We start from the raw sequence: 57671 nt of genomic DNA, 5'->3' as shown, positions 1-57671 counted from the left end.
ACTCACGTTCGCTACGTTTTTCTGATAATAGCCGCGCAATCTCTTTATAGCGCTCAGGAGCAAGATAGCGGAAGGCTAAATCTTCAAGCTCCCATTTTAGCTGAGCAATACCAAGCCTATGAGCCAATGGCGCATAAATAGTCATGACCTCGCGCGCGACACGGTGTTGCCGCTCTTCACTAGAAAAGGTCAATTCGCGCATGGCAAAGGTCCGCTCAGCCAATTTAATCAGCACGACGCGTACATCATTGGTGACGGAGATAAGCATGCTATAAATATTCGATAGCTGATCACGCTGATTATTAACAAAATGATCTTCTAAGCGCTTATTGCTTTCGATAATCTCGGACAGCTTACCCATCGCCAAAGTATCTTTGACCAAGGTTGAGATATCAGCACCGAATTTTTTTTCAATTTCAGTTAAGCTGATAATCGATTTACGGGCGCTACGATAGAGCATCGCTGCGACGAGCGCATCTTCATCTTGATAAAGGTAAGTCAAAATATCGGTCATCGCAATACCCGTGACGTAAGCGCCTGAGCGCTCAGATTCACTGGTATTCATGTGACTGCGGATAAACTCGCAAGCAGCGGCAAGATTGGGTACAGACTCTTGACCGATACGCTTGGCGACATTATCAAGCCAAGTGGGGACGTCGATATTTATTTGATCTAAATCAATCGCTTCAAGCTCTTTTTCTGAAAGCGTAGAGCTGTCATCAAGAAGCTGATTTTCCAAATACTCATCTTTAAGATTAGGGTCATGGCTATGATAAGCATACTGAGCAGAGCGATCAAAAGTGGTGTGCAGCTTGTGAGTAGCAAGCTGATGTTTGATATCGAGTGGAATTTGGGCATAGCTATTGGCAGACTGGTGCGAGCGTTGGCTCGCGACCAGTTGAGCTGCCAATGTTGCGCTATCGGCTTGCGTGGTTTGTCCATCTACCAGCGGTAATCCTTCACGAATTTTTACCATAGCCCACTCCTCTTAGCTATTCAAAATTGATTAGCGCCTCATTTGCCACGCAGACTTAAATTTTGCGATAGGCAAATAACAGCGATAAATCAATTCAGCCGCTAAAAATCCTTTTCTAGCAGCTATAAAATGATAGAGATAAATAACATATAGAGCCATGAGTACCAAGACTCATGATATCTCGATTAAGAAGGCCTCAATATATTGGTTATTATTATCTCATTTTGCAATGACAAATCAAGCAAGGCTCTGTAATGATCATGTCGGTGTTGATAACATACAGCATTATTAACCTTATCGCTTAATCCGTTTTTGCATAAAGCGATGCGGTTAAAAATGAGCGTTATGTTTCTTAAAATGTCACACTTAAAAAGCCATGCTCGAAAAACCACGCTTAAAGAGCCATGCTTTGAAAGATTAGTCGCTTAAAACAAGTGCTAAGCTGAAACTTTTTCAAAGCGCGCGATTGACTCAACGTGACCGGTATGACAGAACATATCCATCACGCCTGCATGCGTCAAACGATAGCCTTGCTCTAATAAGGCTTTGGTATCGCGGGCGAGGGTAGCAGGGTTGCAAGAAACATAGACAATACGTTCGGCGTTAAATTTCGGCAGATATTGCATAATTTCCCAAGCGCCCGAACGCGGTGGGTCAATGAGTAACGCATCAAAGCCCTGATTGGCCCAAGGTTTATCGGTGCAATCTTGGGTTAAATCTTGGCTATAAAACTCAGTATTATTAATGCCGTTGCGACGAGCATTGTCGGCCGCGCGCGCAGTCATGGCTTCACTGCCTTCAACGCCGACCACCGAGCCCGTTTCGCCGACTAAACGCGCTAGTGGTAAGCTGAAGTTGCCCAAACCACTGAATAAATCTAGCACGCGTTCGCCAGCTTTTAAGTCTAACAAATCACAAGCAAGCTTGGTCATCTGCCGGTTTACCGATAAATTGACTTGGGTAAAGTCCGTTGGGATAAACTCAAACGTCAAATCATACTCTGGTAATTGATAATATAAGCGCCCAAACTGCTCACTCATATCGTCATTCTCCGTCAAGGCAATACGCTGAATGCTATCGGCGCCTTTTGACTGTAAATATAATTGCCAATTGCGCGCTGCAAAAAACGTTTTTAGCTTCTCGACATCAGCATCTGATAATGGCGCTAAATTACGCACGATAAGCGCAACCGGCTGATTGCCATCGGGCAGTTCTGGCATTGCTTCACCCATAGCCAGTTCAAGCTGGGCAATTTTGTCACGGCTCTCGAGCGTGCTAATAAGTGCTTTTAAGTTTTCAATCTCAAAACCAATCCGTGGGTCTAAGATATGACACTCATTTAACTCTGCTAAAAAGTTGCTTGAGCGCTCACGGAAACCAACCAAGGCGGTTTCTTTTTTGGCGACATAACGGACGCCCAATCGTGCTTTGGTACGGTAACCTAAGCGATCGCCAACTACTGGTGCGAGCCAATGCTCTGGTTCAACATTGGCTTGATGGATAAGCATTTCAGCAAGCACAGATTGCTTAAAGTTGATTTGACCTTCTGGCTGCCAATGCTGCAGATTACAGCCACCGCAGACACCAAAATGTGGGCAGGGCGGTACAGCGCGCTCAGGGTTTGGATTGGCAGTAATGCTCACCGCATCACCTTCTTCAAAGCTGGTACGGCTATTGGTAATTTTGACTAAGGCACTTTCGCCCGGTAGCGCAAAGCTAACAAAAATCTTTTTGCCATGTTTGTCTTCGATATGACCGTCGGCTTCACCAAAGCCATTACCATATACTGCAACGCCGCGACCATCATGTGACAAGCCATCGATATTAAAAGGTAGTGGCTCAGCATCTTTCAAACGGCGCCGCGTTTTTGATGACGGCTTGGATTTTTTCTTACTTGGCGGAATAGTAATGGTCTGAGTCTCGTTAGGCTGTTGGCTGGTATCTAAGATGGTAGAGTTTTTTGAATCGGTGGGTTGCATAAACCTGCCTTAATAATAAGTAATAAATGATAAATAACGATAAATGAGGGTGAGACGTTAGTTGTTAAAACGTCATCTTTATAAAGACGTTTTTATAAATACGTCCGTTATATAAAAATGTCTGCTATGGTGCAGGCGCAGATGACCAATCGGCGATAAATTCATGATGGCGTGGGCTGCCATCTGCTTGGGTATAATTTGCCAAATAATCACGGCTTTGCTGTTGCCAAGCATCAAAATCCGCTGAGGATAATTGACCGGTCAACCGTAACCAGCGCAGGTATATCAGCCAGGTATTCATCACATCCGATTCGCAATATATTGACAACGTTTGCCAATCGCCATTACTGACCAGATCGCCAACCATGCTGCCATCAACATCGGTTTTACCGGGTAAGCCGTAAAGACTGGCAACGACATCCATAGCTTCACGGCGGCTGGCACCGTATTGGCTAAATCTGTCCATCAAATCAAGATGGCGAGTATGGAAACGATTAACATAGTTATCAAAGCGCATGTTTTTGATGCGTTCGCCTTCTTCAAATAACCACGGCGCTGATAAGTCATACTGCATCGCGCGATAAATAAGCACCGGAATATCAAAGCCTGAGCCGTTCCAACTAATCAGCTGCGGCAGCTTTTCAATATCACTGAATGCACGGAAAAATTTGCTCAGAATGTCTTTTTCGCTAAACTTATCTGCCGTCAAAGAAAATAAAGAAAATTGACCGTCTTTAATATAAAGGGCAGAAATACAGACAATACGCTGCAGCGGCAAACGCATAAAGTCATGTCCCGCTTCTTGGAGTCGCAGCGCCGTCAATGCGCTTAAGGCATCGGCATCGTTTAGCTCGGCCAATTGCGGGTAAATACGGCGGGCAGCCTCGGTATCGGCAACCGTCTCAATATCAAAGACCAAGATAGGTTTGGACGAAAGGGCGTTTGACATAAATAATCCTACCTAACTATTGGTTTTGGTTGATGACTGATAAAAATATCATTGCTGAGCTTATGATTTATTCGCTTATGCTGCTGCATTGTGTGTACATTCTATTTCTGACTTTCTACTGCGTACTTTTTATTTTTCACTATCTAGATTGTCTTTCACGTTACTGTCGTCAGCATCGTTGTCGATAACGTTATATAAGCCGGTTGATAAATAACGATCGCCGCGATCACAAACGATAAAGGCAATAACCGCGTCTGGATTTTCTTTTGCGACTTCGACGGCTGCCCAAGCGGCTGCGCCTGAGGATACGCCAGCAAAAATGCCTTCGGTTTTGGCCAATTTGCGCATATAGACTTCGGCGATATGTTGATCAACATCCATGATGTCATCAATCAAGTCGGCTTCAAAAATACCCGGCATGTAAGCAGCAGGCCAGCGGCGAATACCGGCGATAGACGCTTCTTCATCAGGCTGCAAACCGATGATTTTAACATCAGGGTTTTGCTCTTTAAGATATTGCGCCACCCCAGTGATGGTGCCAGTGGTGCCCATAGAGCTGATAAAGTGAGTGATTTTACCGTCCGTTTGCGCCCATAGCTCAGGACCGGTGGTGAGATAATGTGCTTGTTTATTATCAGGATTATTAAATTGGTCTAAGACGATACCTTTACCATCCGCTTGCATCTGCAGCGCCATATCGCGTGCCGCCTCCATACCTTCGTCGACTTCGATTAGCGTCGCGCCGTAAGCGGTCATGGCATCCTTACGCTCTTGGGTCGAGTTGGTTGGCATTAATAAGGTCATCGGATAACCGCGCATCGCCGCAACCATGGCTAAAGCTATACCGGTATTGCCGCTGGTGGCTTCAATCAGCATATCACCCGGTTTAATATCACCACGTAGCTCAGCCTGATAAATCATATTGAACGCTGGACGGTCTTTTACCGAGCCGGCAGGGTTATTACCTTCAAGCTTTGCAAGTACCACGGCCCCATTGGCAATCTGCTCTTGCTCAGGCAGACGATGCAATTTAACCAATGGCGTCTGACCTACGCAATCGGCAAGGTCAGTGATTTGCGTAATAAAATTGGCGTTTGACTGGGCCGTAGCGGACATAAGGTATCCTTATTAATTATTAAGTTTTTAATAGGCGCTGTTTAAATGATAGGTACTAAGACATTAACAGGCCAGTACTTCATGACTATCAGGTATTGAGGGTGACGCAATAAAAAGTTGCGTCATTATATCATTTTGTTTTCAGCTGCGCTTAATGCATAAATTTTTATTGAGGATAGCTTATTTGTTTATAACCTTGTGTATTTACATTAATGTATAAGTTATTAAGCATAAATATTAGGCGCGACTTGTTGAGCAATAACGCTTGCTTAATAAGCATTGGTTAATGAAGATGAGTCAATGAATGGCTAACTGCCTTTGATAGAATCCTGCTAAGATAATCTCAAGTTATAATTGCTGGCTTGCCGTTAGTGCTTAGCCAATTATTAACACATAGGCGCATCGTACAATATTTATCATCAATAATATCTGTCACCAATATCAGTGGAGAGTAAACCCAGCATGGCTTACAAAAAACGTTTTGATACCAGTAGTGCTTATGGTCAGCTGATTATATTGGTGTTTTTGCCGATTTGTTTATTGGCAGCGGTGGGTGGCATTTTGGTGTTTTATGAAACCATGCGCGCCAGTAATTCTGAACAAGAAGTATTGGCAGAGGCGGTGCTGATTCGTTATACGCCGGCGATTGCGGAGCTCGTCCCTGAACTATTAGAGCAAGAAAAGCAGCAAGAAAAGCAGCAAACAGAAACAGGCGACGGTAAAAGCAAAACAGATACTAAGTCACAAGCAGCGATAGCGACGTTAGAAGGTATTCAAGATAGGCTCGGGCGCATGCAGTCGGAGCAGCATGTCCAACGTATTGCCATTATCAATCAAAACAATGAAGTACTGGCCAGTGTCGGCTATGGTATCGATGAGGCATGGCCACTGATAGATGCATCAGAGCGCTTTTTATCGCAAAAGCCCACGCCTATTGGCACAGCTTACGGCAGTACCTTGGGTGAGTTTGACGGGCAGCAAGTGTGGCTGATGGTCGATATGGATAACGAGCCGCTTTATATTGCCCGTTATCGTATTGCCATGGCGCTGGCGATTACTGGCTTATTTACCATTTTAATTTTGTTATTAAGCTTAAATATCTATTCAAAACGTTGGATTGCGCCGATTTACGAGCTGCGTTTGCAATTACAACGTACCCATGTAGACAATCTTTATCAGCCTATTCCGGTTGAATCGAATGGTGAGTTGAATTTATTACAGCAAGATTTGGTCAAGACTTTACGTCGTCTACATGCTAGCTTCCAAGATTTAAAAGACCATGCCGAGCAAACCGAGGATGATTTGCGCTTGGCATTTGATGAGATGGAAATGCAAAATATCTCTATCCGTAATGCCCGTGATGCGGCAATCTCAACCAGCCAAGCAAAATCGGCATTTTTGGCCAATATCAGTCATGAATTGCGTACGCCCTTAAACAGTATCGATGGTTTTATTAATTTGCTGGCACGTCATGGCGAGCTTAATCCTGAACAAGATTTGTACGTGCAAACCATCCGTAAATCGTCGGCGCATTTATTGGCACTCGTGAATGACGTATTGGATTTCTCTAAGATTGAAGCGGGCAAGCTTGTACTTGATCGTCACGAGTTTGACCTTTATGACACCATTTATGATGTCGTCGATATGCTATCGCCGGTTTCTGCAGAAAAAGGGCTGCGCATGGCGGTGTTGTTTTATAACGACGTGCCGATGCGCATCAACGGCGATGCCCTGCGTCTTAAACAAGTACTGACCAATATCGTCGGTAATGCCATTAAATTCACCGATAGCGGCGATGTGGTCGTTCGCGTTAGCTTAGACGATCATCGTGACAATTACTTAATGATTAGCGTGCAAGATAGCGGTAAAGGGATTTCATTATCTGACCAAAAAATGCTCTTTCAAAGCTTTAGCCAAGGCGATCCGTCGATTACGCGTCAATATGGTGGTACCGGCTTGGGTCTGGTCATCTCCAAGCAGCTAACGCGGCTGATGGGCGGCGATATTGGTTTTTATGACAATGTGCAAGAAAACATCTCTAACCAAGGGGCAACGTTTTGGTTTCGGATGCCAGCCCATGTCGATGTTTTAGAAGCGGCGACTGGGCAAACGATTGAACTGCCCGTGCTCGCGCCACTTGCCAGCGATACAGACGAGTTTAATGTGCTGGTTTGGATCAATCATACGGCATCGATACAGGTGCTGAAAGCCAGCTTACAACATTTACCGATTACCCTGACCCAAGCAAACTCTTTACCGGGCGTACTTGAGTCGCTCAAAGAGCGCGGCAACTATTGGGATTGGGTCATCGTGGATGATGACACCCAAGACGATATGATGGCGCTACTCAAACAAATTCGCCTGCATTATCAGGGTAAGCTGGCAGTATTTGGCTATCAAGTTGCCGCCGACCAAGCGCTGCTTAATCGTTATCATGCCAATATTTTGTATGAGCCATTGGATAAAAGACAGCTCTATGCGATGCTTGATACGCAAAAGCGCAGCGCTCCGAGTGGCGTTCAAGAGCCGCGCTGGAAAGGCGTTACCGTCTTAGCCGTCGACGATCATCTACCAAACTTACTGGTGCTTGATGCGCTATTAAGTGAGCTTGGTATCCATGTGATTACCGCCAGTAGTGGTTTTGATGCGATAGAAATCATCAGTAAACAGCAAACCAAACATATCAAAACCGCTAAAACTGAAAAACAAAGTCTGTCGAAAAAGACCCAAATATCTAAAGCTGAAGCCCGCGATGATGTCAGTAAATCAGCGGTTAACTCATTACATCTTGACGATGCTACGACAGATGATAAAGGCAATGCAGCGCACAAAAACAGCATTGATTTGATATTTATGGACATTCAAATGCCGCGTATGTCAGGGCATGAAGCGGCGCGGCAAATCCGTAATATCGAAACCCCTGATCATCATATTCCCATTATTGCTTTGACCGCTCATGGCTTAGCTGATGAGCGCGAGAAGCTGATTGCTAGCGGTATGAATGATTATGTCGGTAAGCCTATTAGCCAGCCACAATTATTACAAGTGCTACAAAAATGGCTTGGTCGTACCACTTCAGTGCCGCCAATAACCGCCCTTACTAATGATGATTTACACGCTGAAAATTCGCCCAGCTCGGATTTACCAAGTTCTAATTTTAACAATACATTAACGCAAGATTCTTTAACGGCGTATACAGGTCTGACAGCGCCGACTTATCCAATGGTTAAAGGGGATGATAGTCATCACGATGCTGATTCTCATAGAGATGCTGACGCGATGAGTCCAGCAAAAATCACCCGACCTTTATCGCTCAAAAAAATCCGTGACGACTATTTGCGCGACAGTCAGCCGCGTGAAGATTATAGACGCGAAACACCGCGCGAAACCCAACCACGTTACGAGAAGCCACGCTATGAAAAGCCACGCTATGAGAATTTGCGCTATCAAGGGCAGGGGCAAGCACCATTGGTTTATCCGCCCTATCAAATGACAGAGAGTGCTAAAGATGAGCAAACTGTAGAGACAACGCAAGGGCAAAGTAATACGAACTTGGGCGCAAACGCCCTTGATACCTCGGAGATTTTAAATTGGCAAGATGCGTTGACGCGTTCAGCCAATAAACCCGATTTGGCTGCCAAGCTGATTATTATGATGCTCGATACCATTAATGATGAAAAGCAAGCGTTGATGCAGGCATGGGAGAGTCGCAACCGCAGTGCGCTTGCGCAAATTGCCCATCGTATCTTAGGCGGCAGTCGCTATACGGGCGTGCCGCAGTTACGGCAAGCCAGCCAAGATTTAGAGGATAAATGCTTATTAAATATCCAACATACCACGCCCGCTCAATTTGCGATGCTCGAGCCTTATTATGAAGCACTATTGACCGCGTTAAATAACTTACAAACACTGGATTTATCGGCTTATCCGCAGCTTAATTATCACCGCTTAAGTGAAAATGATATGACATGGAAAATGATTTAAGGCAGCTGGTTTTATAGGGCTGAGGCAAAACTGAGCTAGAGTTGAGATAGAACTTGGATGGTCTTGATGATAAACGATACCCTAGCAGTCAGTTATTGATAAGGAAGGGTTGAAGCAAGGCTGTTAATATTAATCTGAGCCCCAACCATTATAGTTGTTTTATTTATTATTAAGGATGATTATGCACGCTATTGCCACTTACCAGTATGAGACATTACAAGTCAGCGCCAATGACAATATATTAACGGTGACCATTAATCGACCGGAAAAAAAGAACGCCATGAGTTTTAAAGTGGTCGAAGAGTTGATAGCGGTCGCTGGTCGTATCAGTAAGGATAAAAGTATACGCGCAGTGATTCTTAATGGCGCTGAAGGCACGTTTTGTGCCGGTATCGATCTAGGCGATTTAAACCATCCCAAAAACCAAGCCTTTGCGTTATGGGAGCTTATTAAACCTTGGCAAAGCTTATTTCAACGCGTCTGCTTGGTTTGGCGTGATGTTCCTGTGCCAGTAATTGCCGTGTTAGAAGGCTATTGTATTGGCGCAGGCTTACAACTAGCGCTGGCTTGTGATGTGCGTATTAGCCATCCTGAATGCAAATTGTCTATTATGGAAGCCAAGTGGGGGCTCGTACCTGACATGGGCTTAACCCAATCAGGCTTTGGCGTCGTACGCGCTGATATCTTAAAGGAGCTGGCAATGACGGCTCGTACCGTGGATGCTGAGGAAGGCAAAGCGCTTGGTTTGGTTAGCCATTGTAGTGAGACGCCACTTCAGCAGGCACAAAAGCTTGCTGCTGAGTTTGCTGAGCGCTCACCTGATGCGGTGCTGGCAAGTAAGCGCGTTATCAATGCCATGTTCCAGCAGCCAGCCACCACGTTATATAAAGAAAAAGTGTGGCAGTTAAAAATGATGTTTGGTCGCAACCGTAAACTGGCGCTTAGAAAAGCCAAGCAAGCCAGTACCGCTTTTGGCAAACGTCAATTCCGTTAAAAAATTTAGCCATGTATTGATAGATTGTTTTAGTTACACAGGTTTGTTTTATTCACATCAAGCGTCTATTGAATTACAAGCAGATAGTGCAATATAGCATTATCTGTTTTTCTAGACTGCTTGCGTCGCTGCCTGAATGTCTGCTTGCGTCGCTGCCTGTCAGTAGGCATGATTGTTTGTAGAAGTCATTTTTAACAAAGCTCGGTTTAAAATAAAAGCTTATTAAAATTACAAAACAAATCAGGCATCAATAATAAAATAATAATCACTCTATCATATGGTCTAATTATGTCTGCTCCAAAATCCTCCCTGCCTAATAAACCGAATGCTGCTGACCGAGTGCGCTCTGCCGATTTGCCTGTTGCATGGATTATGATGCTTGGGCTTATCGTTGCAGTCGGGCCATTATCGATTGATATGTATTTGCCTGCATTACCATCGATGGCAGAGGATTTTGGTGTCTCGACTGCATTTATGGCCAATTCCGTTCCAGCTTATTTTGTCGGTTTGGTATTTGGTCAGCTGTTTTATGGCCCTTTCAGTGATCGCGTTGGACGCGTCAAACCTTTATATATCGGCATGACTTTATATGTGATTGCCTCGATTATTTGTGCCACCACCGATAATGAATACGTATTGTTTGTTGGTCGTACGTTGCAAGCGCTTGGTGCTTGTGTTGGTGCGGTTGTTACCCGTGCTGCCATTCGTGATCGCCTGACTGCTAAGCAAACGGCGAAAGCCTTTTCTATCATGATATTGGTGATGGGTTTAGCGCCGATATTAGCGCCGTCATTGGGTGCTATATTTTTACAATTCTTTAGTTGGCATTCTATCTTTTGGTTTTTGGCGGCCTTTGGCACGCTAAACTTACTGCTCACCAAGTTTTTCTTTTTTGAGACGCTCACCGAAGAAAATCGTAATATTCGTCCTGCCAAAGAAGTGCTGAGCCAATATTGGGATTTATTAAAGGATCCGACTTTTAATTATCCAGCGATTGGTGGCGGACTACTGATGGGAGCGATGTTTGTCTATATTAGCTCTGCTTCTGAATTAATCATGGATACCTATGGTATGTCAGCGACACATTTCGGTTGGTTGTTTGGCATGAATGCGGCAGGGTTTGTGGGTTTAACCCAGCTGAATCAATGGCTGACCAATCGTTTCCGCATTTTGAGTATTCTGCGTTTTGGTGCGATGATGCAAGTCATCTCTGCTGGCGCACTGTTTGGATTAGGGGTGGTTTTTGGTACTGATGCATGGTTGCCGCTGGTTTTAGCCTGTATTTTCTTCTGTATTGCTGGTTTAGGTTTGACGCAGCCAAACGCATCGGCGATTGCGCTCGCTTTCCAAAAACGCCGCGCTGGTATGGCAAGTGCGCTACAAGGCTCGTTGATGTTTTCGGTTGGTATCTTCGGCGGCTTATTATTAAACTTATTCCCCGTCAATCCGGTATTGAAAATCGGTATCGCGATGTTTGCGCTGATGAGTCTTGGTACTTATTTAATTTGGCAAATAGACCGTAATTTGAATTTGGATAATGCGGAATAATTAACCGATAAATTTCATTTAATTTTAACTTATACAAAAAAGTATTCAGTGCGTAGAAAATGCCTGAATACTTTTTTTATGTCTGCTTTTTATGCCATCTTTCCTTTTTTATCTATCTATTGTATTAAAATATCCATTTTTAATGGATGTATGTCTATTAAACACTAAAGCAATAACTTCAATAATTCATAATATTTTTATATACGCTTATTGTCATATATAAAAATATGTACGCTATAGCTAAACAAAATTATTGCAATAGTAGACTTGCTCAATTATTATCTAAGGTAATTTTCTGTAATTAAGTGTTTTAATACCTTGCTTGAACTTACAGAATTGTTTTTATAACTGATTTTTTTTAGAACAAAATCGAGGCTTAAGGATAAGAGATGAAGCTATTATATCGAGTGTTACCAGTTATATTGAGTGTCGGCTTATTTGGATGTGGAAATTCTTCTACCCAAGATAATGCTAGTGCATCTGGTACAACAGTAACGGAACATAAAGACAATTTTGTAAGTAAACTTCCTGATACAGCACCAACATTAAAGGTGGCGATGACTGGTGATTTACCGCCTTTCTCATTTCAAGATGATTATGGCAACATGCAAGGCACTGATGTTGATTCGATTAGAGCCATTGGGGAAGAGCAAGGCTTTAAAGTCGAGTTCTATAAAGAAACGTGGCAGGACATGTTTGATAGCGTGGAATCGGGAAAACGTGATTTAGCTATTTCTGGTATTTCTTATAAAGATGATCGTGCAGTTAGATATGGTCTATCAACGCCTTACTTTTTTAATCCAGCTACTATTATGTACTTGGAAGGAAAGTTTGATATCAAAGATTTAAACGATATCAAAGGTCTAAAAACAGGTACGCTAGAAGGTTCTAAAGAAGAAGATACTCTAAAAGAGATGGGCAGTTCAGTTGAACTGGTTTCAAGATCTACTGCATTTTTGGCTTATCAGGACTTAGTTCAAGGTAATACTGATGTGTTCTTATATGACATGCCAGTTTTACAATACATTATAAAAGGTTATCCAGAACATAAAGTTAAGATTGTACCTTATGAAGCAGCAGATGCTCCTTCAGCACAGCAGGTCGTTTTAATGGCAAAAGAAAATACCAAGCTCATAAAGAGCGTAAACGAAGGTATTACCAAGCTAAAAGCAAAAGGTACATTTAAAGAAATTGAAGAAAAATGGCTAGGTGCGACTGAGCCTGCGACCAAAAGTACTTCAAATAATCAGCAAACGAATTAAGGAATACTGAAGATGGCAACCACCTATAATACTGACAATAAACGCTATCACAGTCTGATTATTTCAATTGCACTGTTTTTATCGCTGATTGGCGCTTTGCTGGCGTTTACTTTTTATACCTCAAGCTTGCTTGAAAGAAACACGGTTTTAATTGATCGAACCAACCAAGTCGCCAATAGCGCGCAAGCGGTAATTAAAGACTTATTTGACTTAGATAGCAGTTACGGTGAAGACACCAACTCGCCGCATATCCAAAGAGTATTAGAGCGTTTGGAGCAAAATACATCGCTTATTACTAGCTCTATCACTGCCATTGAACAAGGTGGTGAAATTACCGATGTCGATGGCAAAAGCTATAATTTACCGAAAATTAATAATAACTCTCAAACCAACGTTGCTGCGGCGAATGAGCAGTGGTTACTTTTAGAGCCTAAGATTCAAAATTATCTAAAAGACGCTGATAACATCATGGTCGATTCATCTGATGAATTGATTCAAGCGGTTGAACAGGCAAAAACCTCAAGCCTCCTGATAAACGATTCGTTAGACCAGCTTACCAATGAAGTGTTTATCAACGCAGAACGCCAAGCAGACACCATACGTCTGATTCAGATATTAGGTGTTGCGGCTATTTTTGCTTACTTCCTAATCTTCGTATTCTTCTTTGTACGCCGTTTGCGTGATACCGATGCGGAAGCATTGGCTGCTCGCCGCGAAACACAAGAAATCATGGAAACCGTCAATACGGGTCTATTCTTGTTAGATAAAGATTTGAATATTGGTCAGCAGCATTCTCGAGCCTTAAATGGCATTATTGGTGAAGAAAGACTGGCAGGAGAGAACTTTGCCGATGTACTACGCGGTCGTATTTCAGACAAAGATCTGAAAACCACACGTCAGTTTATCGAGCAATTGTATAACCCACGCGTTAAAGAAAAATTGGTTGATTCTTTAAACCCATTGCATAAAGTTATGCTACACAATGCATCTGGCGAAGAGAGCACCACGAGCCGCTTCCTAGACTTTAAGTTTTCACGTGTTTATGAAGATAAAGACATTGCACGCATTCTGGTCAACGTTAATGACGTATCAGATGCCGTTTATCTAGAACAGCGCTTAGAAAAAGAGCGTTCGCAAAATGACATGCAAATTGAGATGTTGACCACCATCTTAAACGTCAATCCAAAAATCATTAATGAGTTTATTAATAACACCAAAGCTCATATCGATAAAATGAACAATATTTTGAAAAACCCTGGTAGCTCGCAATTTGAGCTTGAAGGTAAGCTTAATGCGATTTATCGCGAAATGCACAGCTTAAAAGGCGAAGCATCAGCACTAAAACTGCATAGCTTCACTAAAATTGCGTCAGACGCGGAAGACAAGCTTGATGCATTGCAAAATCAGGGCAAGCTATCGGGCAATAACTTCTTGCCGCTAGCGGTCCATTTGGATGACTTACTCAGCCTCTCGAACACCATTGAGACGCTAGGTGAACGCATTAATCAGGCAGCGCCAAAAGCTCCCAGTAGTACAAACCCTGTAGCGCCAATAAAGACTGCGCCACAACCAAGCATTGGCCAAGCCCAAGTAGCAGATGTTGCTACCACTAGCATAAATTTCGATGGCGGTAGTGAAGTTGATTTGAGTGATGAGTCAGATGACGAGTATTTATCTTATTATCAAGATTTTGCCAAAGATATTGCGGTAAGACAAGGCAAACAAGTACAGCTAAACGGCCATAATTTAGCACATATAAACATCCCTGAACGCCTCAAACAACCGATCAAAGAGATCAGTATTCAGTTGTTACGTAATGCGGTGGTACATGGTATCGAATCACCTGAAGCGCGTCAGTCAGCAGGTAAGTCTGCAATCGGTAGTATTGACTTAGAGATGCAGCGTGATAATCAAAACTTAATCATCGCCTTGCAAGATGACGGTCAAGGTATCGACTATGAAGGTATTCGTCATAAGCTGATTGCCGATGGTCGCTTTGGTGCAGAAGAGGCAAGTCAGATGACTCATGGTGATCTGCTCAAAACCTTGTTTGCTTCTGGTTTCTCAACCAAAGAACAAGCCGATGAAGATGGCGGTCGCGGTGTGGGCTTAGACGTCATCAAGGCGTTAGTCAAAGAGCACAACGGTAAGCTTAACGTTAATACTGAGCTTGGAAAAATGACCCGTTTTGTCATTACCTTGCCTGCTGCGTAATTAAGGACAATAAAGAAACTATGTACAAATTAATGATTGTGGATGATTCAAATATCATTCGAAACCGTATTCAGCGCGCTTATGATTCTGGTCAGTTTATGTTGGTTGCTACGGCAACCAGCGGTGTCCAAGCCGTCGAGAAATTCAATATCCATCGTCCTGACGTGGTGACCATGGATTTAACCATGCCACAAATGGATGGACTTGAATGTATTGCAAAAATCATTGCGATTGACCCTGAAGTGCGGATTTTAGTGGTATCGGCGTTGTCTGATAAATCGACTGGCATTGAAGCATTATCATTGGGTGCGAGCGGTTTCTTATGCAAGCCTTTTTCAGAAGAAGAGCTGGTAGAGTCTTTGTATGAGCTTGTCCAAGACTAGCCGTTAGGACACGCCCTAATAAATTAAGTAAATATCTTATTAAAGAACACACATTATGAAAGAGCAAAAGTTACAAATTTTTGTGAGTATCATTACCAATTACTTTAATCAGTTTGGTACTGAAGAGCTGATTGTTGATACCCCTTATTTACTAGAAAATCAGCAGCCTAAAGTGCATGATTATACAGGTGTCATCGGTATCTCAGGGGTACAAAAAGGCGTGGTTTATTTTTCTGCCACCAGCGCGTTATTGGCCAGTATCCTAGACAGTATGGGTGAAACCGATAAGAGCGAAGACAATTTGGTCGATTTGGCAGGAGAGGTCGCTAACACCGTATCTGGTAATGCCCGCAACGAGTTTGGCGCAGAGTTTCATATCTCTGTACCATTGGTGTTCAAAGGCTCACCGCAAAGCATTATTTTGCCTAAAAATGGGCGTTCTTTTATCATTCCAGTCAGCTGGCGAGGTCAAATTGGGGAGATTGTGGTTTGTTTGCAAGACTAAATCCAACCCCCCCAATGATGATCGATATGGACGATAAACTATTATGGTTAATGTAGACAAGTTAGGCGTCTTTTTAAGCTCAATCAGTGCGTTTTTCGCGCAGATTGATGATGAGCCAGTGGTGATTGATACGCCGTATTTAAACAGTAATAAAAATGCCGTGGGTTATGATTATAGCGGTATGATTACAATCTCTGGACCGCTTGAAGGCTGCGTGTATGTCAGCGCCCCGAGCAATATTTTGCGGGAAATAATCACAGTAATGGGTGAGCCTGACTCCTCTATTACGATGATGAAAGACTTATTGGGTGAGATGGCAAATACCATCTCAGGTAACGCCCGCACTGAGTTTGGTGCCGATTTTATTATCTCACCGCCCAAGATTATTGAAGGTATACCGAGCATTCCTTATCTGCCAAAAGACCGCCAAAGTTATGTCACACCCTTTACATGGCGCGGCTATAAGGCTGTTATCGGTATTTCTATCGCTTAGCTTAACGCTCAGCACTGATAGCTAATGATGCTATAAGTAAAATTAACAAGTAAAAACGACGTTTAGACGTCGTTTTTTTTATGGAATATCATCCCCTTAAACATCATAATAGCGCTAGCAGTCACTCTCACTTATATGATAAAATACAGCCCAGCTATTTTTTAGCATTTAGTATTATTCTTTACGTTCGAATCATAGCTCATTTTTTAAACCAACCCATCAACCAATGACACACACATCATGGCAAAAAATTGCTGGGTGTTTGGCGACTTGATTAATTTGCCCAAAGTTACTATTGGCTTAATGCGCTATTGATGAGCATTAACAAGGGCAGATGCGTGTCGCTAGATAGGCAGTTTTTGTGATGTGGAGGCATAACCCAACCAACAGGACATTTAACATGGCTACAAAGAATCCAACCAAAATCGAAATGCGCGACTTACTACAAGCCGGCGCTCACTTTGGTCACCAAACACGTTTTTGGAATCCAAAAATGGGTCCATATATTTTTGGTGCCCGTAACAAGATTCACATCATCAACTTAGAGCACACAGTAAAAGCGTTTAACGAAGCATTGACTTACGTAAACGGCCTAGCTGCTAAGAAAAACAAAGTATTGTTCGTGGGTACTAAACGCGCAGCAAGCGGTATCATCGCTGAGCAAGCAGCTCGCGCTGGCATGCCATACGTTGACCATCGCTGGTTAGGTGGTATGTTGACTAACTGGAAAACACTACGCCAGTCAATCAACCGTCTAAAAGAGCTAGAAAAACAAGCTGAAGACGGTACTTTCGCTAAGCTTACTAAGCGTGAAGCGTTAGAGCGTACTCGCGATATGGAAAAACTTGAGCGTTCACTAGGCGGTATCAAAGACATGGGCGGCCTACCTGACGCAATCTTCGTTGTAGACGTAGATCATGAAGCCATTGCTATCAAAGAAGCTAAAAACCTAGGTATTCCAGTTATCGGTATCGTTGATACTAACTCTAACCCAGATAACGTTGATTACATCATCCCAGCTAACGATGATGCTATCCGTGCCGTGACTTTGTATGTAACTTCTATGGCTGATGCGATTATCGCTGGTAAAGAATACGCACAAACTCAAGCTGGTGGCAAAGCTGATCAAGAAGCACCTGCTGCTGCTGAAGAAGCGCCAGTTGAAGTTAAAGCTGAAGAAGCTGCTGCAACTCCAGCAGAATAAATCGCTGACCGCTAAGGTTTAACTTTGTAACGGTGTCTTGATAGTTATCTTATCAGCATTCATATAAGGTTATTAACAGCATATAAGCTCATAAAAGGCATGATGTAGTTTTACTCGTCATGCCTTGCTCTTAATGGTTTATGGTCAAAATTAATAAGCGTGTCATGATTGGGCGAGTATTATCGTCTATACGAGCCACATTGCTTTTTTGATGATATGAATAATCATTAAATATGAGTGGTTTTATTAAGGCTTAAGTCTAATATTAAGAGTAATGTTTACTTAATATTAATCAAGTTATCGAATAGATTTTAAGCATACCCCTACATAACAATATTCATGTATATAATAAAAGGTAACTCTTATGTCAGAAGTAAAAGTATCTGCCAAAATGGTAAAAGAATTGCGCGACCGTACTGGTCTTGGCATGATGGAATGTAAAAAAGCGTTAGAAGAGTCAAATGGTGATGTTGAAGTTGCCATTGATAACCTACGTAAATCAGGTCAAGCGAAAGCGGCTAAAAAAGCGGGTAACATTGCAGCTGACGGCGCTATCATTATCGCTCAAGGCGACAACAAAGCATTCTTGTTAGAAGTTAACTGCCAAACTGACTTCGTTGCAAAAGATGAAAACTTTACTGCCTTTGCAGAAAAAGTCGCAAACATCGCGCTAGAAAACAATGAGACTGACGTTGCAGCTATCTCTGCATTACCTTATGGCGGCGGTCAAACGGTTGAAGAAGCACGTGTATCTCTAGTACAAAAAATCGGTGAGAATATCCAAATCCGCCGTGTTGAAGTACTTGAAGGCGCAAACATTGCTGCATATCGCCACGGTCTACGTATCGGTGTGGTTGTATCTTATGAAGGCGGCAGTGCAGACACGGGCAAAAACCTTGCGATGCACATTGCAGCATTCAACCCTGTTGCAGTAGATGATGAAAGCGTAGATGCTGATGTATTAGCACGCGAAAAAGACATCATCGAAGCAAAAGCGAAAGAGTCTGGCAAGCCTGACAACATCGTTGAAAAAATGATCGAAGGTGGCTTACGTAAGTACCTAGACGAAGTAACGTTACTACGTCAACCATACGTGATGGACAATGAGAAAAAAGTTGGTGACGTACTAAAAGCTGAAGGCGTAAAAGTACTTGATTTCAAACGTCTAGAAGTTGGTGAAGGCATCGAGAAGAAGCAAGAAGACTTTGCTGCTGAAGTTGCTGCCGCTCAAGCTGCTAGCAAGTAAGCTTTAAGTAATATAGAACAAGCAGTATAAATCGTAAAAAAGCCCGTTATTGATATAACGGGCTTTTTTGTGTTTGTTTACTTCTGCAAGATTTAAAAGATAAGCTAGTTATGCTGAGTGTAAATATTAATGATCAGTATTAACGTAGCGCTAAGTAAGCAGAGTTGGCGTAACTGGCACTGTTGGTATTACTACTGGTACCATAACTGACATTTTGCATACCACTGCCGTTAGTGGTGCTGCTCGCATTATTGGCATTCATGGTTTTGCCTGATAACGCTGAATCATTTTTATATAGGCTATGATAGCGGCTCATCACACTTTTGACATAGTTACGCGTCTCTTTAAACGGTGGAATGCCATTATATTTATCGACGTTACCTTCACCGGCATTATAGCCAGCCACGGCAAATTCAACGTTATTGTTAAAGCGGCGCATCAGCCAAGCGATATATTTCGCTGAGCCTTCGATATTATCGGCAGGATTCCATGGATTACTGACCTTAAAGCGACGGGCAGTCGCTGGCATCAGCTGCATCAAACCTTGGGCACCGACAGGTGAGCGAGCATTGGGATTAAACGCAGATTCGGTATGCATCATAGCTTTCATCAGCGCAGGATCTACGCCATGACGCTCGGCTGAAGCACGAATATAGCTATCGTAAGAGTTACGGCTGCCGCTACTACTTGCCGTGCTGCTACCGTAATCAGCACTAGTATTGCTACCGGCATTGTAAGCGTTAGAATCTTTATAATAGGTGGTTTTTACTTTTTTGTTAAATTTATCAAAATTACCGCTAGGATTGACGTTGGTAAGGAGTACTTGTCCGCCTTTGTCTTTGTAGATATACATATTGCCTGCTTGAGCGGCGATAGGGAGGGCAATAGCTGTCAGTAAAACGGAAGACAAGCAGCGCGTCATTAAAGGTGCAATATTTATCATAGGGTTATCACTTTTTATCGAGTAATAGCAAATTGCTTTGCCTATAAGCGCGTCAGGTCGCGCGTCAAAGCGGTTATCGTGTCTGTAGGATTTTATAGTAACCAAATATGGCGACTACCTACGAATCCACGTCTAACAAAACCACTTGCAATAGATACAAAAAATAATAGTTGTTTACTATAACACAAAATAAGTTTTTGCCACATCTGAATGCGTGCACGCGCAGTCAAAAGTTATTTTAATTTGTAAAAAAATTTGAATGAAATCAAGATGGTAATAGAAGGGATGCTGCTCAGCAGCTGATAATGGCGAGGTTTTTGCCTTTATCTTTGTGGTAAAGACCATCAAGAAATGGCGGTAAAAAAGTCCATAAAATATGAATAATTTAGCTAAAAATCAAAGCCCATCAAGGATGATGGGCTTTGTGTTTACATTTAGCTTAAATCGTTTTAAGACGATAACGCACTAATAAAGATAGGTACCCAAATAGCGGTAACCAAACCATTAACGGCCAAGCCAAAGGCAGCATAACGTCCAGCAGTATGACTGATTTGCCACGCTTCTACGGTGCCAAAGGCATGCGCTGCTAAGCCAAGTGCTAAGCCTTTGGCGCGGTCGTCGTCAATACCGCGAAATAAGAAGCGCGCTAACGTACCGCCAATAAGTCCTGAAACAATGATAATCAGGTTTGCCATCGCTAGTGGCGCTTTAATCAAATCTGCCACGCTAAGACCAATGGGTGTGGTCACTGAACGGGTGGCAAATGCCAAGATGGTCTCGTTACTCAGTGAAAATAGATAGGCCAGCGACATGGGTAGCAAGGCACCAACCACGCTCGCCAACGCCACAATCATAGTGAGTTTTTTAACCGGCAAGCCTTTAAAGTTCATCGCTGCCAATGGTACGGCCAGTAATACCGTCACATAGCCTAATAAGTGGTCGAATACCGGTTTTGCCACGCTGTAATAATGGTTGTAATCCCATTGCAAAATAAACAAAAATAGCAGAACTAATACCAATGCGGTGATGACCATTGGCAACCATGACAGCTTGCGCGCGAGGACGCGGGCAATAACGTGCGCTGCCAAGGTTAATAATATTGCAGCAAGGGTTGCTGTAAACACACTATCAAAACTCATAACGTTGCCTTGTCCCTACAGCTTAATGCTGTCCCTTCTGCTTGTTGGTCGTATTCAGATTGTCGTTAAGCGTATTGTCTGTATCGCCGCTGTTATTAAGAGAGCGATTGGCAAGGATAGCCAGTCCCCAAAGCGGGATAAGTGTACTGATAATCATCGTCAGCATCACACCCCAAAATTCATCGCCTAATGCGAATAGCAGCAAGCCTGCACCCGCAGAAACGGGTAGAAAAGCAAAGCCACTATCAACCAATAAGGTGTTACTTGCTTGGGTTAGCCAACTGGGCAGCCCTTTTACCAGTCGCCAAACCATCAATATGACAAACATTGTCAGCAGACCAACGATATTGGCGGCTTTTTCGATACCGGCCCATTGGCAAATAATGACGGCGGATTCACGAACCACCACAACCAGTATCAGCGTCAATATTAACGCCATCCATAAGGGTATGTTCGAAGAAGAAGAAGGCTTCATAAGCAATTTTGGCCAAATAAAATATAACAAGAGAGGGTATAAATGGGAGCTAATAAAAGTACATAGCATTTAATGCTGTGACTATAAAAAATCCTACTGCATCAATAGCTAGCAGTATTAATAACTGCGCAACTGAGTGTTACTGGTATTATTTTTCGGATGCGTTTTAACATAGAGATTTTAACAGCTGCTTTCTAAATGTAACATTTTAACGCAAGCATAGTGCCTGATTATATAGAGAGTAGGCGCACTAATAAAGCCTAAGCGTAGATTGCAGCTATGATAAGGGTATGAAGCAGTTTTAAATCTCTCATACAACAGTAACTAAGCACAGGGCATATAAAAAGGACGCTATCAAACAATAGCGTCCTTTTTTAAATATCATTTAGAGTAAATAGTTTGAGGCGAGGTTATTTAACTTTGCGAATCAGATTCTTGTGCCGCAGAATTTAACGCTTCAAACTCGGCAAAGGCACTTTCTTCCTCTGCCGTTAAAGATTCTTCTTCATCATGATTATCTTCTTCATCAATCTGCTCAAACTCTTCAAGTATCGGCATTAGCAATGTTGCCTGTGCCAACGGCAATACGTCTAACGGTTTTAAATTGGCTTGACCTAATAGCTGCTTAAGCCTGTCGCTTGGCAGACGAATGGTTAAGCATTCATGACCATTATCATCATAGCTTTCTTCTAAAATCACGCCAAGCTCATACAAGGTGTTTTTAAATTGACCCGCATTATAAGGTAGGGTCAAATCAAAGGTGGTCAAAGTGCCCATTAATAGCTGCTGCACAGCAAGGGACAGCTCTTCCATACCTAAGTTTTCGCGAGAAGAGACATAAACCCGATTTGGCTGACCTTCCTTAGCGTAGCCAATGTGCGCAGGCTCATCAGTGATATCAATTTTATTGTAAACGTTGAGCACAGGCACATCGTTGTCGATTTCAGCAAGTACGTCTTTTACCGCTTGAATCTGCTCATGCATATCTTCACTAGACGAATCGATAACATGCAGTAGTAAGTCAGCTTCTAACGTCTCTTCTAAGGTTGCATGGAACGACTCGACCAGTTCATGCGGCAGATGACGGACGAAACCAACGGTATCAACTAAAACCACGCGACCGACGCCTTGCCAGTCTAAACGGCGTAAGGTCGGGTCAAGGGTGGCAAACAATTTGTCCGCTGCGTAAATATTTTCATCAACCAAGCGATTGAACAGGGTAGATTTACCAGCGTTGGTATAACCGACAAGTGAGATAGTCGGCACGTCTGATTTTTGCCGACGCGCTCGTCCTTGAGCACGAGTTTGGCGTACTTTTTCAAGTTTGGTTTTTAGCTGCGTTACACGTACTTGTAATAAGCGGCGATCCGTTTCAAGCTGGGTTTCACCCGGTCCACGTAGACCAATACCACCTTTTTGGCGTTCCAAATGCGTCCAACCACGTACCAAACGTGTCGATAAATGATTCAACTGCGCAAGCTCAACCTGTAGCTTACCTTCGTAAGTACGGGCGCGCTGGGCAAAAATATCTAAAATTAAGCCCGTACGGTCAAGGACGCGGCATTGTACCAAAGCTTCAATATTACGCTCTTGTGATGGCGATAAATTGTGATTAAAAAGGACGATATCAGCGTCGTGTTCGCGTACCAATTCTGCTATTTCTTGTGCTTTACCGCTACCAACGAAGTATTTGGCATCAGGACGTGCACGTGAGCCTGTGACCAGTGCCAAACGATCGGCACCAGCCGAATCTGCAAGCAGCTCAAATTCATTTAGATCATCAGGATCTTGAATTTGGCGGATGTCTAAATGTACTATAATGGCGCGCTCGCCACCTTCATGTCTTTCAAAATAATCCAAAGAGTATCACCTATGTCATTAAGTAAATAGATGGCTAATATCGGTTTGTTAAGCGTCGCTATAGCCTTCGTATGACCCTCTATATGTGGTCTTATCACTTGATATTAAAGCGTATTAAGGCAATTAGCCATACTTTTATGTTACAGCGTTTATTATTAAATGTTTTAATAATGAAAGTATTAGGGTTTTCGGAAAGAGGCTATTAACGACAAGGTTGGCTTTTCTAAACGTGCTAATCTGTCGAGCGGTGGTAAAGTAAAAATGAGAGGCGTAAAAATGAGCTGATAGCTAACTATTGCAAAATATTAACAAAAGCCACTCATAACTCAGTGTACAAGTCGTCACTGAATGAATAAATTTTGTTATACTCATGACGCTTGTTTACGAGATATAATCATACGTTTTTTAAGCAATGAGCTTTTTAGCCATATAAGCTATTTTAATAAATAGGCTTTTTAATAAATAAGTTTTAATCCATAAGTTTTTAACCACGAGGGACACAGATGAGCCAATCTAAGTCAGGCTTTTCACTCAAACAGCAATTAGGTCGCGGCAAACAAATCGCTGGCATGACCACCACTATCGCTGGCGGACTACGCGCCGCCCAACGTATTGGTGCCTTTAAACAGCCACCACGCGAAAAACTGCCGCGCTATATTCAAGCGTTTTGCCGAAAAATGGCAGGCTCTTTTGGCGTACAGGTCGTGGCAGTCGAGCGCGTAGAGCAACACCACGGTCTATGGGTTTCTAACCATGTGTCATGGATGGATATTCCGGTAGTGGGTACGCTAAGCCCTGCTTTTTTCTTATCAAAAGCCGAAATTGGCGATTGGCCGATATTTGGTAAGTTGGCGTATGCGGCAGGGACGGTATTTATCGAGCGTGGTTCCGGTGATGCTGGCACGGTCGCTGCCCAAATTGCTACCTTTTTAACCAAGGGCTTTTCGGTAATCTTTTTTCCAGAAGCGACTACCACTGATGGCAAAAAAATTAAGCGTATCCACGGCACCTTGCTACAAGCGGCGATAGATGCGGACGTGCCTGTACGCCCGCTAGTAATTGCTTATGTGAATAAGGACGGCACTTTGAGTGAAGCGTTACCTTATTACGGTAAGCTGACGATGAAGCAAAGTTTAAAAAAGGTGCTTGATAGTAAAGACGTGACGGCTTTTGTCTTACCGCTTGAGCCGATAGATCCTAAAGGCTTGAGCAAAAGTGAGCTGACTGATTTATTACAAGCGCATATGCATGAAGGCTTGGCTGAATTACATTCACGCGTATTAACGAAAGCAGCTAAAGTATAAGCAAGCATCAAACGGTCTAAAATAGAAAAGCTTTAATAGAAAAAGTAGTAGCAGAAAAGTAGTCATAAAAAAGGCGCAAATCTTAGTAGTTAATACTAACGATTTGCGCCTTTTTCTTTGCTATACCAATACCTGAACGTCAGGTTATTGAAAACTGAACAATATCAATCTATGACCACGTAAAATTATGGTGACGGATTAGGATGCTGGGTATGTACCGCTTCGATAGCAGCTAAGATATCTGCGCTTAAAGTTAAGTTGATGCTATCAATATTGGATTGCAGCTGCTCAGTGGTGGTCGCCCCAATAATATTACTGGTGACAAACGAGCGCGAATTGACAAAGGCCAATGCCATTTGCGCCATATCCAAACCAGCATCTGCTGCGATTTTGGCATATTTGGCGGTGGCTGATAGTGCTTCTTCATTGGTATAACGAGCAAAGCGATCATACATCGTCAGGCGCGCGCCAGTAGGACGTTTACCGTCAAGATATTTACCAGACAGTACCCCAAAGCCGAGCGGCGAGTAGGCAAGTAAACCGACATTTTCACGATGGGCAATCTCTGCCATGCCAACTTCATATACGCGGTTTAGCAAACTATAAGGATTTTGCACCGTGATAGGCGCGATTAAACCATTTTTTTCCGCTTCCCACAGATAGCGCATCAGACCCCAAGCGGTGTCATTGGATAGTCCATAAGCACGAATGCGACCTTTTTTAATCTCATCATTTAGTGCTTGGATAGTATCCAAAAAAGGCGTCAAATCATCTAGCGACTGCGCTGCCATCTCTTCAGTGTAACCGAGCTGGCTAAAATAATTGGTTTGACGTTCAGGCCAGTGTAGCTGATAAATATCAATATAATCGGTTTGTAGGCGCTCAAGATTGCTATCGATGGCGCTACTGATATGCGCGGCATTAAAGCGCGTTTGACCGTCACGTAAAAAATTCATCGGTGATATTTTACTGGCAAGAATGACCTTGTTACGCTGTTTGGTTTTGTTAAACCATGTGCCCATAAAGCGTTCGGTATCGCCTTGTTTGTCTTTATCAGGCGGCGACGGATACATCTCAGCGGTATCCCAAAAGTTCACGCCTGCATTAAGCGCCATGTCCATCTGTGCATGCGCATCGCTTTCGCTATTTTGCTGTCCCCACGTCATCGTCCCTAAGCAAATTTTTGAAACTTTTTCATTGAGTTGTGGCAGTGTTTGGTATTGCATGTATCTGTCCTTTTTGATTTTAATACAGAGCTATTTTTATACTACATCAGCTTGATACCTGTGACGCCCGGTGGGGTGACTTGGAATATTTTTACTTTAAAAAGTACCGATTGACCAGCAAGTGGATGGTTAAAATCGACTTCTACTTCGTCGTCATTGATGGCGCTAATGGTACCGGGCAGGGTGTTTTTACCTTTGTCTTCAAACTCGACCAGCATACCGATTTCAGGATTGTCAGCGACCAAGGCAAATTGGGTGCGGCTAAAATGCTGGATGTTATCAGGATTCCACTCACCAAACGCTTGCTCAGGCTCAAGGTGAGCCGTGCGTGTATCGCCAGCTCGTAGGTTCATCAGCACTTGCTCAAAACCCGGTAAAAAGCTCTCATCGCCAATCGTCAGCGTCACAGGCGCATCGCGGTTAAAGGTTGAGTCAATCACGGTACCGTTTTCTAGCGATACTTCAAAATGCAGCTTCACAAGGCTGCCGTGGGTGATACGTATGTCTTCATTAGGCGTGATAAATTGAGAATCGGTCATAGTAAAAGCTACCTATTGCTGGAGTCGAAAAATAATTAAAAATATGGTTAAGAATAATGTCGCAAATGATAAGTCATCTGGGATAAGTTGTAAGCCTAAATAGTGTAACGCAAATAGTGTAATATATTTGGCGAATCTAAGAGAGAGCGAAGTATTTATGGCAAAACCGATGGCAAATAAACAACAAGGTCATATTAAAAAATGGCAGGACGATAAAGGTTTTGGTTTTATCGAAACCGCTGCGGGTGAGTCGGTATTTTTTCATGTCAGCGCGTTTAAAGCCCAGCGTCGTCCCGAAATTGGCGAGCAAGTGGTTTTTATAGTGGGGCAAGACAATCAGGGTCGCTTGCAGGCAAAGGATGTGCAAGAACTCAGCTTTGTGCAGCAAAAAATGGCTCAAAAGAACCGCCAAATTCGGCAGCGGAATCATAAACGCAGCGCCCAAGCAGAGTTTAAAGCAGGGCAAAAGAAACGCTTGTTTCTTGGTATTGGCTTTTATGGGGTTTTAATTTTATTGGTGGTCATGAATAAGCTAAGCTGGCTGGTACTTGCTTGGTACGCGGTATTAGGCGTCATTACCTATGGCATGTATGCCAAAGACAAAGCTGCTGCCCAAAGTGGCGCTTGGCGGACGCCTGAGTCAACATTGCATCTGCTAAGTGCGCTTGGCGGTTGGGTTGGGGCGATGGTCGCGCAAACCTACTTGCGTCATAAGTCGCAAAAGCCTGAATTTCGTATTACTTATTATTTAACCGTTATTATTAATTTGGCAGGATTGTTGTTTATATTGGCGGGTAAAGACTTTGCATTCTTGGAAAATTTGCCTTTTGTCTAGATTTTGACAGATGCATTGATTAAAGTATTGAATAACTTTCTGATTCATCATTGTTGAATGCTGACCTTAACCAAATGACTATCTATTGCTAACTGATAGATGACAATAGCGGCTTTTATTATTGTTATGATACTTGAGGATTAAATAGAACCATTTGAATACTTAACGTAGCAATAACTTTAAAGAGGAAAGTAATGAGTAATAACAATAATAATGCTAACGAAGTTGATTTAACACAAGATATCTTTGCAGCCTTAATCGACAATCATGAGATACAGCGGGCGTTATGCGATAAGCTTGAAAGCACGAAAGATGAGGCGCAGCGTAAAGCCATTTATGAAGAGTTAAAGCTTGAATTACACTCGCATGCGGCAGCAGAAGAGCGCCATTTATATGTGCCCGTCATGCAGCATGATGATGGGCTTGATTTGTCTCGGCATGCCATTACTGAGCATCATGAAATGGATGAGATGATGGAAACCTTGGATGATGGACGTATTGGTCAAGAGAAATGGGATAGCACCTGTGCAGATTTGATTCATAAGGTACGCCATCATTTAAAAGAAGAAGAAAACAAGTTTTTTAAAGAGGCGAAAAAGATTTTAGATAGCGACTTGCAGCAACGTCTTGGCTCATTGTATCAAGTTGAGTATGCTGAGTTTAAGCAAACACATGCAGATGATGCATGATTACGTTGTTTTAAATGTAGGAATGAATTGCAACGTTCAAAATAAAAAACCACTATTGCTAGTGGTTTTTTTATGTTTAATGATTTTATAAATATCGCTTTAAATCGACTCTAACACTTGTTTATAAACAGCGGCATCGCTGGCTGAAAAGCAGCAAAAGACAACTTCGCGGATAGAGAAATTAGTCGCCTGTTCTAGAGCATTTAACACATAATTTTGCACTGTATCAATTGCTACTTTGGTTGCTTTATCCAGCGGGTAACCATAAACACCGGTACTAATAGCGGGGAAGGCAATGCTAGTAAGATTGTGCTTGACGGCTAAATCTAGTGAGTTTCGATAACAGTTGGCGAGTAGCTCTGGCTCATGTTGATTGCCGCCATGCCAAACAGGGCCTACCGTGTGAATCACATATTGGCAAGGCAGCTTAAACGCGGGACTGATTTTAGCATCGCCTGTCTGGCAACCATTCAATGTACGACAATATGTTAATAACTCACGTCCAGCTGCCCGATGAATCGCGCCGTCTACACCGCCGCCGCCAAGCAAACTTGAATTGGCAGCATTGACAATGGCATCGACATTTAGCGTAGTGATATCTGCTTGTATCACTGATAAAGTCACGCCATTACCATTATTGTTCTTATCATTAATGTCGTCAGAAGCTGAGATTTTTTTTTGAGCAATAGGCTTTATTGGGTTATTAGACGTTTGGTTATTAGACGTTTGATTATCAGACATGGCAGCAACCTTTTTATATTGAACTGATCATACTTTAGCGTTTTTCGCGCCATTCGACTATATGGCTTACGTTATCGATAAGATTCGATATGCTATCTCTCGACAAAAACGCAAAAAAAATAGGCTACCGATTTGGTAGCCTATTTACAAAGTCATCTTATTTATATCATTTAAGCATCACGCTTTTTTTCCAAAAACAGCATATCAATAACAATCAACGCCACACCAATACAAATACCAATATCGGCAATATTAAAAATTGGATAATGCCAAACGTCAGCATAATGCACATGAATAAAGTCAATCACGTGACCATGGAGCAAGCGGTCAATCAGGTTGCCAATGGCGCCGCCAAGCACCAAGGCTAGACCCAATGATAACAACTTGGCTTTACGCGGCGCTTTTACCAGATAGCCGATTAAAAATAGCGACATAATTAGTGCAAGTCCAGCAAAAAACCATTTTTGCCAACCGCCTGCATCGGCCAAAAAGCTAAAGGCAGCACCATAATTATAAGCAAGCGTCCAATTTAAAAACGGCTCAATCACGGGTACGGGCTCGAGGAAGTTTAGCTTGGTTTCAGCCAACCACTTCGTCCACTGATCAATAATAATCACAACCAGTGATAGCAAGTACCACATAAAAGCGCGACTGCCATTAGTAACCATTTTTGGGGTCTTATTCAGGCGACTTTTGGGCGTGGTTGAGCTGCCCGTGGTCGCATGTGCAGGTTTAGGCGAATGATCAACCTCAACCTGCGGTTGCTTATGTTCCGATGAGTCTGTCGGATTAGGCGTAGAGTTAGGCGCTGATTTAGGCATAATGGCGCACCTCGCCCACGCCTGCGACGTTGGTCACGCAGCGAGCACATAATTCTGGGTGCGTACTATCTGTACCGATATCATCGCGGATATGCCAGCAGCGTACGCATTTAGTACCAGTGGCGGCGCTGACTTCGACTACTAAATCGACTGATTCATCGGCATTGTTATCAGTTTGGGCAGTATTGTTTTGACTGTCAGCAGGGGCAGCACTCATTGGCTTCAAAGTCGCGCTACTGGTGATTAGCACAAAACGCAGCTCTTCGCCAAGCTTGGCCAAGCTTTCATGCATCGCACCGTCGGCATATAAATCAACGCCAGCAGACAAGTTGGCATTGATGATTTTTTCACCGCGTGCGGTTTCGATATGTTTATTGACCATATCTTTTGCCTGCATAATACGTTGCCAGTCATCGGTACTGATGGCACTTAGCTCAAACTCTGGGAAGGTATACCATTCTTCGGTAAACACGTATCCTGCGTCATTGCCGTTTTTACCTTCCAATACTTCCCACGCTTCTTGCGCGGTGAATGACAAGATTGGCGTAATCCAGCGAATCAACGCATGAGCGATATGGTAAATCGCCGTTTGCGCAGAGCGACGCGGCTGTCCATCAGTTTGGGTCGTGTACTGACGGTCTTTGATAATATCTAAATAGAAGCTGCCTAAATCCTGTGAGCAAAACGCAGTGATATGCTGGGTGACTTGGTGAAAGTCCATCGCATCATACGCGCTGATGATTTGCGCTTGTACCGTCTGCGCACGCTCAATGATGAATTTATCAAGGCTGACCAGCTCATTAATATCAACGCTATTGGTCGCAGAGTCAAAGTCATCGGTATTAGCCAGCAAGAAGCGCAAGGTATTACGGATACGGCGATACATATCGATGGCGCCTTTAAAGACCGTTTTACCTGCGCTCATCTCATAACGATAATCGCTCGACGCAATCCACAAACGCAGCATATCCGCGCCGGTTTTATTAATCTCGTCTTGCGGCGTGATGATATTACCCAGTGATTTACTCATCTTGCGGCCGTTTTCATCGACGACAAAACCATGGGTCAATACTTGCTTAAACGGTGGGCGCTCGTACATCGCCTCAGAAGTAAGCAGTGACGTCTGGAACCAACCGCGATGCTGATCAGAACCTTCTAAGTACATATCAGCAGGATTGGTTAATTCATCGCGCTGCTCAAGGACGGCAAAATGCGTCGTTCCTGAGTCAAACCAAACGTCTAACGTATCCGTTGCTTTATCATAATCCGCGGCTTCCGCGCCTAAGAAATCTTCACAGCTGGCATCAAACCAAGCTTCTACGCCGCCAGCATCGATTTTTTGTGCAGCAACTTCCATCAGCTCAAGCGTATTAGGATGCAGCTCGCCGGTTTCTTTATGAGTGAAAAAGGCAATCGGCACGCCCCAAGTACGCTGGCGTGAGATACACCAATCTGGGCGACCGGTCATCATCGCTTCGATGCGGTTTTGTCCCCACGCTGGCGTCCAGTTGACCTTAGGGATATCGGCAAGCGCACGTTCGCGTAAACCTTTGGTTTCCATATTGATAAACCACTGCGGCGTTGCACGGAAAATAATCGGCGACTTATGGCGCCAGCAATGCGGATAGCTGTGCTCAATTTTGGTATGGCTGATTAAATGACCATTATCATTTAAGGTAGCGATAATTTGCGGATTGGCTTTATAGATATGCTCGCCGGCAAATACCGCCGCGCTGTCTAAATAGACGCCCGTACCACTTACTGGGTTTTCAACGGGCAAGTTATATTTCAGGCCAACGATATAATCGTCAAGACCGTGACCAGGGGCCGTATGGACGAGGCCAGTACCGCTATCGGTAGTCACGTGATCGCCTAGGATTAGTGGTACTTGGCGGTCTGCAATCAGTGGATGCTGGGCGCGCAGACCTTCAAGCTCGCGTCCTGACACCGTTGCCAATACGCCTTGATTGCTAAGTTTAAGCTCGCTTAGGGCGGTTTCGACAAGTTCAGCGGCTAGTAACAAGTTACCTTTTTCAGTTAAGACCACACTATAGTCATGCTCAGGATGTACGGCGATTGCTTGGTTAGCAGGTAGCGTCCAAGGTGTCGTCGTCCAAATGACGGCTGCGATATTGCCGTCAATTTCGCTTAATGCCGCAACCTTTTCGGTATCCAGCACATCAAAGCTCACATAAATAGCGTCAGAGACTTTGTCTTGATATTCAACTTCCGCTTCAGCTAGCGCAGAGCTACAGTCTAAGCACCAGTTAACAGGCTTCATACCGCGGGTTACGTGACCGTTGTCATAAATTTTAGCAAGTGCGCGCACGATGTTAGCTTCTTGATGGAAGTTCATCGTTAGATAAGGGTTGTCCCAATCACCAAACACGCCTAGACGTTTAAAGTCTGCCTTTTGCAGCTCAATTTGCGTACTTGCATACTCGCGGCATAGACCACGAAATTCGGTCGCAGAGACTTTTTGACCGACTTTGCCGACTTTAGCTTCGACTTTTTGCTCGATAGGCAGACCATGACAGTCCCAACCTGGCACATAAGGCGCGTCAAAGCCCGATAAGGTTTTTGACTTCACGATAATGTCTTTTAATACTTTATTGACCGCGTGACCTAAGTGAATCTGACCGTTGGCGTATGGAGGGCCATCATGCAAAATGTATTTGGTCGCACCCGTACGCGCCTGACGAATTTTTCCGTACACGTCATCCGCTTCCCACGCAGCCAGCCAATCTGGCTCACGTTTGGCAAGGTTTGCACGCATCGCAAAAGGCGTATCGGCAAGGTTTAGGGTATCTTTATAATCTTGGCTTGGTGTATCGTTACTTTTATCAGTCATAGAAGGTGTCTTATAAGATGATGGTTAGAGGTTGCGTTTGAAATTCAGGCTTAAGGTTAAATATAATATGGGGTCAAATATTTGATAATCGATGCTAGCCTTTTGCTTAGAAAACTTTGCTTATAACGTGTTGCTTATGAATTGCTTATAAAAATAGTTACGTCCATCATAAATACTAATGAGACGATTGCAACAAAAAATATCTTTAACAGGTAGCAGAATAATGAGAAAAGTGAATATGATAACGGCAGCTATTATATGACAAAACGCGGAGGGTAAAAAGAGCTGACCAGTATCGCCCTGTTTTTAGCCAAAACCAAGTACTTATGTCAGCATCAATACCTTGTCTATTAAATCATACGTCTGGCAAATTTGATTGTCTATTTATTAGATTATACCTAATTGGCTAAGCGCTAAAAAACTTCTGACAACCATAAGCGCAATTTCAGCGACCAAAGTGGCTGCATACCAGTCAATCCTTGCGTCATTTCACCATCTTTTAGAACGACATAAGACGGCGTGACTTGCCCTTGCCAATCGGCGAATATCTCACCTTCTTGGTCATTGACGGTGGTAAATTGATAATTGTGTTCAGTAAGGTAGCTGTGCAGCTCTTGGTCAGAGCCTGATTTAATCGCAATGGTCACCACAGGATAGTCATTTGCAGCGGCAAGCTTATCTATCGTCGGCGACGTCACCCGACAAACCGGACACCAGGGTCCCCAAAAATATACCAACGTTGGCTTATCCCGACTCATTGCTGCTAAATCAACGCTCTGCCCTTGATAGTCGGTCAACTGCAATTGCGGATTGGCTGGCATGACCGGTTGGCGCCACCAGTTAATAGCGGTATAAATGACAGCAAATACCAAGCCATAGATAAGCAGGTTTTTAGCAACAGACAATATCTTTTGCTTTGGCGTTTTTTTTGGTTTCTCAAGGCTTTTTTCGATATCAAGGTTTTTTTCAGTATCAGTCGTCATAGTGGCTGCTTTTTTTGCTCTCAATGTGATTAATAGATAAAAATAAACGGCTGAATGGTCAGCCGTATTATTCGTAAAATCTATGGAACTGTTATAAGTGGTTACTTTTTAAAATAACCACTTTTTAAAATAACCGCTTAAGGCTTTTGCGCACGGTCTTGCAGTGGATCGCCGATAAGCACACTGCCTGAATTTTCACGGCGCTCTTCATCGGTCAATTTGCTTGCTGGAATTTTAGCCTTTCTCTTCCATTTTAAGCTAAATAAATCATCACGGCGGTCAAGCAGGTTATGCACCGAGCCTTCATTACGAACATGAATAAGCTTGTCTAAGTTTAAATCAGAGAAGAATACCATTTCGGTATTGGCCGTGGTTTCCGCCATAATCGCATCATGCGGGAAAGCAAAATCCGACGGTGAGAAAATAGACGACTGTGCGTATTGGATATCCAAGCTTTCAACTTGCGGTAAGTTACCGACTGAACCACAAATCATCACATAGCATTCGTTTTCAATCGCCCGAGCTTGGGCACAGTGGCGTACGCGCAGATAGCCGTTTTGAGTATCTGTCCAAAATGGTACGAACAAGATATCCATGTCATCAAGTGCCATCAAGCGCGCAAGCTCTGGGAACTCAACGTCATAGCAAACTAGGATACCGATACGACCAGCATCGGTATCAAATACTTTGACTTCATCGCCGCCTTCAATCACCCACGCGCTACGTTCATGCGGGGTAATGTGAATTTTGCGCTGCTCTTCAACCGTACCGTCACGGCGGCATAGATAGCTGACATTATACAAGGTATCGTCGTCGTCCAAGAACGGCATAGAACCGGTGATGACGTTGACGTTATAGCTGACCGCCAAATGCGAAATCTCGTTTTTAAACCATTCGGTATAACCGGCCAAAAAGCGAATGGCCACGTTTTGATCAGTTGATTCACACAGACCCATTAACGGCGCGTTAAAAAATTCTGGCAAACAGGCAAAGTCAGAGTTGTAATCAGCCATGATATCGACGAAGAATTCAACTTGTTGCAACAGCTCTTCAGGTGATTCAACCTCACGCATTTGCCACTGAATACCACCGATTCTGACCTCTGATTTACGCGTATTGGGCTTATAATCTTGCGGCTCATAATAAATATTTGCCCATTCAAGTAAGGTCGCAAAACCTTTAGATTGGGCATCATCTGGCAAATAAGCGGTCAAAATACGTTTAACGATAAAGCCATTTGATAACTGAAACGACAGCGCGGGGTCGTGAATTTCACGAGCTTCAACGGCTTCAATATATTCACCAGGTGTTAAGTCTTGGTGATTGTGATAATTGGGAATACGACCACCGGCTAAGATAGCGCGGAAGTTTAACTGGCGGCACAGCTCTTTACGCGCATCATAAAGCCTGCGACCTAAACGATAACCACGATATTCAGGGTCGATTAGCGCATCTAAGCCATAAATAGCATCGCCATCAGGATTGTCTCTAATAATCTCTTTATGACCAATTAAGTCATCATAAGTATGCGGGTTAGAAAACTTGGTGTAATCAACGCGCATCGATAGCACAATACCAATCAGCTCATCATGGTCAAAGAGCGCAATCTGTCCTTCAGGGAAGGCGTCAATTAAGGTATGAATGGTGTTTTTTGACCACGCACCGCCTAAGTTGACATAAACGCGATCCATTAAAGCTTTAAGTTGTGGATAATCTTTTTTCTTAATCTCAGCAATGGTGAGGTGAAAGTCGTCTGGTTTTTCTATCTTGCTCATAATGTTCCTGTCTGTCGTTGCTATAAATCAGTGATAATAAATCAGTGATAATAAATCAGTGATAATAAATCAGTGATAATAAATCAGTGGTAATAAATCGATGTTAATAATAAAGCGATATTCATAGATGTTGATAAAGTGAGTCATAAAAAGGTGGCTATCAAAACTCGTCAGTAAAGCGCCTAATAAGCGGTTTGATATTGCTGCATTTACTAAATAAAAAAGCTAGCAACTCATTTTTGCTATAACTTTTCAGATAATAATGTCGAGAAAAATATACCAATAGGCGCATATAATCGTTACAATCAATTATCTTTGTATTTACAATAAGTTATAGCCAATAAGTTATAAACATTGCCTCTGTTATTGCTAATTTTAATGAGGTAATTTAGCCCATTTACAAGTGCTTATCTTGGCACTGCATCTTGCCCTTATTTTATAGGGTTTATGCTGCTGTGCTAATAAATTCATTTTAACTGCTATGACGCTTAATTATGACTGACACTGCGCGGCTTATGATAGCAATTCCCGTAACCAATGACAGTCAAGCGGCGTAAATATTTGCTAGGTTTTTGTGACTTACTATCTTTTATGAATGATGCTTTTATTTGCTTAAGCGTCATCTTATTTGACGCATTTTTTCAATTGCCTGTTACCGTGACCTTTTAGGATTTTTATTATGCCCCTCACTCATCCTAATGCCTTGAGCAAATTAGATGAAATAGCAGACACGGCCTTGGTGCAGCTGGTGTATGTTAGCAGCTTGACGCTTGCCTCACGGTTGAATGCGACGATATTTGATGAAGTGGAAGGCCATGCGCGCGACTATAATGAGCAGCACGGCATCACAGGTACATTATGTTATGGCAATGGTCATTTTTTACAATGTATGGAAGGCGAAAAAGCCAAAGTCGCGGCGCTTACCCAGCGTATCTTTGCTGATACCCGCCATAAAAATGTGCAAGTATTGCTCTTAAAAACCATCAAGCAGCGTCATTTTTCAGACTGGCGGATGCGTTTGCTGTTTTTGGAGCGTTGGTTATGGTCACCAACGACTAAGCAGCAAGCCGCTCAACTGTCAGCATATTTGCCATTTGCGCCGCAAGATTGGTCGCCCGAGCGTACCGAGCAGTTTTTGCAGATTATCCAAACCTTTGATACTCCGCCACATGTCAAAGCGGCAGGCATTACTTATAATGCGCTTGGCAATATGGTGCGTCATGTCGCCGCCCCGCATCAAGCCTTTCTAATGGTTCAAGGTTGTTTAAGTATATTGCTAATTATCGCCTTGGTACTGCTTTATTTATCATAAATATCTTATAGATTAACTACTTTTACGCTTTTAATCTTTTATACAAATGATGCATTGCCAGCTCAATAGTAAAAAAGACGCTAGACTTAACGTTTAGCGTCTTTTTTTATGTCATCAAACTTTCTAATATTTTGGTCAAGCAATTAATTACATATCAAAAATCTTGCCACGGTTCATAATATTATTGGGGTCAAAGACCTTTTTGACTTCTCGCAGATAATCAATCTCAGTCTCGCTACGGCTATAATTGAGATAAGGCTTTTTGGTCATACCAACGCCATGTTCAGCAGACACGGAACCACCATATTTTTGCACCGTCTCAAACACGTATTTATTAACAACCTGACACTCGCTAAAGAAATCATCTTTACTCATGTTTTCAGGCTTTAAGATATTAAGATGCAAATTCCCATCACCGATATGCCCGAACCAGCAGACTTCAAAGTCAGGGTAGTTACTACTAACGATATGGTCAATCTCAGCGATAAATTCAGGTACGTAGCTGATTAGTACAGAAACGTCATTCTTATAAGGGGTGAATACCGAGATGGTTTCAGAGATGTATTCGCGCAGCTTCCACAGCTCTTCAGCTTGCGCGAGACTCTGACTCATCACCCCATCAACGACCCAACCTTGCTCCATGCAATGCTCAAAGATTGCCATGGCCTTATCCATGATAGGCTCATAAGGCGCTTCGAACTCTAATAGGGTATAAAACTTGGTGCGTGATTCAAATGGTTCTTGTACTTGGCCATGTGCCATCAGCTTATCAATCGCCACATCATCAAAGAACTCAAACGCGGTCAAATCGATTTGTGCTTGAAAGGCAGAGAGCACATTCATGACATCATTAAAGCTGTCCATGCCTAAGACCATAACGTTTAAATCTTGCGGCTGACGTTCAAGTTTGATTTGGGCATGAGTGACAAAGCCTAGCGTGCCTTCGCTACCGATAAACAATTGACGCAAATCATAACCCGTGGCGTTTTTAACCATACCGCGGTTAAGCTGCAAGATATCACCTTTACCAGTAACAACTGTGAGCCCCATAATCCATTGACGGGTCATACCATAACGAATGACTTTAATACCGCCGGCATTGGTGCCGATATTGCCACCAATTTGACTTGAGCCAGCAGAAGCAAAGTCGACAGGGTAGTAGAGGTCTTTCGATTCGGCAAACTGTTGCAACTGCTGCGTGACCACGCCCGCTTCAATTTCTACCATACGGTCAGCAGGATAGAATTGTCCGATATGATTCATTTTATCCATACTGACGACAATCTCACCATTAGCGGCAACTGCACCAGCAGACAGACCGGTACGACCGCCACTTGGTGTTAAGACCACGTTATGCTCATTAGCAAGTAATACAATCGCTTGCACTTGCTCGGTAGTCTTTGGAAAGACGATAGCCGCAGCGGCGGGAGCAAAGTGCTTGGTCCAGTCTTTGCCCCAATGCTCCAAGCTTTCGCTATCGGTTTTGATTTGGCTGGCGTCAAACTGATGAGCATCAAGCAAGTTGCTTAAGATGGTCTGGACAGCAGCAGTAGGGGTGGTAGCATTGTTTTGAGCGGTAGTGTTGCTTTGGCTAGCTAAAGAAGTCATGGTCAAATCTCGGTAGAAACGTAAGCGCTATGCATAAAAGGGATTATTATATCGCTAAATGGATATAACTCAGCGGTTATAACTGTGTTTATATAAATAATTGGGTTTATGGGTTTATATAAGCAACTGGGTTCATATAATTAATATAAGTATAAGTGAGCGCGTGTTGCAATGATAGATAGATATGCGGTCATACGCCTAACTAGTGTAAGTAATATTCATAATTAAAAAAAGTTTAATAAATTTTAGATACAGCGTTTGCATGCAAATTTTAAGTACAAGTTCTAAGTTTAAGTACAAGTTCTAAGTGCAAAGTTTAAGCGCAAAATCTAAGTACAGGGTTTAGATATCAGGTTTATATACCGTGATTTACTATAGCATAAAAAGTTTTCAGGCTTGATAAGCAATAATTCATCTAATCTGCTAACATCGCTGCCAAATTTTGTGTAAGATATCCAGACTGTTTTCGTTTCATCCATCATACTTATCCCACTGATGATTTTTATAAGACAATTATAGGACAGTTCTCACATGGCGTTATCACTACAAAAAGACAAAATCCGGTTTTTATTGCTTGAAGGTCTACATGACAATGCGTTAAAAGTATTGGAAGGGGCTGGTTATCATAACATCGAGAATATCAGTCACGCTTTAGATCAAGATGAGCTTATCGAAAAGATTAAAGATGCTCACTTCATCGGTATCCGCTCGCGTACGCAGCTGACGCGTGAAGTCCTTGAGCACGCACACAAGCTTATCGGTATTGGCTGTTTTTGTATCGGTACCAACCAAGTCGACTTGGACGCCGCTCGAGATTTGGGTATTCCTGTCTTTAACGCGCCATATTCGAACACCCGCTCGGTTGCTGAGCTGGTATTGGCCGAAGCCATCATGCTATATCGCGGTATCCCTGAAAAGAATGCGACCGTACATCGCGGCGGTTGGGGCAAGTCTGCGACCAACTCACATGAAGTACGTGGCAAGACGATCGGTATCGTCGGTTATGGCTCTATCGGCTCGCAATTGTCGGTATTGGCTGAAAGCTTCGGTATGAAAGTCATTTATCATGATGTCTTGACCAAATTGCCACTAGGTAATGCCGTGCAAGTAGGTAGCTTAGAAGAGCTATTATCAACCGCTGATATCGTCACCTTGCATGTGCCTGATGTACCAAGCACCCGCTATATGATGGGTGCGGCGCAGTTTGCGCATATGAAAGACGGCAGCTACTTTATCAACGCCGCTCGTGGTACTTGTGTTGAGATTGATGATTTGGCGGCAGTTCTTGAGTCTGGTAAAATCTTGGGTGCAGCGATTGACGTGTTCCCGAAAGAGCCAAAATCTGCTGATGAAGAGTTTGAATCACCACTACGTAAATTTGACAACGTTATCTTGACGCCGCATATCGGTGGCTCAACCCAAGAAGCGCAGGCGAATATCGGTCTTGAAGTTGCCGATAAGTTTGTTAGATACTCTGACCAAGGCGATACTGCAACCGCTGTGAACTTCCCAGAAGTCTCTGTGCCGTTTAAAGAAGGCTCGCATCGTCTGCTGCATATCCATAGAAACGTCCCAGGCGTACTATCACAGATTAACCGTCTGTTCGCCGAAGCGCACATCAACATTTTAGCGCAGAGCTTAATGACGGAAGGCGATGTGGGTTATCTGGTGATGGATGTGGATTATAACGATTCAACAGCTGCATTAGATCAGCTAAAAGACGTTGAAGAAACCATTCGCGTACGTATCTTGTTCTAAAATTAAGCGTTATTATTTAATTTTACGACTGGTATAAAAAAAGAGAGGCTCTATTAATAGAGCCTCTCTTTTTTATGGCTAATCATTTAAAAGTTTAACGCTTAACTTCTTAAGCTTTGGCTTTATTCGCAGCTTCCGCTTGACGTCGGGCTTCAATCTTAGCGGCTTTACGCTTTTCTATAACATCCATCACATCGCTACCGATATGCGCCTCACCACGTTTTTTGGCTAACTGCATTTGATGCTCGCGCTCACGGAAGCGGGCTTTTTGTTCTTCAGTCGCTTTATCGATACAATGCGGGCACGACTCGCCTTTGATATAGGCGGCGCTTTGCATTTCCTCATGAGTAATCGGCATACGGCAAGCAAAGCATTGCTCATAGTTGCCTTTTTCTAGGTTATGATTGACCGACACGCGGTTATCAAAGACGAAGCAATCGCCTTGCCACATTGATTCGCTGGCTGGGATTTCTTCTAAATACTTTAAGATACCGCCTTCTAAATGATAGACCTCTTCAAAGCCTTGTTCGCGCATATAAGCAGTAGATTTCTCACAACGAATACCGCCGGTACAGAACATGGCGACTTTTTTATGTTTCGTTGGGTCGAGCTCTTTTGCCACGTACTCTGGAAACTCGCGGAAGGTTTCGGTGTTTGGATTAACCGCGTTTTGAAACGTACCGATTTGAACTTCATAATCGTTACGGGTATCAATCAAAATAACGTCAGGATCTGAGATAAGCGCATTCCATTCGCTTGGTTTTACATAGCGACCGACCGATTGTAACGGGTCGATATTCTCTACGCCCATAGTGACGATTTCTTTTTTAAGCTTCACCTTAGTGCGATAAAAAGGCTGCGCATCAGTATAAGATTCTTTAAAAGTAAAGCTGCCAATCGCTTCGATACTGCGCAAATAATCTAAGACATTATCAATACCTTGGCGGCTGCCAGAAATCGTGCCGTTAATACCTTCGCTGGCCAGTAATAAAGTGCCTTTGACATCATTATCAAGCATGGTATTTAAAATTGGCTCACGATATTGCTCAAAATCGCTAAAGCGCGTGAACTTATAAAGTGCGGCAACGACGATATTATTGGTCACGCTATCGTAAGCAGGCGCTGCTTTGTTATCAGTTGTAGTGCTATCTTGGATATTGCTATTTTTGGTGCTGCTGTCTTGATTGGTACTCATGTTTTTCTCCTGCTGGCTAGGTCGCAAACCTAGTGCATTGGGTTTAAGGTGCTTTTAAAATTAACGGTTAAAATGAATTGGTAAAGCTCATAACACTAGCGCAATTGTGGAATTCGCTAATGCGCGCGTAGTTTAGCAAATTTTGGGAAGATTTTGGAGGTTTTATCATTCTAAAACCTCATAGAAATATGAGAGATAATAAAAATGGCAAACAAAAAAGCCCAGTATAATACTGAGCTTATTTTATTGACTGTGTAAGGTCAAAATTAGAGTTTACTTACTCTGGAACCAAGTATCGGCTTTGCTACGGGCACTAGCAATGTCTGAGCTTGATAAGTTCAATGCTAGCTGACCGATTTTACCGCGAGCTTTGTTACGTACTTTTTCATCGAGCATACCGTCACGGGCAGCTAAGTCGTACCATTTATAAGCATCAACTAGGTTTTTTTGCTTTTCATCTAGCAAAGCAAGCGTATAACTGGCACGGTTATCGCCGCGCATTGCCGCTTTTTCTAACCAAAGGCGTGCTTGCTGTAGATTTGGTTGGACACCTTCACCGCGCAAGTACATGATGGCAAGATTCAACTGAGCAGGGGCAACGCCTTGCTGAGCTGCTTTGGTATACCATTGGACAGCTTGTTGGGTATTTTGGGCAACGCCTTCACCTTTTTGCAAACGCTTGGCTAAGTAAAACTGAGCGTGATTGTTACCTTGGGCAGCGCTGGCAGACAGCTCACTGATAGGCATTAGCTCAAAACGTGAGGTATCAAGTGGCACGTTTGATATTAACTCAGCGTTGGCAAGGCCCGCACAAGAAAACAGGGCAGTAAACAACGCAGCTTTTAATAATTTCATAGCAGCTCCAAAATTAGGCAGTTAATAAGCAAAAGATAAGTTGCACCGCTAAAAATTGTCTCGCTAAAGACAGTTAGACGGCGATAACAATTAGGTGAAATCTTGCAATACCAACTTACCTAATCATTAGCAAAATAATTCGTGTTGGTAGTGTTTCGTATCGGTAGTGTCATAGTCGTCCCTGATTAACCCGACAAACGGTCGTAATTAGGGGGTGATTGACACTATTTCGCTAGCTTAACACCCAAACTTACGAAACTCAAATACTAATTACAGGATTTAATTCCTAACTGTACCTCATTGTCCTCAATAAAATCATAGAGTTACTGAAGGGTAAGGAGGAATTAACAATCGCTTAAGATTAAAATAGGTAGTAATGGCGTTAAATTCACTTTAATAAACGACAAAAAATACGATTATTAATCCCGTTTTTGCTTGCTGACGCGATAGATAGCGACGTCTGCTAAAAGGTTAGGAGCTTGACGTATTAATGCAGTCATCAGCGGGTTATGACCTTTTTCCGAGTCACTGACAGCAAAGCGGTTGATGATATGAATATCATGCTGCGCGCACAGCTGCTCAAAGTCCTTAAAGGTACATAGATGAATATTTGGCGTGTTATACCACTCATAAGGCAACGCTTCTGAAACTGGCATCAGACCTTTTAAGCCCAAATGCAGGCGGTTTTGCCAATGGGCAAAGTTAGGGAAGGTAATGACGGCTTCGCGGGCGACGCGTAGCATATCGAGCAGGAGAACATCAGGCGCTTTTACCGCTTGTAGTGCTCGTGCCATAACGACCGTATCAAAGCTATTATCTGCAAAACGGCTTAAGCCATCATTGAGGTCTTGCTCGACGATGGATAGGCCTTTAGTAATGGCTTCATTAATTTTGTCCTCGTCAATCTCAAGTCCATAACCGGTCACGCCTAGATTTTGCTGTAAATGCGCGAGTAGCTCACCATTACCGCAGCCTAAATCAAGCACATGCGAGTGCGGTGCAATCCAACGCTCAGCCAATTGATGGTCCATTCTCATGAGCGTTCTCCTTTGGCTGTCATGCTATTAGCAATAAATGGCGCGGTCAAAAAGCCTTTAACGGCACCCATATAACGCGGAATATCAAATAAAAACGAATCATGACCGTGCGGTGCATCGACATTGATATAGCTGACCGGCTTACCAGTCGCCATTAATGCATCGACAATCTCTTGCGAGCGCTCAGGGGCAAAGCGCCAATCGGTGGTAAATGACACCACCAAATACTGACACTGCGTATGGGCAAAGGCGGCTTTGAGCGCGCTTAGCTCTTTTTCATTGGCAACATTAACGTTATCAGCATGCGCGCTATTATTTAACGTTTTATCAATTTTGTTCTCGGCATATTCAGCTTTTACTGATGCGGATTCTAATGTTGCTGCTGATGGATAATCACGCGTCGGGTCAAAATAATCTAAGGCTTTGGTCATCAGCAGATAGGTATTGGCATCGAAGTTTTCACTAAAGCGTTCGCCTTGATAGCGCAAATAGCTCTCAACTTGAAACTCAACGTCATAGCCATACATAAACTTACCAGATTTTAAATCACGACCAAATTTTGCCTTCATCGCGTCATCAGTCAAGTAGGTGATATGACCAACCATACGCGCAAGAATAAGCCCGCGACGCGGATAAGTACCCGCCTGCAAATAGCGTCCGTCTTTAAAATCAGGGTCGGATAAAATAGACTGACGCGCGACTTCATTAAAAGCGATGTTTTGCGCAGAAAGCTTTGGTGTACTGGCAATAACCACGCAGCGTTTTAACCGCTCTGGATAATCGACCGACCATTGCAGGGCTTGCATACCGCCCATTGAGCCGCCGACGATGGCATGCCAAACCTCAATGCCCAAACGGTCTGAGAGCATGGCTTGGGTTTTTACCCAGTCTTTAATGGTGACAAGGGGAAAGTCAGGGCCATAAACTTGTGGCTCGCTGTTCTCATTATTCTTATCTGAGCTTTTTTGACTTGAATGGACGGTGTCAGGATTGATGGTCGTTGGACCGGTAGAACCAAAGCAGCTGCCGATATTATTGACGCAAACGACAAAAAAGCGATTAGTATCAATGGCTTTATTAGGGCCAATCATATTGTCCCACCAACCCGCTTTTTTATCGTCGTCACTATGAAAGCCTGCCGCATGATGGCTACCTGATAAGGCGTGACAGATAAGGATGGCGTTTGATTTGTCGCTATTGAGCGTGCCATAAGTTTCAAAGATTAAATCGAATGAGGGCAGGGTGCGATTGCACTCCAAGGTCAACGGCTCAGCGAAATGAAAAGTCTGCGGCGTGACGATGCCAACTGAACCTACCGAATCGACGGTATCGGTTGCATTAGCGGCATGATTGGTGGAATGCTCACTGGTACTATCAGAACGTGCGCTCAAAGCTACCTCACAAAACAACAGTTATGGATAAAACAATAGTCATGGATAAAAAAACGGTTATAAATAAAACAAACCTAGGATGGCGACAGTAATTGGTCTAACTAGTTTATTGTTATAAGCTTGTCTATTGTATGGCGATGTGCGTAGGAGTACAACCTTCGCGCCAAGTCTTTATTTTAAGCGCCTATTAAGGGCAGTATCAAGACAAGTATCAAGGCAGGTATTAAAGCACATATTAAAGTGTATAACGGTTGCCTTTACCATGCGTTCTGCTCTTATAAAATGCTACACTAAAGGCGAACAATAGCAGCTATTTTAAACCTTATAATATCTCGTTTATAAGCTTCTCTGCTTGCTCGTTATGTTTCTATCTAATATATTTCCTGATGATTTAATAAGTGAATAAATAATACTCTATGAAACCTAAATTGCCGCCACGTATTGCCGTCTTGTTAGTCAACCTAGGTACGCCTGATGAGCCGACTGCACCAGCCGTACGCCGCTATCTCAAACAGTTTTTATCTGACCCGCGCGTGATTGAAATCCCTAAATTCTTATGGGCAATTATTCTAAACCTGTTTGTGTTGCCAAGCCGACCAAAACGGGTGGCAAAAGCGTATGCCAGTATTTGGGAAGGCGACTCGCCCATTCGCAAAATACTAAAAAGCCAAGTTGAGCTGCTCGAGCCGCGCTTGGCTGATAGTGTTGCGCCATTTCGGGTGTCTGTGCATCCGGCGATGAGCTATGGCAATCCTGGCCTGCCTGATGTGATGGATACCTTGCGTAGCGAAGGCGTTGATCATTTTGTTATCTTGCCATTATTTCCGCAGTATTCGGCATCATCTGGCGGTGCGGTATATGATGCGTTAACCAAATGGACGCTCAAGCAACGTAACTTGCCAAACTATAGCATTGTCAAAGATTACTTTGCCCATCCGCTTTATATCAAAGCCCTAGCTGATTCGATTCGCCGCTTTCAAGCGGAACATGGCAAGCCTGAAAAGCTGATGTTTAGCTTCCATGGGATTCCGCAGCCTTATGCTGATAAAGGCGACCCGTATCCAAAACGTTGTAAATGTACCGCCGCGCAAGTCGCGCACGAACTTGGTCTGCAAGATGATGAATGGATTATCAGTTTCCAGTCGCGCTTTGGTAAGCAAGAATGGGTCAAGCCTTATACCGATGTGGTGTTAGAAGATTGGGGCAAATCTGGGGTGCGTTCAGTACAGGTGATTAGTCCGGCGTTCTCCGCTGATTGCTTAGAAACACTGGAAGAATTGGCGATTGAGAATCGTGATAATTTTCTTAACGCGGGCGGGCAAGAATATCATTATATTCCCGCGTTGAACCTTGATGAAGCGCATATTGATTTGCTAGAAGCATTAAGCTTGCCTTTGGTCAAAGGCTGGGCAGGAACCTTGGATGGCTGGGCTTAATTGTTTTCTTAAGCCATAAAAAATACCGGACATAATGTTCGGTATTTTTTTCTGAATTATTTTCTATTTTACGAATAGGTGATTTCTAAAAATTGTCATCATTAGAAATCTTTGCCGCATCTCTGTCTGCAATATCAACGATATTAGGATAGTCTTTATCATCTAAATTGTCTTCGACCAATACTTCATCAATCCGAGCTTCATCAATATTTTGCCGATGCATCGGTGTCAGCCCTTGAGTTGCGTCCGTTCCAACTTCTGAGTTATTAAATCCTGCGCTATTATCAATCATATCGTCATTATCAAAGGTGTGCAGCATAGGGTTGTTTAAATCAATCTCTTGGCTACCGACTTCGTTGTCATTCATATTGTCGTCACCTTCAATATGATTCATCTCTTCTGGTAGTGGAGTTTTTGTATTGTCCATGGATATGTCCTCATTATAGTTATAAATGCCATTCACGTTATTATTGGTCATTGGTAAGATCTGCTTATCAGTGTGCCGCGTTATGATGGTAACTGATAGTAGTAAGGTGTCACAGGATGTTCAAAAAATGTAAGACGGCAAGTTTATAAAGGCAAAAAAACGGCTGCCCATATTGAGCAGCCGTTTTTCAGTTGTTATCGTTAATAAAGGTTTTGCTGGTTGATAACCTTAGCGAGTAGACAATTTCTGTTAGTTGGCTTTGCACGGTGCATGATAATTTTTTTGAGGTAAAAAATGTCTCTCAAACTCACCGAGTTTAAATGTCCATAAATAAATCAAGGCAATCGTATAAACGCCGGTCTCTGCGATTTCTTCTACTATCTCGCCAATGCTTTCTGGTATAAAAATGGCATTTTCACCCATATATTCTAATAGTGCTAAGGCAACCACAGTGATATATAGTGACACAGGAACTTTTTTTAATACCATCCACAGATAACGCCAACTATAAGCTAATAAGCCCACAATCAGCAGATACACCGTTAACAGCACAGCGTCTTCCCACCAATCGTACGAGTGATTCATAAATGTAAAACCACTAGGAATCAAGAGCTCGGGCACATAGTTCAACTCACGACGAATCACAGCAAAAAATGTCAATACAGATGCCAACCAAAAATAGTGCCCCAGTTTCAGCTCACTCTGTATCACATACTGAACGCAGCGTAATATGCACGCGATTAATATGATAATACCCGGTAATTCGATGATGCCATCTGCAATCAAAATAAAGCTTCCTAGTTTTCAAAAATGAAAAAAGTGAGCGCACAGGCTCACTTTAAACCGTCATTAATATGTTAAAAATTAATATATATAAAAGTAACGTGTGCTTATTATACTGCTAAGAGTCATTGCACAGCTATGGCAGAGTATAAACGCCAGTGTTCAATTACCATTTTTAGCTGCATTAATAGAAGCATTAATAGCAGTATTAAAAGCCATTATAACTGCCTTTGTTTGCACGATTAATGCGCTTCATCCCAGTTCTGACCACTATCTGTTTCAACCAATAAGGGTACAGCAAAATCTACCTGCCAACCTTTTTCAACAGCAGTGTTAGTTAAGACGTCTTGCATGGCATCAGTAATAAGCTTGCTGATTTCATCGACCTTGTCGCTATCGACTTCAAACACCAGCTCATCATGGACCTGTAGCAGCATTTTGGCTTGCTCTTTTGGCAACACTTTATCAACAGCAATCATGGCAAGTTTAATCAAGTCAGCTGCCGAACCTTGTAGTGGCGCGTTAATCGCCGCACGTTCAGCGCCTTGTTTGACCATGCGATTGCTATGGCTGATATCAGGTGTATAAAGCTTACGACCTAATATGGTCTCGACATAGCCTTTGTCATGGGCGCTGGCACGAGTATTGATCATATAGTCTTTGACGCCCGGATAGCGCTTAAAGTACATATCGATATAGTCTTGCGCCTCACTGCGGCTCATTTGTAGCTGCTTGGCAAGACCAAAAGCGCTCATACCATAGAGTAGACCAAAGTTAATGGCTTTGGCATTACGGCGCTCGGTCGGGGTGACATCAGTAACATCTTTGCCAAGCACTTCAGCTGCGGTGGCCGCGTGAATATCCAGCCCTTCATTAAAAGCATGCGTTAGGTTTTTATCACCTGAGAAATGCGCCATTAAACGTAATTCAATTTGTGAGTAATCCGCGGCCAGAATAACGCGACCTTCTGGCGCGATAAAGGCTTGACGAATTAGGCGGCCAGTGGCAGTACGAATAGGAATGTTTTGTAAGTTGGGATCAGTTGATGACAGACGACCGGTACTGGTTAGTGCTTGGTGATAGCTGGTATGCACGCGGTCAGTCTGCGCATCTGCAACATTATCAAGCGCATCGGTATAAGTACTTTTGAGCTTAGACAGACCGCGATATTCAAGGGTGATATCGACCAATGGGTGGTCAATCTTTGATAATACCCCTTCACCCGTAGAGTATTGCCCTGACTTGGTTTTTTTACCACCAGACACGCCAAGCTTATCAAACAGCATCTCACCAAGCTGTTTTGGTGAGCCGAGATTAAATTCTTCGCCAGCGATTTCATAAGCACGTTTTTCAAGCGCAATGATTTCTTCATCAAAACGCTTTGATAGCTCATTTAAGAATGGGCGCTTAATTAAAATACCGCTTGCTTCCATTTGGCAGAGTATCTCTGCAGTTGGAATCTCTAATTCGTGTAGCAACTTAGCGTTATTGTCGTCAGCTGCTAATTTTTCGCTAAACAAGTCAAACAGCTGATAAGTAATATCGGCATCTTCGCAAGCATAGTCGCTGGCAATATCGATGGCGACTTGGTCAAAGCTAACTTGCTTAGCGCCTTTACCAGCCACATCTTCAAAGCTGATGGTTTGTGTTTGTAGGTAATGGCGCGCCAAATCGTCCATACCGTGGCGAGTAGCTGCCGCGTTAATCACATAGCTGGCAAGCATGGTATCCATTGCCCAGTTATTAGGGCTGGCATGAATGCTGCCTACTAAGTCGATATCATAATGACTGAGAATATGGGCATCATATTTGAGATGTTGACCGATTTTACCGATGTTTGGATTTTCTAAGATAGGTTTAAGTTTTGCTAATACCGTATCGCGATCAAGTTGCTTTGCAGTCAGCTCATCGCCTTCTAGATTATGCGTGAGCGGTACATAATAGGCTTCGTGCGCTTTTACCGCAAAAGACAAACCAACCAATTCAGCCTGACGCCAATAAACGCTGGTGGTTTCGGTATCGATAACGAAGTGCGGTGCGTCTGCTAATAGTTTAACTAAGCTATCAAAAGCGGCCTCATCTAAAATCGTATGCCATGCTCTATCATGACTTTTACTGTCGGTGATATTGTCGATTGTGCTTGACTGTAAGGATTTAGCGATTTGTGCTTGTGATTCCGCATCAGCCTGACTATTGGCGACACTTTGTGAACCATTGGCTGGATGATTGGGGTGATCCAGTGAGGCCAACTCGTTTCTAAACTCAAGCTCAGTATATAGCGCGCGTAGCTCATCGATATGAGCGCATGGGTCGGTATTAATTTTTAAATCTTGCCAGTCTTGGCCAATTTCTAAATCGGTAACGATGGTTGCCAGCTGTGCATTCATCGGAATGTCATCAGCATATTCGACCAGGTTTTTGCCTGCGCGTCCTTTGATATCAGCGACGTTTTTGAGCATATTGTCGATACTGCCATACTCATTAAGCAAGTCTTTGGCCGTCTTTTTGCCGATACCCGGCACGCCTTTGATGCCGTCAGAGGAATCACCCATCAGGGTCAAAAAGTCAATCATCTGCTCAGGATTGATACCGAATTTTTCGACCACGCCTGCGCTATCGGTAATTTTACCGGTAAAGCTGTCTTCTAATATCACGCAGTCATTAATCAGCTGCATCATGTCTTTATCACCCGTGGAGATGACCACGTGATGACCTTCAGCGACGGCACGATAAGCGAGGGTACCAATAATATCATCGGCTTCTGCGCCTTCGATACGGAGTAAGGGGATTCCTAGAGCGGCGACCAAGCTGTGGATATACGGAATTTGCTCAGCCAATTCCACATCCATTTTTGGACGATTGGCTTTATATTCATCTGACATCGCATGACGAAAAGTCGGTGATTTGGTATCAAAGCAGACCGCCATATGGGTTGGGTGATAGCGGCGCATTAATTTCAGTAGCGCATTCAACGTCCCACGTATGGCGTTGGTTATCAGGCCTTGAGAGTTTTGCATGGTCTTTGGTAAGGCATGATAAGTGCGAAACAGATAGTAAGAGCCATCGACCAAAATAAAGGGCGGCTGGTTTTTGTCCACATGACTGGTATCCATCGTCGCCACATTTGGCATGGAGGCAAAGTTTGGTAGCGTATTGGGATTAATGGGCGAGTGCGAGTTGTGGTCGTTGGCAGTCATAAAAAGTCACTTATCAAATATGGGGCAGCAAGTATTGAGTAAAAAATTGGATAAAAAGATACCTTCATTATAACGATAAAAAACCTTCTTGCCGAATTGATGGCAAACTAATCAATGGATGGTGGAAATAATAAACAATTACGATGTTGACGAGCCAAATTCGTCGCCAATAAAAAAAGAACCCAGACCAGCTGAGTTCTTTTATTATATTTAATAGCTGTATATATGTAATGGATTTTTACATTTAATGGTTTTTTATATTTCATGACATTGGCGTTATTTAGCGCTTATTTTACTTCTGAAGTCACTTCGCTATCGACATTACCATGGGTAGCTTTAGAATACGGGCAGACTTTATTGGCTTTCTCAACCAACTGTTGGAATTCATCCGCTGATAGTTCTGTATTTTCACCAATCACATGGATTTTAACGGCCAATTGAAAATCTAGGCCTTCACCTTTCATCAAATCTACCGATACTTCAGTGGTAGAATCAAACTTTGCTTTTTCTTCGCCTTTAACTGCTGCAAGTGCACCATCAAAGCAAGCAGCATAGCCCATGGCGAATAGTTGCTCTGGATTGTTACCTTCTTTACCAGAACCCGGTGCAACCATATTAATCGTCAAGTCACTGTCTTGAAGGCTAGCACTACCTGTACGACCGCCAGTAACCGTGCCTTTAGTAGAATATAGAGTTTTCATAACACATCCTTTGTTGTCAGTTTTTATAATTGAAGTAAACTTTGGCTATCAATCTCGATAAGCCTTTTCTTAATAGGACCTATAGCATAGCAAGCTGCTCGATTAGCGCAATGGGACAGTAGTAAACATATGCTACAAGTTTGTAAGTGGGTAAATGTATCATGTCTGTCAGGTTAGCGATAATCGAAGCATTTTGATATATAAATCATGAATGTGTTAATGTAAACTCATTGTATAAATGGTCATAGTAAACCCATCAGCATAGATGGCAAAAACAGAGCTATAAGGACGTTATTTGATGAACGGGTCAATGAAGAAACTAATTGTAATACCAAGTATTTTATCTTTAATGATGATTGCTCTTGTCGGTTGCGAAGAAGATAACGGTATTTATGGCTCGGGTGGCAGTAATAACATTACATTGACCAGCTTTGCTAATAGCTATGACAGCCAAGTAAACGCTACGGCGATTGCACGTATTGATGAGAGCTACCGCACAGGCGCGCGCGAGATTAAAATAAAAAATCTTGTCAATAATTATAGTAATCAGAGTCTAAACACCTTAGATAAAACGATATTGGCAAATAACTTTGAAGGGCGACTGGAAAATAAGAATATTGAGGTGAATGGTCGCACGGTCAAACGTCCTATTTATGAGAAAAACACCAATAACAAGTCTAGCTATGAAATCACCTATAAAACTTTAGATTTATCAGGTGTAAAAGCGGACAGTTATCTTGCAGGGAATACGATAAGCAACAGTCGCGGCATCATTACGAGCTTAAACCATTATCCTAAAATTCCAGCGACGTTGGCATTTCCAGCCGGCTCCGTTTGTTATATTCCAGTCGTTACAAGCGAGCGCGCGTTTTTAGCATTTAATGAAAAAGACAAAACCGGTTATTCAGCATTGGATAAGTGGATTAACGCCGCTGAAGCAAGATTTGATGATAACAGAGGTTATAGTACTTCTAAGTTTGGGGTTGGAGCGGACAATAAACAACACGCGGCACAGGTGACGTTTTTTGCCTATAAAAACCAACCTGCTTATCAATATAACGGCGTTGAATATGATAGGGGCATCTACGAAGCCGATTATGTTGCCAAAGGCAGTAGCAATCCGAACACCAATAGCTTTCGTAGCGTGGTTGATTGCACCATCGTCAATGAGGTCGCCGCCGACTTTTTGGAAAGAGAAATCAAGCGTTATTATTAAATATAAAATCATCTAAACACTCTCTATTTGATTATCAGGGAGTGTTTTTTTATGCGCTAATTCTGCACCCAGACGCTAAATCCGTTACAATATGCCCATTATTGACACTATTTATTTAGATTGATTTCTAAATTAGCCAACGTTGAAGCCAAAAATTATGAGCGTAGATCCAAAAAAATTAAGCAAAGAAGTTGCCAAACGCCGCACCTTCGCCATTATCTCGCATCCCGATGCGGGTAAGACCACCATGACCGAAAAGCTATTGCTTTGGGGTCAAGCGATTCAGGTGGTTGGTGAGGTTAAAGGCCGCAAAACCGACCGTCATGCGACATCTGATTGGATGAGTATGGAGCAGGAGCGTGGTATTTCTATTACCACCTCGGTCATGCAGTTCCCTTATAAAGACCATATGGTCAACCTGCTAGATACACCGGGTCACGCCGACTTTAGTGAAGATACTTATCGTACTCTGACCGCTGTAGACAGTGCGCTGATGATGGTCGATGGTGCAAAAGGTGTCGAAGAGCGTACCATCAAATTGATGGAAGTTTGCCGGATGCGTGATACGCCCATCATCTCATTTGTCAATAAACTTGACCGCCAGATTCGTGAGCCACTTGAGCTCTTGAGTGAAATCGAAGCGGTATTAAAGATTAAATGTATTCCGGTTACTTGGCCTATCGGTATGGGGCAAGATTTCGTTGGCGTCTATCATTTAACCGAAAACAAAACCTATCTATATGAAAAAGGTCACGGCGGTGATATGACGGTCGCTGAGACGCGCGAAGGCTATGATTATCCTGATATTCGTGAGCGTTTGGGCAAGCTGATGTTTGACGCTTTTGAAGAGTCACTTGAGCTGGTACAAATGGCGCTAGAAGAATTTAGTGTTGAGGCGTTCTTGGCGGGCGAGATGACACCGGTATTGTTCGGTACGGCGCTGGGTAACTTTGGCGTCAATATGGTGCTGGATACTTTAATCAAATATGCGCCGCCGCCAAAATCGCACCCGACCAATGAGCGCGAAGTGGCGGCAACTGAAACCGAATTTAGCGGTTTCGTGTTTAAGATTCAGGCCAATATGGATCCGCGTCACCGTGACCGCATTGCGTTCTTACGGGTTTGCTCAGGCAAGTACGAAAAAGGCATGAAGATGAAGCATGTGCGCTTGGGTAAAGACGTACGTATTGCTGATGCTTTGACTTTCCTTGCTGGTGACCGTGAAGCGTTAGAAGAAGCTTATCCGGGTGATATCATCGGTTTACACAATCATGGAACGATTTCTATCGGTGACAGCTTTACCGAAGGGGAGGAGCTAAACTTTACCGGTATTCCGCATTTTGCTCCTGAACTGTTCCGCCGTGTGGTGCTCAAAGACCCGCTTAAATCAAAAGCGCTGCAAAAAGGTCTGCAGCAGTTAAGTGAAGAGGGCGCAACGCAGGTCTTTATGCCGCAGATTAATAACGATTTAATCTTAGGCGCGGTCGGTGTCCTACAGTTTGAAGTGGTCGCGCATCGTCTAAAAGAAGAATACAAAGTGCAATGTATCTTTGAACCGGTATCTATTGCAACCGTACGCTGGATTCATTGCGATGACGAAGTAGCGTTAGCGAAATTTAAACGCAAAGCGCATGACCAGTTATCGATAGATGGCGGCGGCTATTTGACCTATTTAGCCCCATCACGCGTGAACTTACAGCTGATGCAAGACCGCTATCCAGAAGTGACGTTTAGCAATACACGCGAGCATTAAAATCAGCTTATCCATCTTCCTGCTTACTTTTAAAAGACACGATATCGTGTCTTTTTTATTACGGATAATTTTTACAACGAATAAACGGATAAAGGCTGGTTTGCCAAAAGCACTGGTCATTAGAAACACCAATTATCAAAAATACTAAGTATCCAAAAACACAAACAGTGTACCTACAATACTACAGAATGGTTACGGTAGAATATCAAGACACCTTATCTGCATATTAAAGAGGCTATATGAAAGCGGCACTCCAACCACATACTAATAAGTCAAAATTGTCTCAAAACTCTGCCTCACAGACGGCTTGGCTGCGACTAATAACCTCGTTAGGTGGTGGGCTGCTGCTTGGCGCATTAAGCTTATCAGCGCATGCTGGGAGCCTGATTAGCCACACTGAATACTTAGAGTATGAGCTGCCGAAAAATATAGAAGAAAAATGCGCGGCGCGTGATAACTGCCCAGAGATTGAGGTTAAATATCTCAAGACCAATCATCCTTGGATCAATAAGCTGACCAATGAGCGTATCAATCATTTGGTCGTTAATAGTAAACCGACTGAATCTGCGCCCATTACTAAAAAAAGTAGCCCAGCAGATGTCAAAGCTGCTATCGATGGGTTTGTTAACTCACAGTTTGCTGATTTGCCCGAAGACAGCGTTTTCGTCTATAACTTAATGGTCACGCCCGAATACTTGGGTCATGTAAACGATTTCGAGCTGTTCGAGATTAGCTCGTACGTTTATACGGGCGGCGCTCATGGTATGCCATATAGCGAATATCTGGTGTTTGACCAACAGAGCAAAAAACAAATCCAATTAGCAGATATGCTCCAGCCTAATAAGAAACTTCGCTTTAAAGCGTTAGTTTATGATGCCTATAAAAACTGGGTCAAAACGGTCGATGAAGACGTTGTAAGCTATGAGAAAAGCTGGCCGTTTACCCTAAGTGATAACGTAACCTTGACCGATAAAGGGGTCGATATTCGTTATCAGCATTACTCTATTAGTCCCTATGCCTATGGTATGCCCGTGCTTAGTATCCCCTACGAGAAACTTGGCGGTATTATAAAACCCCGCTTTATTCCTAAATAATACAGACGATAAATCTCAACGGATATTAAGCTCATCATTTGAAGACAGTTATTGAATAAGGAACGCTATTTAATAAAGAGAATTATTTAGAAAGATAGCCATTGAACATTTAATAAAAATAAGGAGTGATAGCATGACGAACCATATAGAAAATGCCAATACACCAGTCGCCACAGATGGCGCAACATGGCAGCTTAACGCCCTAACCGAAGCCTTGGGTGATCTGACGTTGACAGTCAGTGACAGCCTATCTGTGGGACGCGGTAGCGACAATGATGTGGTGCTCGGCAGCAAGCAAGTGTCACGCAATCATGCGGTGTTGAGCGTATTAAACGGTGAGTTGTACGTGAAGGACTTAGAATCGTCAAACGGTACTTTTATCAACGAGCAGCGCATTGAGGCCAATAAATCTACCAACCTTGCTGCCAATGATACGCTAGGTTTTGCAAGCTTTAGCTTTCAGGTAAGCGCGCCAGTTGCTGCGCCGTTGGCTAATAAGCAAGCCGCTCCACTGGTGACAGATGAGCCAGCACTAAGCGCTAGCGCTGATATGGTTGGCGAATTAGCACCTGCCGCCGCCGCTGAACCGGTTATTAAAGAACCTGTGGTCAAAGAAACGAAAATTGAAGAGTTGTTACCTGTTGCAGACACTCCAGCCGAACCTGTTGAAATTATAGAGGCTGAACCAGTGATTGAAGAATCTGTTGTTGAAGAAGCAACTATTGAACAAGCAATGGGGACAGAGCCAGTGGTAAAAGAAACAGGAATCGATGAAGCCTTGTCAGCGACAGATAATAATAGTGAAGCAGTACCAATCGAAGCAGCACCGATTGAAACAGCAGCAGTGGCCACTGAGCCTACTAAACAGGCGGAAACCAAGCCTACAGAGACTATAGAGGTAGCAACAGAGGCAGTAACGAGCGCGCCTGTTGTAGAAGAACCAATACAGAAGGCAGCTCGTCAAGCACCAGAAGAAGCAGACGCTGTAAAGCATGACAAAACCACCAAAACCGCTCTGCAAGAAGAAGCAGATCCTGATGTATTACGCGCCAAGCAAGCTGCTACTTCGCAGTTCTCAGGCACTGCCAACTTGGGTCAACCTCGCGACCTTGGTACAGCTGGTAATAATGCCATGGATCAAGCCATCAATAACCCTGCTAATGCGGGACAGGTTGAGAAAAAGCCCAGCGGCGGTTGGTTTATATGGGTCTTTGTGGCAGTTTTAATTATTGGCCTAGCATTATGGTTGTTTAATATGGGCATCGTATAAGGCGATTTATCATTAAAAATCGCTTATAACATTCCTTAAAAAACGCATCTGCCAGCTGATATCATTTATTTAACCTGCAAAATTGTAAAGGTTATCTAATAATCACTGGCAGTTTGCCGACTTACTGCATAAATTGTCCGTTTATAGATTAACTTTATGAATCATTTGTTAATAGCCATAAAATATAAAGTTAATTAAAAGGTTTTATTATTGATTTAGGTAGTAAAAATAATCGGTACTAGAGGACGTAGTGGCAAGCTATTTACTTTTCCGCGTGGCTGATAATATCAATCGCGATAAAAAGAGCGATTTAATGCTAGAAAAAACAGTAATGTAATCAAGTGTTTGACGGTTTTTATGAAAATAATGCTAAAAAAACCAAAAAAGAGCTTGCGTCTATCAAAATATTTGATAGAATAGCCACCACTTTGAGAGAACAAGCCGACTTAGCTCAGTTGGTAGAGCAACTGACTTGTAATCAGTAGGTCGCCAGTTCGATCCCGGCAGTCGGCACCATATCTTTCAAAGTCGCTTTTTATGAATTTGCTTTACATTAAAGTGATTTTATATCAAGCAATCTAGGTGGGATTGGGGAGCGGTCAAACCCAACAGACTGTAAATCTGTCGCGAAAGCTTCGAAGGTTCGAATCCTTCTCCCACCACCATATTTTTTCAAAGTTTGTCCTAGCGCCAAGCATACTCTATATTCTGAACGACTCGCTATCAGAGTCAAGCAGCATAAGAGTAAATGCGGGTGTGGTATAATGGTAACACCTTAGCCTTCCAAGCTAATGACGCGGGTTCGATTCCCGCCACCCGCTCCATATATGCACCATCGCAGCAACTATCAATCATCACGACAGTCAGTTATTATTGCTGTATCGTGATATTTTTTTTAGTGCAACCCAGTGGTTGGCTACTGTAGTTTTTAAAAGCACGCTCATATAGCTCAGCGGTAGAGCACTCCCTTGGTAAGGGAGAGGTCTTGAGTTCAATTCTCAATATGAGCTCCATTTATTATTCAAGTGTTTTATATTGGCTTTGCTCTTTTGACAAAGCGGGGCACTTTAATAAAGTATTGTATTTTACAAAATATACATATCGATATCGAAATTATAGAATATTGAAAATTATAAACAGAGTGTGGCAGATAATGATTTAAGGGTGACACTGAGGTGTTGCCTTTTAGTGCTGTCAGTTTATTAATAAATCCATTTATTAATAAGTCTGTTTATTAAAAAAACACAGGAAGACAATGTCGCATTGCCAATGTGCGTTATAATACGCGGCAATGTGCAAGAGATTGAAAAGCACGTATAATGTCTCTATATAAAGATATAGACAGCTGTAGCGCTATCAATCCTTGTTAATAAATAAGCTTTAGTAGTAAAACCATAGCGTCAACGGTTTGATGGTTTTTATGCATCATGAGCCGTCAAACAGCTATTTACCGATCTTTGATTGTTAAAGATTCATCAAAAAAGAGGAAATACCCATGGCAAAGGCCAAGTTTGAACGCAGCAAGCCACACGTCAACGTCGGTACCATCGGACACGTTGACCACGGTAAAACAACCCTAACCGCCGCTATCGCAACCGTAGCAG

General features: G+C 43.0%; 45 protein-coding genes and 4 tRNA genes (1 of these 49 running past the window's edge). 25 read left to right on the top strand and 24 right to left on the bottom strand.

The features are described 5' to 3' along the window. The 4 genes from JMX50_RS11720 to cysM all read right to left on the bottom strand — a co-directional run. Positions 1–976: the 5' portion of a RelA/SpoT family protein gene (locus JMX50_RS11720; protein ID WP_201629643.1), read on the bottom strand. 1577 nt of this gene lie to the left of the window's left edge; the window shows 976 of its 2553 coding nt (coding positions 1–976); its start codon is at positions 974–976; the stop codon falls past the left edge of the window. Positions 977–1413: 437 nt separating this feature from the next. Then, on the bottom strand, positions 1414–2955 hold the full coding sequence (rlmD, locus tag JMX50_RS11715) for a 23S rRNA (uracil(1939)-C(5))-methyltransferase RlmD (protein WP_201629642.1): 1542 nt from the start codon (positions 2953–2955) through the stop codon (positions 1414–1416). 124 nt (positions 2956–3079) lie between these two features. Further along, entirely contained in the window at positions 3080–3904 is an 825-nt protein-coding gene (locus JMX50_RS11710; RefSeq protein WP_201619867.1) for a 3'-5' exonuclease, read from the bottom strand. A 129-nt stretch (positions 3905–4033) separates the two neighbouring features. After that, a complete protein-coding gene (gene cysM / locus JMX50_RS11705; protein ID WP_201629641.1) occupies positions 4034–5020 on the bottom strand; it encodes a cysteine synthase CysM in 987 nt (328 codons plus the stop codon). 462 nt (positions 5021–5482) lie between these two features. Between cysM and JMX50_RS11700 the strand changes: the two genes are divergently transcribed. From JMX50_RS11700 to tsf, 10 genes are all read left to right on the top strand, one after another. Then, entirely contained in the window at positions 5483–9004 is a 3522-nt protein-coding gene (locus JMX50_RS11700; protein ID WP_201629640.1) for an ATP-binding protein, read from the top strand. Between the two features lie 181 nt (positions 9005–9185). Next, positions 9186–9998 carry a crotonase/enoyl-CoA hydratase family protein gene (locus JMX50_RS11695; protein ID WP_201629639.1) on the top strand — a complete coding sequence of 271 codons (813 nt, stop codon included), beginning with the start codon at positions 9186–9188 and terminating at the stop codon, positions 9996–9998. A 288-nt stretch (positions 9999–10286) separates the two neighbouring features. Then, positions 10287–11546, top strand: coding sequence for a multidrug effflux MFS transporter (locus JMX50_RS11690; protein WP_201629638.1), 1260 nt, complete (start codon positions 10287–10289; stop codon positions 11544–11546). 389 nt (positions 11547–11935) lie between these two features. Continuing rightward, complete coding sequence (locus JMX50_RS11685; RefSeq protein WP_201629637.1) at positions 11936–12808, top strand: transporter substrate-binding domain-containing protein; 873 nt, start codon at positions 11936–11938, stop codon at positions 12806–12808. A 12-nt stretch (positions 12809–12820) separates the two neighbouring features. Then, positions 12821–15022 (top strand): ATP-binding protein, encoded by a 2202-nt coding sequence (locus JMX50_RS11680; RefSeq protein WP_201629636.1) that lies wholly within the window; start codon positions 12821–12823, stop codon positions 15020–15022. Positions 15023–15042: 20 nt separating this feature from the next. Further along, the gene (locus JMX50_RS11675; RefSeq protein WP_183619966.1) at positions 15043–15405 is read left to right on the top strand and encodes a response regulator; all 363 of its coding nucleotides are present in this window, start codon (positions 15043–15045) and stop codon (positions 15403–15405) included. Between the two features lie 55 nt (positions 15406–15460). Continuing rightward, positions 15461–15910 carry a chemotaxis protein CheX gene (locus tag JMX50_RS11670; RefSeq protein ID WP_201620206.1) on the top strand — a complete coding sequence of 150 codons (450 nt, stop codon included), beginning with the start codon at positions 15461–15463 and terminating at the stop codon, positions 15908–15910. 43 nt (positions 15911–15953) lie between these two features. Continuing rightward, on the top strand, positions 15954–16403 hold the full coding sequence (locus tag JMX50_RS11665) for a chemotaxis protein CheX (protein WP_201629635.1): 450 nt from the start codon (positions 15954–15956) through the stop codon (positions 16401–16403). A 400-nt stretch (positions 16404–16803) separates the two neighbouring features. Then, complete coding sequence (rpsB, locus tag JMX50_RS11660) at positions 16804–17607, top strand: 30S ribosomal protein S2 (protein WP_201629634.1); 804 nt, start codon at positions 16804–16806, stop codon at positions 17605–17607. Positions 17608–17971: 364 nt separating this feature from the next. Then, a complete protein-coding gene (gene tsf / locus JMX50_RS11655; RefSeq protein ID WP_201625063.1) occupies positions 17972–18853 on the top strand; it encodes a translation elongation factor Ts in 882 nt (293 codons plus the stop codon). A 139-nt stretch (positions 18854–18992) separates the two neighbouring features. On the opposite strand, the gene JMX50_RS11650 is transcribed toward tsf, so the two are convergent. The 4 genes from JMX50_RS11650 to hflX form a co-directional block, all read right to left on the bottom strand. Continuing rightward, positions 18993–19796 carry a lytic transglycosylase domain-containing protein gene (locus JMX50_RS11650; RefSeq protein ID WP_201629633.1) on the bottom strand — a complete coding sequence of 268 codons (804 nt, stop codon included), beginning with the start codon at positions 19794–19796 and terminating at the stop codon, positions 18993–18995. Positions 19797–20245: 449 nt separating this feature from the next. Beyond that, positions 20246–20935 (bottom strand): LrgB family protein, encoded by a 690-nt coding sequence (locus JMX50_RS11645; protein WP_201620210.1) that lies wholly within the window; start codon positions 20933–20935, stop codon positions 20246–20248. Positions 20936–20957: 22 nt separating this feature from the next. Continuing rightward, positions 20958–21410, bottom strand: a complete 453-nt coding sequence (locus JMX50_RS11640) for a CidA/LrgA family protein (protein ID WP_201629632.1) — start codon at positions 21408–21410, stop codon at positions 20958–20960. Between the two features lie 414 nt (positions 21411–21824). Next, positions 21825–23270 (bottom strand): ribosome rescue GTPase HflX, encoded by a 1446-nt coding sequence (hflX, locus tag JMX50_RS11635; protein ID WP_201629631.1) that lies wholly within the window; start codon positions 23268–23270, stop codon positions 21825–21827. A gap of 503 nt (positions 23271–23773) precedes the next feature. Here hflX and JMX50_RS11630 point away from each other — a divergent pair. Further along, complete coding sequence (locus JMX50_RS11630; RefSeq protein ID WP_201629630.1) at positions 23774–24574, top strand: lysophospholipid acyltransferase family protein; 801 nt, start codon at positions 23774–23776, stop codon at positions 24572–24574. 185 nt (positions 24575–24759) lie between these two features. Here the strand turns inward: JMX50_RS11630 and JMX50_RS11625 are convergent, their stop codons facing one another. Together JMX50_RS11625 and fkpB are read right to left on the bottom strand one after the other, a co-directional pair. Then, complete coding sequence (locus JMX50_RS11625) at positions 24760–25800, bottom strand: aldo/keto reductase (protein ID WP_201629629.1); 1041 nt, start codon at positions 25798–25800, stop codon at positions 24760–24762. Between the two features lie 41 nt (positions 25801–25841). Beyond that, a complete protein-coding gene (gene fkpB, locus JMX50_RS11620) occupies positions 25842–26339 on the bottom strand; it encodes an FKBP-type peptidyl-prolyl cis-trans isomerase (RefSeq protein ID WP_201629628.1) in 498 nt (165 codons plus the stop codon). Between the two features lie 157 nt (positions 26340–26496). Here fkpB and JMX50_RS11615 point away from each other — a divergent pair, with 157 nt between their 5' ends. Next, the gene (locus tag JMX50_RS11615; protein ID WP_201629627.1) at positions 26497–27174 is read left to right on the top strand and encodes a DUF1294 domain-containing protein; all 678 of its coding nucleotides are present in this window, start codon (positions 26497–26499) and stop codon (positions 27172–27174) included. Positions 27175–27368: 194 nt separating this feature from the next. Next, on the top strand, positions 27369–27863 hold the full coding sequence (locus tag JMX50_RS11610; RefSeq protein WP_201629626.1) for a hemerythrin domain-containing protein: 495 nt from the start codon (positions 27369–27371) through the stop codon (positions 27861–27863). Positions 27864–27962: 99 nt separating this feature from the next. On the opposite strand, the gene JMX50_RS11605 is transcribed toward JMX50_RS11610, so the two are convergent. The 5 genes from JMX50_RS11605 to JMX50_RS11585 all read right to left on the bottom strand — a co-directional run bounded on the left by JMX50_RS11605 (position 27963) and on the right by JMX50_RS11585 (position 35034). Then, entirely contained in the window at positions 27963–28604 is a 642-nt protein-coding gene (locus tag JMX50_RS11605) for an O-acetyl-ADP-ribose deacetylase (RefSeq protein ID WP_201629625.1), read from the bottom strand. Positions 28605–28774: 170 nt separating this feature from the next. Further along, on the bottom strand, positions 28775–29425 hold the full coding sequence (lspA, locus tag JMX50_RS11600; RefSeq protein ID WP_201629624.1) for a signal peptidase II: 651 nt from the start codon (positions 29423–29425) through the stop codon (positions 28775–28777). Then, positions 29418–32276, bottom strand: coding sequence for an isoleucine--tRNA ligase (gene ileS, locus JMX50_RS11595; protein ID WP_201629623.1), 2859 nt, complete (start codon positions 32274–32276; stop codon positions 29418–29420). The genes lspA and ileS overlap by 8 nt, the downstream gene beginning before the upstream one ends. A 413-nt stretch (positions 32277–32689) precedes the next feature. Continuing rightward, positions 32690–33259 (bottom strand): protein disulfide oxidoreductase, encoded by a 570-nt coding sequence (locus tag JMX50_RS11590; protein ID WP_201629622.1) that lies wholly within the window; start codon positions 33257–33259, stop codon positions 32690–32692. A 137-nt stretch (positions 33260–33396) separates the two neighbouring features. Then, positions 33397–35034 carry a carbon-nitrogen hydrolase family protein gene (locus tag JMX50_RS11585; RefSeq protein WP_201562173.1) on the bottom strand — a complete coding sequence of 546 codons (1638 nt, stop codon included), beginning with the start codon at positions 35032–35034 and terminating at the stop codon, positions 33397–33399. Positions 35035–35713: 679 nt separating this feature from the next. Here JMX50_RS11585 and JMX50_RS11580 point away from each other — a divergent pair. Continuing rightward, a complete protein-coding gene (locus JMX50_RS11580; RefSeq protein WP_201562171.1) occupies positions 35714–36346 on the top strand; it encodes a BLUF domain-containing protein in 633 nt (210 codons plus the stop codon). 147 nt (positions 36347–36493) lie between these two features. Here the strand turns inward: JMX50_RS11580 and JMX50_RS11575 are convergent, their stop codons facing one another. After that, positions 36494–37954 (bottom strand): FAD-binding oxidoreductase, encoded by a 1461-nt coding sequence (locus tag JMX50_RS11575; protein WP_201629621.1) that lies wholly within the window; start codon positions 37952–37954, stop codon positions 36494–36496. A gap of 531 nt (positions 37955–38485) precedes the next feature. Here JMX50_RS11575 and serA point away from each other — a divergent pair. Then, positions 38486–39712: a phosphoglycerate dehydrogenase gene (serA, locus tag JMX50_RS11570; RefSeq protein ID WP_201562167.1), complete on the top strand. Its 1227-nt coding sequence runs from the start codon at positions 38486–38488 to the stop codon at positions 39710–39712. Positions 39713–39821: 109 nt separating this feature from the next. Here the strand turns inward: serA and JMX50_RS11565 are convergent, their stop codons facing one another. The 4 genes from JMX50_RS11565 to metX form a co-directional block, all read right to left on the bottom strand. Then, the gene (locus JMX50_RS11565; protein ID WP_201629666.1) at positions 39822–40817 is read right to left on the bottom strand and encodes a rhodanese-related sulfurtransferase; all 996 of its coding nucleotides are present in this window, start codon (positions 40815–40817) and stop codon (positions 39822–39824) included. Between the two features lie 363 nt (positions 40818–41180). After that, a complete protein-coding gene (locus JMX50_RS11560) occupies positions 41181–41762 on the bottom strand; it encodes a tetratricopeptide repeat protein (protein ID WP_201562163.1) in 582 nt (193 codons plus the stop codon). A gap of 419 nt (positions 41763–42181) precedes the next feature. Next, positions 42182–42799, bottom strand: coding sequence for a methionine biosynthesis protein MetW (gene metW, locus JMX50_RS11555; protein WP_201625051.1), 618 nt, complete (start codon positions 42797–42799; stop codon positions 42182–42184). Continuing rightward, positions 42796–44100: a homoserine O-acetyltransferase MetX gene (metX, locus tag JMX50_RS11550; RefSeq protein WP_227671044.1), complete on the bottom strand. Its 1305-nt coding sequence runs from the start codon at positions 44098–44100 to the stop codon at positions 42796–42798. Before metX ends, metW begins: the two co-directional genes overlap by 4 nt. A 506-nt stretch (positions 44101–44606) precedes the next feature. Here metX and hemH point away from each other — a divergent pair. Further along, on the top strand, positions 44607–45626 hold the full coding sequence (gene hemH, locus JMX50_RS11545; RefSeq protein WP_201629619.1) for a ferrochelatase: 1020 nt from the start codon (positions 44607–44609) through the stop codon (positions 45624–45626). Between the two features lie 85 nt (positions 45627–45711). On the opposite strand, the gene JMX50_RS11540 is transcribed toward hemH, so the two are convergent. The 4 genes from JMX50_RS11540 to JMX50_RS11525 all read right to left on the bottom strand — a co-directional run bounded on the left by JMX50_RS11540 (position 45712) and on the right by JMX50_RS11525 (position 50734). Next, positions 45712–46053 carry a hypothetical protein gene (locus JMX50_RS11540; protein WP_201620231.1) on the bottom strand — a complete coding sequence of 114 codons (342 nt, stop codon included), beginning with the start codon at positions 46051–46053 and terminating at the stop codon, positions 45712–45714. 249 nt (positions 46054–46302) lie between these two features. Next, entirely contained in the window at positions 46303–46839 is a 537-nt protein-coding gene (locus tag JMX50_RS11535; protein ID WP_201629618.1) for a hypothetical protein, read from the bottom strand. A gap of 239 nt (positions 46840–47078) precedes the next feature. Further along, on the bottom strand, positions 47079–50033 hold the full coding sequence (gene polA, locus JMX50_RS11530) for a DNA polymerase I (RefSeq protein ID WP_201629617.1): 2955 nt from the start codon (positions 50031–50033) through the stop codon (positions 47079–47081). Between the two features lie 287 nt (positions 50034–50320). Beyond that, positions 50321–50734, bottom strand: a complete 414-nt coding sequence (locus tag JMX50_RS11525; protein WP_201629616.1) for an Ohr family peroxiredoxin — start codon at positions 50732–50734, stop codon at positions 50321–50323. A 298-nt stretch (positions 50735–51032) separates the two neighbouring features. Here JMX50_RS11525 and JMX50_RS11520 point away from each other — a divergent pair, with 298 nt between their 5' ends. The 9 genes from JMX50_RS11520 to JMX50_RS11480 form a co-directional block, all read left to right on the top strand. Beyond that, positions 51033–51950: a hypothetical protein gene (locus JMX50_RS11520; RefSeq protein WP_201629615.1), complete on the top strand. Its 918-nt coding sequence runs from the start codon at positions 51033–51035 to the stop codon at positions 51948–51950. Between the two features lie 157 nt (positions 51951–52107). Then, complete coding sequence (locus JMX50_RS11515) at positions 52108–53703, top strand: peptide chain release factor 3 (protein ID WP_183620030.1); 1596 nt, start codon at positions 52108–52110, stop codon at positions 53701–53703. A 239-nt stretch (positions 53704–53942) separates the two neighbouring features. Then, positions 53943–54797: an RsiV family protein gene (locus JMX50_RS11510; RefSeq protein WP_201629614.1), complete on the top strand. Its 855-nt coding sequence runs from the start codon at positions 53943–53945 to the stop codon at positions 54795–54797. 133 nt (positions 54798–54930) lie between these two features. Continuing rightward, positions 54931–56067: an FHA domain-containing protein gene (locus JMX50_RS11505; RefSeq protein ID WP_201629613.1), complete on the top strand. Its 1137-nt coding sequence runs from the start codon at positions 54931–54933 to the stop codon at positions 56065–56067. 440 nt (positions 56068–56507) lie between these two features. After that, a tRNA-Thr gene (locus JMX50_RS11500) sits at positions 56508–56583 on the top strand. A 65-nt stretch (positions 56584–56648) separates the two neighbouring features. Continuing rightward, positions 56649–56732 (top strand) — tRNA-Tyr (locus JMX50_RS11495). Between the two features lie 85 nt (positions 56733–56817). Beyond that, positions 56818–56891 (top strand) — tRNA-Gly (locus tag JMX50_RS11490). Between the two features lie 114 nt (positions 56892–57005). Then, positions 57006–57080, top strand: a tRNA-Thr gene (locus JMX50_RS11485). A 482-nt stretch (positions 57081–57562) separates the two neighbouring features. Beyond that, positions 57563–57671 (top strand): GTP-binding protein (locus JMX50_RS11480; protein WP_227671040.1); only part of this gene is annotated, 109 nt, incomplete at its 3' end.

It is taken from the genome of Psychrobacter maritimus, assembly GCF_904846345.1.
Classification (GTDB): Bacteria; Pseudomonadota; Gammaproteobacteria; order Pseudomonadales; family Moraxellaceae; genus Psychrobacter; species Psychrobacter maritimus.
The sequence above is the reverse complement of the archived record's forward strand: the minus strand, read 5'-3'. Positions and strand labels throughout refer to the sequence as shown.

Bases quoted from the DNA above. Each gene is read 5' to 3' on its own strand.
- rlmD (WP_201629642.1), bottom strand. From the start codon at position 2,955: ATGCAACCCACCGATTCAAAAAACTCTACCATCTTAGATACCAGCCAA.
- JMX50_RS11710 (WP_201619867.1), bottom strand. From the start codon at position 3,904: ATGTCAAACGCCCTTTCGTCCAAACCTATCTTGGTCTTTGATATTGAG.
- cysM (WP_201629641.1), bottom strand. From the start codon at position 5,020: ATGTCCGCTACGGCCCAGTCAAACGCCAATTTTATTACGCAAATCACT.
- JMX50_RS11700 (WP_201629640.1), top strand. From the start codon at position 5,483: ATGGCTTACAAAAAACGTTTTGATACCAGTAGTGCTTATGGTCAGCTG.
- JMX50_RS11695 (WP_201629639.1), top strand. From the start codon at position 9,186: ATGCACGCTATTGCCACTTACCAGTATGAGACATTACAAGTCAGCGCC.
- JMX50_RS11690 (WP_201629638.1), top strand. From the start codon at position 10,287: ATGTCTGCTCCAAAATCCTCCCTGCCTAATAAACCGAATGCTGCTGAC.
- JMX50_RS11685 (WP_201629637.1), top strand. From the start codon at position 11,936: ATGAAGCTATTATATCGAGTGTTACCAGTTATATTGAGTGTCGGCTTA.
- JMX50_RS11680 (WP_201629636.1), top strand. From the start codon at position 12,821: ATGGCAACCACCTATAATACTGACAATAAACGCTATCACAGTCTGATT.
- JMX50_RS11675 (WP_183619966.1), top strand. From the start codon at position 15,043: ATGTACAAATTAATGATTGTGGATGATTCAAATATCATTCGAAACCGT.
- JMX50_RS11670 (WP_201620206.1), top strand. From the start codon at position 15,461: ATGAAAGAGCAAAAGTTACAAATTTTTGTGAGTATCATTACCAATTAC.
- JMX50_RS11665 (WP_201629635.1), top strand. From the start codon at position 15,954: ATGGTTAATGTAGACAAGTTAGGCGTCTTTTTAAGCTCAATCAGTGCG.
- rpsB (WP_201629634.1), top strand. From the start codon at position 16,804: ATGGCTACAAAGAATCCAACCAAAATCGAAATGCGCGACTTACTACAA.
- tsf (WP_201625063.1), top strand. From the start codon at position 17,972: ATGTCAGAAGTAAAAGTATCTGCCAAAATGGTAAAAGAATTGCGCGAC.
- JMX50_RS11650 (WP_201629633.1), bottom strand. From the start codon at position 19,796: ATGATAAATATTGCACCTTTAATGACGCGCTGCTTGTCTTCCGTTTTA.
- JMX50_RS11645 (WP_201620210.1), bottom strand. From the start codon at position 20,935: ATGAGTTTTGATAGTGTGTTTACAGCAACCCTTGCTGCAATATTATTA.
- JMX50_RS11640 (WP_201629632.1), bottom strand. From the start codon at position 21,410: ATGAAGCCTTCTTCTTCTTCGAACATACCCTTATGGATGGCGTTAATA.
- JMX50_RS11630 (WP_201629630.1), top strand. From the start codon at position 23,774: ATGAGCCAATCTAAGTCAGGCTTTTCACTCAAACAGCAATTAGGTCGC.
- JMX50_RS11625 (WP_201629629.1), bottom strand. From the start codon at position 25,800: ATGCAATACCAAACACTGCCACAACTCAATGAAAAAGTTTCAAAAATT.
- fkpB (WP_201629628.1), bottom strand. From the start codon at position 26,339: ATGACCGATTCTCAATTTATCACGCCTAATGAAGACATACGTATCACC.
- JMX50_RS11615 (WP_201629627.1), top strand. From the start codon at position 26,497: ATGGCAAAACCGATGGCAAATAAACAACAAGGTCATATTAAAAAATGG.
- JMX50_RS11610 (WP_201629626.1), top strand. From the start codon at position 27,369: ATGAGTAATAACAATAATAATGCTAACGAAGTTGATTTAACACAAGAT.
- JMX50_RS11605 (WP_201629625.1), bottom strand. From the start codon at position 28,604: ATGTCTGATAATCAAACGTCTAATAACCAAACGTCTAATAACCCAATA.
- lspA (WP_201629624.1), bottom strand. From the start codon at position 29,425: ATGCCTAAATCAGCGCCTAACTCTACGCCTAATCCGACAGACTCATCG.
- ileS (WP_201629623.1), bottom strand. From the start codon at position 32,276: ATGACTGATAAAAGTAACGATACACCAAGCCAAGATTATAAAGATACC.
- JMX50_RS11590 (WP_201629622.1), bottom strand. From the start codon at position 33,259: ATGACGACTGATACTGAAAAAAACCTTGATATCGAAAAAAGCCTTGAG.
- JMX50_RS11585 (WP_201562173.1), bottom strand. From the start codon at position 35,034: ATGAGCAAGATAGAAAAACCAGACGACTTTCACCTCACCATTGCTGAG.
- JMX50_RS11580 (WP_201562171.1), top strand. From the start codon at position 35,714: ATGCCCCTCACTCATCCTAATGCCTTGAGCAAATTAGATGAAATAGCA.
- JMX50_RS11575 (WP_201629621.1), bottom strand. From the start codon at position 37,954: ATGACTTCTTTAGCTAGCCAAAGCAACACTACCGCTCAAAACAATGCT.
- serA (WP_201562167.1), top strand. From the start codon at position 38,486: ATGGCGTTATCACTACAAAAAGACAAAATCCGGTTTTTATTGCTTGAA.
- JMX50_RS11560 (WP_201562163.1), bottom strand. From the start codon at position 41,762: ATGAAATTATTAAAAGCTGCGTTGTTTACTGCCCTGTTTTCTTGTGCG.
- metW (WP_201625051.1), bottom strand. From the start codon at position 42,799: ATGAGAATGGACCATCAATTGGCTGAGCGTTGGATTGCACCGCACTCG.
- hemH (WP_201629619.1), top strand. From the start codon at position 44,607: ATGAAACCTAAATTGCCGCCACGTATTGCCGTCTTGTTAGTCAACCTA.
- JMX50_RS11540 (WP_201620231.1), bottom strand. From the start codon at position 46,053: ATGGACAATACAAAAACTCCACTACCAGAAGAGATGAATCATATTGAA.
- polA (WP_201629617.1), bottom strand. From the start codon at position 50,033: ATGACTGCCAACGACCACAACTCGCACTCGCCCATTAATCCCAATACG.
- JMX50_RS11525 (WP_201629616.1), bottom strand. From the start codon at position 50,734: ATGAAAACTCTATATTCTACTAAAGGCACGGTTACTGGCGGTCGTACA.
- JMX50_RS11520 (WP_201629615.1), top strand. From the start codon at position 51,033: ATGAACGGGTCAATGAAGAAACTAATTGTAATACCAAGTATTTTATCT.
- JMX50_RS11515 (WP_183620030.1), top strand. From the start codon at position 52,108: ATGAGCGTAGATCCAAAAAAATTAAGCAAAGAAGTTGCCAAACGCCGC.
- JMX50_RS11510 (WP_201629614.1), top strand. From the start codon at position 53,943: ATGAAAGCGGCACTCCAACCACATACTAATAAGTCAAAATTGTCTCAA.
- JMX50_RS11505 (WP_201629613.1), top strand. From the start codon at position 54,931: ATGACGAACCATATAGAAAATGCCAATACACCAGTCGCCACAGATGGC.